Raw genomic sequence first — 40620 nt, 5'->3', positions numbered from 1 at the left:
TTATCTCCCAAGTACGCAGTCCGTTATGTTCTCATGTGTCACTCGACAAGCGCGAGCTACGATAGAGTTCGATTGCTCAAAGTAGAGGGTACTTACCGAAGACAGTAGCAAGTCTGCAAAGCCGAATGGTTGAGATGACCATATGCAATAGTCTGTGTTGTTTCATGTTTGTCCGGCCCGTGTAGAGTGAGGTATCCATGCCAATTTACAAAATACACGATAAACAACTCGTGAAACTTGACGAGACTACATTCAAAGATCAGGACCTTAAGGAAATAGATTTGCAGAAAATGCTTAAATCCCAGATCAGTGCGATTTCTCCAGATACTCTAATTGTATCCGAGGAATTCAGTGATTGGGAGGACAATAGAAACCGGATTGATCTGTTGGGTATCGACAAAGATGCCAGTTTGGTTGTGATCGAACTCAAACGCACGACTGATGGCGGATACATGGAACTTCAGGCTCTGAGGTATGCAGCTATGATTTCGGCGCTGACCTTCGACAAGCTTGTAGAAATATATGGAACTTACTTACGCAAGAATGGCAACGCGTCTAATCCAGAAGAGGGTTTGTTGGATTTTCTGAGTTGGGAAGATCAGCGTGAAGAAGAGTTCGCCCAGGATGTGAGAATCGTGCTTGCCTCTGCGGAATTCTCAAGGGAACTTTATACATCAGTAATGTGGCTAAACAACCTTGGCCTGGATATCCGTTGCGTACGTATGAATCCGTATGCGAGCAAGGATGGAACATTCCTCGATATTCAAACAGTCATTCCATTGCCGGAAGCAGAGGAATATCAGGTGAGGATTCGTGAGAAAACAATGAAAGAGCGGGAGATTAGAAAGAGGTCGAGGGATACTGCACGTTTTGAGGTTACAACGGAGGGAAATCAACAGCCAAACCTAAGCAGTCGTAAGATGATACATCATGTCACACGATACGTGATTTCAAAGGGAAAACCAATTGAAGAGGTGGTTTCTTCGATAAAAAATGTGAAACCCAACCCGTTTCACGTAATCGAAAGAAATGTCAGTTCGGTAGAGTTCAGGCGTGAGCTGCGAACAATATCTAAAGACAGACCGAGACGGTTCTTTATTGACAAAGGTGAGTTGTTCGAAGTAGATGGCAAAACTTACGCTTTAACTAACCAGTGGACAACAGAAGATGCAATAAACGCCGCTGAGTCTTTGTCATCAAGGTACTCTGATCTGGATGTTCAGATCAACCGATCTGATTCTCAGATATAGAACCTTAGTATAGAGGATATAGTCCTGGGGTCTGCTATCCCAAGTAAACAGAAAAAGCGACGCCGGTGAACTCCCGCCGGGGCAACGGCAGACGGATTGGGTCAATTCCGCTCAAGAGTTCGCGCGACGCCGCCATTTCTTCGCGTACGGCCGCTATGTTCTTTTCTGTACCGGCCGGCCATGTCCCTCGCCGACCGGCAGCGTTTTTACGATCACTCCCGTATTTTAGTCCGCATAGGCGGCCAGGCGCGTGCCTTTGCGGGTGTGGCGCAGCTTGTTGATGGCCTTCTGCTTGATCTGGCGGATCCGTTCCCGCGTCAGACCGAAACGCAGCCCGATTTCCTCGAGGGTGTAGGTTCGGTCCGAATCCAGGCCGAAGTAGAGATTCAACACTTCGCTCTCGCGGTCGCTCAAGGTCGAAACCGCACGCCTTACCTCATTCCGCAACAGCTCTTCCTGCAGCTCCTCGTCCGGCATCTTGCTGTCCTGGTCCCGGAGCCGGTCCATCAGGGTATAGGCGTCCTGGTCGCCGACGGGCGCGTCCAGCGAGAGCGGCGTGCTCGCCCATTCCGGCATGGCGGGATGACGGCCGAGATCCGCGCCGGCCTCCTCGTCCTCGTCGGTTCCATCGTCGGAAGCAGTCTTGGCGTTCGCGCGTTCGATATCCTTTTTCTTGATGGATCGCTCGATCCGGCGCAACTCCTCGATCTTGTTGACGGGGAGACGGATCAACCGGGCCTGTTCGGCCAGGGCGTGGAGAATGGCCTGCCGGATCCACCAGACGGCGTAGGAGATGAATTTGAATCCCTTCTTCTCGTCGAAACGCCGGGCAGCCTTCATCAGGCCGATGTTCCCTTCGCTGATCAGATCGGAAAGGGCCAGTCCCTGGTTCTGATACTGCTTCGCCACGGCCACCACGAAACGCAAGTTCGCGTGGACCATGGTCTCCAGGGCTTTCTCGTCACCATCCCGGATGCGACGGGCCAGTGACTCCTCGTCTTCCGGGGTAAGCAGTTCCGTATCCCCGATTTCCTTCAAGTAGATGTCCAACGCCTGGTCGTCCCGAACCTGGATCTTCTTGGTCAGCTTCATAGGGTATCACCTCCCTGCCAGCCCTTCGTGCGTATATCCTGTCGGCAACCCTGTTGGCAGCCGTGATATGCCATTTTGTCATATTCTGCCAATTTGGCATATCGCATGTGGTCTTACTCATGTAGTCGAATTTCCCGGTTTTTTCTCGCATTTCCTCACTTTTGCTCTAACCGTCTTCAATTCAACAGGTTAGCTTCTTTTTCTACATTTCAGCGGATGCATTTCTTCAAATTGGCACGCTCTTTGCGATATTTATACTTCAGGATGCCGGTTCAGTCGCATCGCCTGTGTTGCTTAACTAATGTACGCCGGCGAAGGCCATTCGGTTCCGAAAGAGGACAAAGAGTTTTCAAAGTGTTTTACCGTGTACCTTTCAAAGGAGGAGCATCATGAGAGCGACAACCATGTTCCCGCTGCCGAACCTGCGTAACCTGCAGACCGAACTGGACGGCATGTTCCAGCATTTCCCGTTCCGGCCCGGTTTCGCGGCCCGCTGGTCGACCCGCGTGGACACGCACGAAACCGAGGACGCCTTCCTGGTCGCGGTGGACCTGCCGGGCGTGGCTCCGGAGGACGTGTCGATCAACCTGGAGAAGGGCGTGCTGACCGTGAGCGGCGAGCGCAAGAGTCCCTTCGGTCTCAACGGCGACGCGGAGCGGCAGGCCGCCGGCAAGTTCGAGCACGCTTTCCCGGTGCCGGACGCGGTGGATACCGATTCGATCGACGCGACGTACAAGGACGGCGTCATGACGATCACGCTGCGGAAGTCGAAAGACGCGCAGCCCAGGCAGATTCCGATCACAGTGGCCTGAGGCCGCGGCCGGGAGCGGACGAGTCCCCGCCTTACCGGGCCGGGACGAAGCCGCCGCCCCCCTCGTCACCGGAGCGGGCAGAGCTCGCCTCTACGCAGGGGCGGGCTTGTCCCGTTTCTCACGCGGGCCGGCCGGACTTGATCTCTTTGCGGGTCATGCGCGGCCGCCTTTTATCGGGTTGGTCGGACTTGACCTCTTCTTGGTCATGCGCGGCCCGCCTGTTCATCGGACTGGCCGGGCTTGACTTTTTACATGGGTCGAGTACGATCCGTCTATTCAGTTTCAGTTCTTTTCAGTTCATATTCATTCAAAGGCAGTTATTCTCAGGAGCAACAACTCATGGGCAAGATCATTGGAATCGACCTGGGCACGACCAACTCCTGTGTGGCGGTGGTCGAGGGCGGCGAGCCGACCGTGGTGCCGAACGCGGAAGGCGGCCGGACGACGTCCTCCGTCGTGGGCTTTTCGAAGGATGGCGAGCGGCTCGTCGGCGCCACGGCCAAGCGGCAGGCGGTGACCAATCCGGACGCGACGGTCTACTCCGTCAAGCGGTTCATGGGACGCCGCTTCGAAGAGGTGCCCGACGAGCGCATCCGCATGCCCTACAGCGTGGTGGAAGGATCGAACGGCCAGGTCAGCATAAAAATCGAGGACAAGTCGTACTCGCCCCCGGAGATCTCCGCGGCGGTCCTGCAGAAGATGAAGCAGACGGCTGAGGACTACCTGGGCGAGACCGTGGACGAGGCCGTGATCACGGTGCCGGCCTATTTCAACGACAGCCAGCGCCAGGCCACCAAGGACGCCGGCCGCATCGCGGGCCTGGACGTCAAGCGCATCATCAACGAGCCGACGGCCGCGTCGCTGGCCTACGGGCTCGACAAGAAGAGCAACGAGAAGATCGCCGTATTCGACCTCGGCGGCGGCACCTTCGACATTTCGATCCTCGAAATCGGCGACGGCGTCTTCGAGGTCATGGCGACCAACGGCGACACCCACCTGGGCGGCGACGACCTGGACGATGCGGTCGTGGACTTCCTGGCGGACGAGTTCAAGAAGGAGGCGGGCATCGACCTCCGCAACGACGCCATGGCCCTGCAGCGGCTCAAGGAAGCGGCCGAGAAGGCCAAGTGCGAGCTGTCGACCGCGGGACAGACGGAAGTGGCCCTGCCCTTCATCACGGCGGACGCCTCCGGTCCCAAGCACCTGAACCGCACCATGACGCGGGCCCAGCTCGAGCAGCTCGTGGATCCGCTCATCCAGCGGGTGGTGGCGCCGTGCCGGCAGGCGGTCTCCGACGCGGGACTGTCCGCTTCCGACATCGACGAGGTGGTGCTCGTGGGCGGATCGACACGCATGCCCAAGGTGCAGGAAATCGTCAAGGAACTCTTCGGCAAGGAGCCCAACCGGGGCGTGAACCCGGACGAAGTCGTGGCCATCGGCGCGGCGATCCAGGGCGCGGTGCTGTCCGGCGACGTGAAGGACGTGCTCCTGCTCGACGTCACGCCGCTGTCCCTGGGCATCGAGACCCTGGGCGGCGTCTTCACGCGGCTCATCGACCGGAACACGACGATCCCCACGAAGAAGAGCCAGGTCTTCTCTACCGCGGCGGACAACCAGCCGTCGGTGGAGGTGCACGTGCTCCAGGGCGAGCGCGACATGGCCCTCTACAACCGGACGCTCGGCAAGTTCTACCTGGACGGCATCCCGCCGGCGCACCGGGGCGTGCCGCAGATCGAGGTGACCTTCGACATCGACGCGAACGGCATCCTCCATGTCTCGGCCAAGGACATGGGGACCGGCAAGGAGCAGCAGATCCGCATCGAGGCATCCAGCGGCCTGTCGGAGGCTGAGATCGACAAGATGGTCAAGGACGCCGAGGCCCACGCCGACGAGGATTCGAAGAAGAAGGAAGAGGTGGAAGCCCGAAACCAGGCCGACCAACTCGTGTACTCGACGGAGAAGTCGCTGGAGGAACACGGCGACAAGCTCTCCGCCGAGGATAGAGGCGCCATCGACGCGGCCCTGGCCGAGTTGAAGACGGCGCTGGAGGGCAGCGACCCGGCGGCCATCAAGGCGGCTACCGAGAAGCTGACCCAGGCTTCCCAGAAACTCGCGGAAGTCCTCTACCAGCAGGCCCAGGCCGAGCAGGCGGCCGCCCAGGCGGCGCAGGCGGGCGGCGCGGCCGGTCCCGATGGTCCGCAGGACGGACCGCAGGGACCACCTCCAGGCGCCCAGCCGGGTGGAGATCCGCAGGCGCAGAAAAAGAAGAAGGAAGACGGCGCCATCGACGCGGATTACGAGGTGGTGAACTGAGGGAGGAAAAGGCGCGGGCGGCTAGAGACGAACGGGTCAGCGCCGATGGTTTCGGCGCTATAGGTGCCGGAGCATCTGTTGTCCGCGCCGCTTCTTAATCCCTTAAAGAGAAACGCGGGGCTCGATGTGAGTCCCGCGTTTTTTATTTGCCCCGTGAAATCTGGTGATCGATCCCCAAACTGGCGATCAATCATCTCCCTGTATCGATCATCCCTCCTGTATCGATCATCCCCCGAAACGATACGAAACGCCTAAATTCACATACCTCCACAGATCGTTACTCATGCCAAAGGATGCGACAAGAGTGAAATCCCGCCAGGCGTTGATACCGACCCCGAAAGATGCAAGGGGATCTGTAGAGTAACTTTTGACCATCAGGTCGTAATTGTCAAAGCCTTCCCGCCTTTTGATTTCCACACCCAGAAGTCCTTCGATATAAAAAAACCTGGACTCGCCGTAATACAGCCGGACGCCTCCGAAGATTGGAATACCCTGATATGCCGAATCGATGTCAATCACGATATCGCCCTCGATGAGGAGTTCTCCTTTGCGGGTACCATAGTGATTGAAACCGGCCTTGCCGACCAAGTCGAGCATATCCGAAGACGTGACAGGATAGACCACTGCTACGAGTCCGCCGAATCCCGTTCCGTCCACCAGAAAACCCAGGTCTTCCAACGCAAAGGATGAATGCCCCTGGATTTCAAGAGAAACCTGGGCGTTCGCTTTGCCGGTGAATAGACAGGAAACCAGCAGAAGTAAGAGTACAGGTCGCATGGGTGTGTCCTTTTTTGGATCGTTTCACCACGCCTATGGGACCACTTCAGGCCCCTTCAAGCATCTCCAGGTCCGCCAGATCCCTCGGTCGACCTATTGCCCGTTTGTTCTTGATGAGTTGGTCGCGCCCGATGTAATGAACCTGGATATCCCCATATGTACCGCTCACTCGCCCAATGTACGCTTCGTTCCACGAAACGCCCGTCAGTGAGTTTAAGAAATCCAGTCGTACTGGAGGCACTCCTAATTGTAGTACCGATTCGGCTGTTAGGAAATCCTCCGCGTTCAACCCCAGATCACCAAACCCGAATTCATCTATAACTATAGCCATGCGCTCGGCGTTCACAGCATCCGCTTTGAAATAGACATCTAGATCCCCGGTGAACCGAGGTGCCCCGTGAAAGGCCAGGGCATGTCCACCGACGATCATGTACTCAACGTGATGAGCGTTTAACAACGCGAGCAACGCGCTGAAGTCGGGGTCTGCCTTTATGTCCATAGAACTGGTTTCGGAGATGTTCGACCGCGGCGATCCGTTCTTCCGGCGTTTTACTCATCCAGAAAGCAAGATCATCCGTCGTGGCGGATTTATCGTCCAGGGGTCGTTTTCGTACTTTCTTCTCAATCATGAATCGACCTCCCATACCGGTGGGTTTATTCAAATTAGTCCATAAGTCACGAATTGTCAACCTGATAGAGCGTGCGATCAAGTCGGAATTTTCGTGGATAATTCGAGAAACTCGGAGAGATTCAGACCAACTGTATTAACTGTCGTCCAAATCATCCTCAATCCTAAAGTACCGCCGATGAGCAAAATCACCGCAAAGGTTCCGGACAGCCTCCTTAAAGCACTGGATGCGGTTGCCATGGAACTCGAGATTACCCGGTCAGCCCTGGTTCGCCAGGCGCTGCAGCGTTATCTCGACGACTATGGTGATCTCAACCTGGCCGTCGAGCGCCTGCAGGATCCCGCGGACAGGGCGTTAAGCTGGCACGAGGTCAGGAGCGCGCTGCTCAATACAGGTTGACTCTGTCTTTCCGGCCATGTAAAATCTCCCCGAATCCAGACCGGGAGGCACCATGGCACAAGACAGCACCGCAGATCCCCTCGCCATCACGCTGGGCGTCGAGGAAGAGTTCTTCCTGGTCGACCCCGCAACGCGCGACCTGCTGCCCGACCCCGATCCCCGCATCTTCGAGCATTGTAACGAAAACCGGGGGGACCACAAGGTCGTGGCCGAGTTCCTCCGGTCCCAGATCGAAACGACCACCCGGGTCTGCTCGTCCGTGGCGGACGTTCACGCGGCCCTGATCGAGACACGCCGACTCGTCATCGACGCGGCCACCCAACATGGCGCGGCGGTACTGGCCGCCTCCACCCATCCCTTCGCGGCCTGGCACAGCCAGGTCGTCACCGCCGGGCGCCGCTACGAACAGTTCGCCATGACCTACCAGCAGGCCGTGCGGGAACTGCTTGTGGGCGGCATGCACATCCACGCGGGTTTCGGCGACGGCGACAGCCGGGTGCGGGTCATGACGGCCATGCGCCGGTACCTGCCCCTGCTTCACGCGCTTTCGGCATCCTCGCCCTTCAGCAGCGGCGGAGAGACCGGCTTCAAGTCCTACCGCCTGACCCTCTTCGGCAGCATGCCGCGCACGGGGCTGCCCGGACCGCTCCATTCCTGGGCCGAATTCGAGAAGCTGGTCGAAGATTACCAGAGGATGGAGTTCATCCAGGACAGCAGCGAGCTCTGGTGGGATATCCGGCCCTCCCGGTCCTTCCCCACGCTGGAGCTGCGCATCTGCGACATCTGCCAGACCGTGGACGACGCCATGGGCGTGGTCGCGCTTTACGCATGCCTCGTGCGGCACCTGCTTCGTCTGGACATGGAAGGGCAGCTTCCACCGGAGCCGCCGACGGAACTGATCAAGGAGAACTGCTGGCTCGCCCAGCGGTACGGCGTGGTGGCCTTCCTGGGCGACACGGAGGGATCGGGCCGGCTGGATATCGACGAGTACGCCGAAGCCCTGGTCGAAAAACTGTCAGACGACGCGCGGGCCCTGGATTGTGAGGACGCACTGCGTCACATCCTGGACCTCATCCGGTACGGCACCGGGTCGGACCGGCAGATCGACCACTACCGCCTGCGCCGCCTCGAAGGGGATTCGGAGGAGGAAGCCCTGCGCGCCGTGGTGGATCTCGTGGTCGAGGAAACCGGAAGCGGTTTGGATGCGGCGGGCTAGGCGTGAGGATGGCATCCTGCCGTTCATCGTGACCGGAGAGCGCTATAGTGTGCGCCGGGCACGCCTCGCACGCTACAATCAACTTGACACAACGGCGGCGGCGTTCTATATTCCGTTGCTGTTGCAAGCGCCATTCCTGGCGTTACACGAACGGCGTATTCCTCGGTAGCTCAATGGCAGAGCGGGTGGCTGTTAACCACTAGGTTGTTGGTTCGAATCCAACCCGAGGAGTTAACGGAGTAAGCACATACTTGCCGTTGCGCACAACACCGGACCTCGACGACCCTGCCGTCGGGGTTTTGTCGTATCAGGCGGTATTCATTCTGTCGAGATTGTCCATGCATAGTGTACCTGTGCGTGTCGGGAACGTCTGGTCAGATCCGGCCAGATAGGCAGGCACCTTAAAAAGTACTCAATGTAGAGGGTGAAACCAGAGATGAACGGTTCCAATCCTGCCCGTAGTGTTTACCAAAAGGTAGGTCGTAGGGGACTTGCCGCGTTCGTGTTTGCGATCCTTTGTCCGAGAGACGCAAAAGGCGCAATAGTCTCGATGGACGATCTGACACTAAGGTACAGGTTCAGTTCCACGAAGGTCTCCTTTCAAAGAATCGAAAAAACCGAATTGATGAACGGATGGATCTGGACCAGCATACGAATCCACTTTCCCGCAGCACACGTAACGATTTCCGGGTTGTCTCGTCGTCCGGCATTCGAGTTTGCCGATGCAATTGAGCGCGCATGGATTGACTGGTGGCGAACGATGCTCTCCTCACACGAAGGCAAACTCAGTTCGTGCCACCAGCGCCTGAAGGAACTCGCGGACCCTGCCAGGTATGTGTCTCGCAGCCTCTTCGCAGATATTGAAAGCGAAGCCAAAGAGGCGGTTGCCGGATTCCCGGCCAACTGGCCCGCCAGTTTGTCTGACAGTACTGCAATCCGCGGATTTCGATATATAAGAACTTTCCTGGCCGATCCCGAAAAACGCAGGTTGGAAGCCAACAGGACCTATGTTAAGAACGAGCTCGCCCGGTCTAAGGCGTTCTTCGACCAGATCGGGACGAATCCGCTCACCGACGAGCAAAGAAGAGCAGTCGTTGTCGACGAGGACCGCAATCTGGTTGTCGCCGCCGCCGGCAGTGGAAAGACGGCCGTCACAGCGGCCAAGACTGCCTGGCTGATCCACAAGGAATACAGGCAACCATCCGAAATACTCCTTCTGGCATTCGCACGAGACGCTCAGCAAGAAATGAAAGAAAGAGTTCGAGCCTGTCTCGGCGATCGTGTTGGACGCGACGTATCGGTTCGAACGTTCCACAGTCTGGGGACATCCATCACGGGAGAAGTCGAGGGTAGAAGCCCGACCCTTTCACGTGTGGCAGAGGATGACAAGGCCCTGTTTGACATTTTGAGAGGCATAATAGCTGATTTGACCGCCGACCCCGGTTTTTCAGATACAATGCTCAGTTGGTTCAGGGAACACTTCGCGCCCTATCGAAGTCAACACGACTTTGAGACCATGGGAGAATATTGGGATTACGTCCAGTCACAGGAAATCCGTTCCATGAAAGGCGACCTGGTAAAGAGCTGCGAGGAATGCGAAATCGCCAACTTTCTCTATCTCTCGGGGATACCGTACGAATACGAGAGACCGTATGAGCACGACACGGCGACGCCTGAAAAACGGCAATACCAACCGGATTTCTACCTTACGGACGCGGAAGTGTACATTGAGCATTTCGCGATATCTGCTTCAGGAGACACGCCGCCGTTCATAGACCGTAAGCAATACCATGCGGAGAGAGACTGGAAACGGCGACTGCACGCTGAACATGGAACCGAACTTATTGAAACATTCAGTCATGAGAAAGCGACGGGTAAACTCACTGCAAACCTGGAAGAAAAACTGGCTTCCCACGGCGTTTCGCTTTCCCCTTTACCTCAGGAGGACGTGTTTTCCCTTTTGGAAGAACAGGGCCGTATCGATCCGTTTACACGGGTAGTCGGAACCTTCATTCAACACTACAAGGGAGCGCATCTTTCAGCCGCCGAACTTACCAGGCGGGTCGAAAAAGCTCCCGATGCCCAAAGGGTCAAGGCATTCATTTCTGTCTTCCTTCCCATATTCGAGCGGTATCAGGCATTCCTCGACGACGAGGGGCGGATCGACTTTCACGACATGATCAACAAAGCCTCAGACTATGTGGAAAGCGGACGCTATCAGTCTCCTTACCGCTATATCCTCGTAGACGAGTTCCAGGACATCTCACCGGGAAGGGCGCGACTCCTTAAAGCGCTGGTTGATCAACCCGAAGCGGCACAGTTGTTTGCGGTTGGTGACGATTGGCAGGCAATTTATCGGTTTACCGGTTCGGACATCGCCATCATGGGCGAGTTTCACCAACGCTTCGGCGAATCAGAGCGCATCGACCTGGGAACGACGTTTCGATGTGCCGACAGCATCGCTGCGGAGGAGCGTCGTCTACTCTATGTCGCTATGACTCGTGCCAGGTACGGTGTCTGGCTTCTGGCAGATGGCGACTCGCCTTCGTCGTTCGTCACGGAACTTCTGCGTGACGGCTATGAAGTTTCGGTTTTGGGCCGACTGTTGGAAGGGAGTGCTGCGTGTCCGAATTGCAGGACAGGTCGTCTCACTCGTCAAACAAACTCAAATGCGGGAAACGCCTTCTACGTCTGTTCACACCAGCCGTATTGTGAATACAAAAAACCCGCGTGTCCCTACTGTAGGAATGGGCTGCCCGTAAAGTCCGGGGCGTGTTTTCATTGCCAGCACTGCGGGCAGCAGGTCGAAAAGTGCCCGGCATGCGACGGATGGCTGAAACTGAGGAACGGCAAATACGGCCCGTTTCTGGGTTGCTCGAGTTGGCCAGGTTGCGCCTACACGCGAAGCATGCCAGATCCGGACGGTACCTAGAGGTTGTGCCGTGTAGAATCGCCTCGAAGAATCACTTCTCGGAAGGGATCTTCGGTGAGTCGTGGGTTGGGTTGTTCAAATCAGGCGATGCTCGTAGCGTTGCACGTCAATCTCATCTGCGCGAGCGCGCATCCGGGCAGCGTCGTACCACGCCTGCATCCTCAACAGCATGTCCATGTTCACGTCGAAGGCCTTCTCGATGCGAAGGGCCATCTCGGCCGATAGTGCCGCGTTGCTGTTCAGCAGTGCGGAAAGCGTTGCTCGTCGAACGCCGAGTATCTCGGCTGCTTTCGTGACGCTGAGATCCAATTCCTCAAGGATCTCCGAGCGAATGAAGTCACCCGGATGGGAGGGAGTCATGTTCACAGTGATTCCAGTGGCGGGCATCAGTGGTAATCCTCCAGCAACCGACGTAAGCTCTGGTGGCGTACCGAACGAATTTCTTACCTTAGTGTACGGTAATACCGTTCACCGCACGAGTCCTTTCTTATGGACAAGTCACCAAGCCATTAAATCTCACTCCTTGTACAAATTCAGTACCGGCACGACTCTCCGCGGTGATACCGACTCCCGCATGAACGAGGCCATCCCCGTTGGTGCGTTTTCATCGACGTCGAACTCACTGACTTCCTCATCTTCATTCCCGACTGGCGATGCCATCCCTGTCTCTGCATCCAGCGTATACAGTTTCGCCGTCCACCCGCCGGTCATGTACAACACGCCTCGGTGTGAAGTCAGGCCCGTCGGCAGATCTTCGCCGACGCCGAAGTCGGCCGCGTTTCCAACGGGTGACGCGGTCCCGGTGGCAGGATTCAATACGTATAGCCGGGCCGAGTTGTAGCCGACCATGAACAGATCGCCCTCGTGGGATGCGAGGCCGAAGGGCTGGCTAACACCGGCCCCGAATTCCACGGCGTCGCCGACCGGGGTAGCTTCCCCCGTTGCCGTATCCAGCGTGTAGAGCCTGGTATTCGTCCCGCCCGACATGTACAGCGTTCCGTCGTGGGACGCCAGACCGAAGGGCTGGCTTTCACCGACCCCGAATTCCGCGGCGTCGCCGACCCGCGTGGCCACGCCCGTTTCCGGATCCAGCGTGTACAGGGCCGCGTTCCATCCGCCCGTCATGTACAACGTGCCGTGATGCGCGGCCAGACCGTAGGGCTCGTACTCGTCGACGTCGAATCGCACGGCCTCTCCCACCGGTTTGGCCTCCCCCGTATTCGGATTCAATTTGTACAGCCGGTCGGCGCCTTTGCCCACCATGAGCAACCCCTCGGCGAAGCCGGCTTCGTCGCACCGCGACCCATTCCAGTCATCCAGACCGTCGACCCAGTTCAGCAAAGCCGGGGTGCTCGGCAGGCACAGACCGTCGTTTTCTTGAAAGAAAAAGTGGGTGACGTCCGAAAGGCCCGAAAACGTATCGGGTATCAAGCCGGTGAGCTGATTGTCACTGAGGTACAATTGTTCCAGATCGTCGAGTTGTCCCAACTCGGACGGAACGGGCCCGGACAGCTCGTTGCCGTGTAGCGCCAGCCCTTCCAGGTCCTGAAGTCGTCCCAGTTCGGATGGAATGGGTCCGGACAGTTCGTTGTCATAGAGGTAGAGAAACTCGAGATTGCTCAGTTGACCCAGCTCAGGCGGCACCGGTCCGGATAGCTGGTTCCCACGGATGATAAGCAGACGCAGCTTGGGAAGCTCACCCAGCGCCGCCGGGATCTCGCCGGAGAGTTTGTTGGAGTTGAGGTAAAGTATCTCGAGGTTCTGGAGCTGCCCCAGTTCGGCGGGTATCGGTCCGGATAACTGGTTCTCATCGAGATCCATACGATGCAGATTGGTCAGTTGACTCAATTCGACCGGAATCGTCCCCGACAACTGGTTCCCCCACAGAAGCAAATCCTCCAGGTTGGCCAGGTTGCCCAGTTCCGGCGGGATGGAACCGGTCAGCTTGTTCCTGTCCAGGTGCACGAGTTCCAGATTAGACAACTGCCCCAGCTCGGCGGGTATCGATCCGGCAAGTTCGTTTCTGTGCAGATTCAGGATCTCGAGATTGGCGAGTTGGCCCAATTCCGCCGGAATCGTACCGGTCAGATCATTGCCGCCCAGGTCCAGTCGCTCGAGGCTGGTCATCTGCCCCAGTACTGTGGGAATCGATTCCGACAACTCGTTGTTTGCGAGATTCAATACTTCCAGGTTGGGAAGCGAAGCAAGTTCATCAGGCACGGTTCCCGACATCTCGTTGGCGCCCAGATCGAGGATCCTCAGTTCGTCCAACTGGGTAAGATTGACGGGGATGGCGCCGGATACCTGGTTGCCCGCCAGATCCAATTCCCTCAGCAGGGCAAGATGGACGAGGTTCCCGGGCAACCTGCCCGACAGGTTGTTCGATCGCAGTTCCAGCCGGATCACCCTTCCGTTGGCGTCGGTCGTTACGCCGTGCCATTCGGTCAGGGGTTCTTCACTCAGCCAGTTCTCGCTCTCATTCCAGTTCGCACCGTCCAACGCGTGGTAGAAATTGGTCAGCGTAGCGCGATCGCTGACATCGATAAATACCGTTACCGTCACCCTGGCCGAAACGTCGCCGGAGGTAGCCGTAACGACTGCGCTGCCGCTTCGCACGGCCGTAACCGTGCCGTCGTCGCCTACGGTCGCCACCGTCTCGTCGCTGATGGTCCATTTCACCGCCGCGCCATCGACCAGCTTGCCGTTTTCGTCCAGCACCGAGGCCTTCAGGCCTGCGGTCTCGTCGGCCTCCGTCAGCACAGCCGAAGAGGGCTCGATGACTATCGTCCACGCCGACTGGGAAACGGTAATCGTTGACTTTCCCTGGCTCTGTCCCGCGGTGGCCGTGATATCCGCCGTCCCGTTGCTGAGCGCGGTGACGAGCCCTCCGCTGCTTACGGATGCCACGGAAGGACTCCGGCTCGCCCAGACTACGGTGTGTCCCGACAGGGTCGCTCCGTCCTCGTCCTGCACCTGCGCGTCGAGCTGCACGGACTGGCCGATCGCCGTCAGCGTAACCGTATTCGGACTCACGACTACTTTGGCGGGTCCAGTCGACCGGGTGGGGCCGTCCTGACCGCAGGAGGCCACCGCGAAAAGCGCGAGAAAGCAGAGGACGTGGATCGGATTCCGCCGGATAGTCTTCTTTGCGTGCCTTTTGGCGGGCCGCGTAGTCCCGGCAGAGGAGGATGAAACCGTTTGGCCGCTGGATTGATGGTGGAAAAGCATATGAGAATACCCTTAGCGGTTTTGACTGGACGTAGGGACCTATTTCAAGTGGATCATGCGTTCCACACGGATCATGCGTTCCACACGGATCATGCGTTCCACACGGATCATGCGTTCCACCACGCGGATGAATTCAGGCGCTGGATGTGAACTGGACCCGGCTTTTTGACAGGCAATGTAACCATCGCTGAGCCGACCTGGCGAGGATGCACGATACAGATCGACGTAAGTTAGCGCATTTGTATGTAATATCAACTGTTTTCAAACTGGAGCTTCATGGTTGGAAACAGATCGGCGCAATCCGCTCGATCTCTATTACGTGCCCGCCTTCGAGGGCGTCTGTGCGCTACTCGTCCGCCTTCGAGGGCGTCGGCGCGGTTACTCATCCGCCTTCGAGGGCATCGGCGCGGTTACTCATCCGCCTTCGGCGTCTCTTCCGCCACGTGTGCCGCGAATCCCGATCCGGCCTCGGCGTAGATATTGAATACGACCGACGCGCCTGCCTTTTTGAGCAGCTCGACCTCATCGGGGAACCGGGCTGCCGCGGCGACCCGGCCGTAGAACGAGGAGGCCTTGAGCTGGTCGAGGACGGCGAGGTTGGAGGCCAGGTTCGGCAGGGACAACATCACCAGTTCGAGGGTGTGGGCGGCCTGAACCCGGTCCCAGAAGTCCGCGTCGCTGGCGTCACCCAGCAGTACGTGGCGGCCGTTTGACTGCTGCCGTTCCACCCTTTCCGGATCGACTTCCACGCCGACGACGGTACCGCCGAACATCTGATGCATATTGTCATAGGCCCCGGCGCCGACACGGCCCATGCCGATGATGGCGATCGTCGCGCCACCTATATCGAGCGGCTGGTCATCGGCAAGACGCTCGGCCTTTTGAAGCCGGTCCCACACCGCCCTGTGCCGGGCGTAGATCTGATGGGCGGCGACGTTGAGACCCGCCGAGATGGCGCAGGACAGCGTCAGGGCGATCGCGATGACGATCAGCCAGAGGCCGTCGATCCAGCCATTGGCCACGCTGATGGCCGCTACGATGAGTCCGAACTCGCTGAAGTTGGTCAGGTTCAGCGTCGCGAGCAACGAGGTGCGGGCACGCAGCTTGAACGCGGTCAACAGTCCGAAGAACAGCGCCGACTTCAGGAATACAAGCGGCGTGATGGCCGCGCCGATCAGCACCGCATCCAGCGTCAGCGGTCCGGAGAGCCCGATGGACAGAAAGAAGGCCACCAGGAACAGGTCCTTGAACCCGAGCATGGTCTTTGCCATTTCGTTGGCCTTCGCACTGTTGGCGATCAGCGCGCCCAGGGCGAGCGCGCCTAAGCCGCCCTTCAGTCCGACCAGCTCGAAAACTTCCGAACCGCCCAGGGCGAGGAGTAGTCCGCAAAGAACCAGGAGCTCGCCATGGCCGACTTTCCGCAGGACGAAAAGCAGCAACGGACGCGCCGGTATGAGGAGCAGAAGCAGCAACGCCCAGAACGACGGCCACGTGCCCACCGAGATGGCAATGAAAGCGACGGCGGCCAGGTCCTGCACGATGAGAATCCCGACCGCGATGCGGCCATGCAGCGCGGCAGTCTCCCCCTTGTCCTCCAGGACCTTCACGACGAAGACCGTGCTTGAAAAACTCAGCGCAAAGGCGATCAGCAAAAATTGATAGATTCCATTACCGGAAAACGCGGGAACATTCAGAAAGGCGAGGACGAGGAGGACCGTTCCCAGGACCGGAACGATCAGCGCCATATGCAGGCCGGTGACGGCCCAGACCTGCGGCCGCGCGAAGGTCCGCAAGTTGAGTTTGAGGCCGACGACGAACAGCAGCAGCGTAATCCCGAGGTCCGCCAGCTTCTGGAGCATTTCCCCGCTGGCGATACCGAACAGGTTGAGCACGAAGCCGGCGGCGAGGAATCCCACCAGGGGCGGCAGTCCTATGGCCCTGGACAGCAGGCCCAGCGCGAACGCCACGGCGAGCCACGCGATGTCACCCAGCGCAATGGCGATCCACACGAAATCCATCATGCCACCCTTCCTGTCCAGGGTTTGCCGTATTCAGTCCCGGGAGTCAGTGGACAGCCGCAGGGCTTCTCGCACAGCAGCCTGTACTGCTCATCCAGTGCGCCTACCAGCAACTCCTGTACCTGGCTTCCGGTTGCGAGTCGCAAGTCGAGCGGAGTCTTGTGCCGATAACCCCGCCGATGCATCTCCGCGACTAAAGCCTCGTGCCTGCCGTACAACGCCGCCAGCCGACCGATCCAACGTTTTGTCTCCGGATGCTCCCGGTAACCTGTTTTCCCCAGCGTAATGACGTTCCACAGTCCGTGCAGTTCCCGGTGCTCACCCAGGAGGTGCTGTCGGCATAGGATTTCGGGGGGAAGGTCCCAGATGCGCATGGCCAACGTCCAAAGTTGTGGGTCCAGGTGAAATGTTCAGTCTTCGAATGGGTTCTGTATCGTCAGATCGTCTATCTGCTGACATGGCTGGAGATCTTCAGTGTACAGAATCTCGCAGCCGGATTCCAGTGCCGCCGCGACGATCAGGCTGTCGTAGAAACCGTAACCGTAACGACTTTGAAGATCAAGACCACGGTGGTAAAGACTTTCGCTTGGATTTACCCGCCAAAGAGGTAACAACACATGATCTAGAACACGACGGACCTGATGTGGCGCCGCATTCAGCTTACTCGACAGCACATTCAACGTTTCCTGGACAACCTGGTAGCTTATGCAGCCAATACGGTCTTCCAGCGCTTGCCGGACCAGGTTTTCCGCGCTTGTACGCTTGGAGTCATCTGTTTCGTCGAACATGTAAACGAAGACATTTGTATCCAGAAAGTAATCAGCGTTCATTCATTTCATCCCGGGTAAACCTGCGACCGCCGGTGGTTATGCTGCCTTGTAACTCACGAATGACGCGCATGGCTTCCGCGGCCCGCTGTTCGCGACAAACATAGCTCTCCAACCATAGTCGAAATTTCTGGTTTAATGTCGTTTGTTCCGATACAGCTTGTCGACGCGCGGCTTCAATCAGATTCTCATCCGCACTGAATGTGATGTTCTTCATGGTTGCCTCCTTGCACAGCATTGCATAACACGAATATAGTGTACACTATTTTCGTGTAAAAGTCCAGCACTTGAAAACCTGCGGGTATGATACATCGTCATACTAAGGGAGATTACCATTATGAAATCCAAAAATGCGATTACACTCCGGTTTCCCGCTGACCCTTCCGCTTGATTCGGCAGATCTTCCGAAACGATCCTGGGTTAAGATCGGCCAGGTTCGAACCCTTTCAACACACAGAATCGGCAGCGGGTTGGGCTATGCCACCGCCGACGAATTGGATCGGATCGTAGAAGGACTTTGCGAAATTATCGGTCCATAACGTCCGAAAGGCGGAGACGTGCCGGCGCCTACCGGCAGAAGCAGGAAGTTTCGATGGAAACGTCGGCGCGGGCTTTCGCGAATTCCAGCCGCTGTCGCAGGAGTCGAAGTTCGTTGGCATCCCCCGCGTGTTCGACACATTCAACCAGGCCCTGGAGCGCCCACACGTTGTCCGGATGCCGGCAGCAGCGCGGCAGGCTTCCGTCGTAGCCGAGATCGGCGCGATACACGGCTTCGGCTTCATCGAACATGCCCTGCTCGGCGAGCAGGGCGCCGAGGGCGTGGCGCGGAGGATGCATCCACGCCCAGGGTTCGGTGTAGTTGAGCGCGTCGTCCCGCGAGACGGCGAGGCGCAGGCTGGCGAACGCCCGGTCGTAGTTCCCTTTGCGGTATTCGAGTTCCCCTTCGAGCATGGCCGCGCCGATGCGGAGCATGTCGCGCACCGTGTTGCTGAGAAAGATCGCGTCCTCGGGAATGGCGGCAGCGGACCGGTCGAACGCCTCGCGGGCGGCTTCGGCCTCTTCGATATGGCCGAGGGCCGCATGCGCCACGCCCCGCCCGTAGGCGTGCATGGCGGTTTCGATCGGACGAAGAGATCGCTCCTCCGGTTCGGGCGATGCGATCAGGTCGTGCCAGCGGCCGAAGCGAACCTGGACGTGGATGCTCATGGCGGAGTAGCCATCCAGGATGGAGGCCATGAAGGGCGCGCTACCGGCGATCAGCCCGGGCGTGGCCATCGCGCGGATCCGGCCGGCGGCACGGGTGGCTTTGCCGAACTGACCGAGAAACATGGCCGCGTACATGTAGAGATGGAGATCGTGACACCACATGGTGGTGTAGAAGTTCTGGTCGCCGGCATAGGCGAGGTACTTGTCGTCGGCCGTGACCGCGCGTTCGCTTTGGACGACCGACTGCGCCCAGTCGCCGCATAGGACGTAGATGTGCGCCGACATGTGCTCCAGGTGGCCGGCGTCGGGCAGCAGCCCGCGCAACAGGTCGGCCGCGTTGAGCCCGCGCTCGGGCATGGGCGACATTTCCAGCATATGGATGTACAGGTGGCAGATGCCGGGATGGACGGGCCCGCCACGCGCGATCCGCTCCATCCAGGATTCCATTACCGGCAACACCTCGGCCGTGTGACCGCGCGGGTTGGGTTGCCCGCTCTGTAGATCCCAGAGCTGACGGGGCGTGCAGTTTAGCGCCGCGTCGAAATAGAAGGCGGCAATGTCGGGATCATCCTCATGTGCCTGGTAGGTGTCGCGCATCGCGTCGGCGAAGTCCCGGTGCCAGGCGTTCAGCACCCCGGTGTCGCGCTCGTCGCCGTTCCGGTATCGTTTCACCAGTGCCTCGATGAGCGCCTGTTCGGCCGGCGTGCCATCTCTTGCGGGCGATACCGCGGTCGTCACCGCGTCATGGCAAATCGGCAGGGTCCGGGCGATCTCGGCTTCCGTGTATCTGATCCACGCCCTGTTGTAGTGGGGCCCGTTCGCATAGGCGATCCCCCACCAGGCCATCGCGCATGCAGGGTCCGCGTCCGCCGCGCGCCTGAAGCAGGCAACCGCTTCTTCGTGATTGAAGCCGAACGTCCAGTTCAGCCCCCGGTCGAACCAGCGCTGGGCAGCCTCTGATTTCGTCGTGACCTTCCGGGACCAGCTTCCGAGATCGAATGGATAGTTCATAGTGGGTTGCTCGTGGTTGATTGGCGGCCGGTTTACGTGGCCTTCGGTCGGCGGCTTTACGCGGGCCGTCGCCGGTCGGCCTACGCATACTGCCGACGGCCGGTTTATCGCGGCAGATCACCGGCAGAGAGCACGCTGGCTGTCGGTGGCCGGGCTTATGCGGCGGCCGGCGCTCGCCGGCGTTACCCGGGTTCCATGTAACCCGCGGCCTCGGCGGCCTGCGCCCATGCTAAAGTACGATGAAAAGTCTCGCGTGTCGCCTTCGAAAATCCCTCGATCAGGAGCGATGCTCTGAACGGGGCGAACCAGGGCCGCGTATGGGCCGCCGCGAAAGCCTCCCGCAAACGATCGATCGTGTGCCGGGGCGTCGCCGGGACGGTGACGAATGCCGGCATCGGTACGGTCTCGGTCGATTCAAGTATGCGGACTTTCTCCGTCAGTTGGGGCAAATACTTCCCGACAAGCATGTGCCAGTAAGCGTCCAGCGGCCCGATGTCGATACTCCCGGCCGCCACGCTATCGAGGATCCGCCGTGCCGTGACGAGATTGCCGACGGAGCGGCGATAGAGGCGCGGGCGGTCCTCGCTGCGATAGGACAGAAGATGATAGCGCAATGCATTGAAGCCCGACTGTGAGTGGGCGACGGTCCAGCCCACGGTGCCGCCGAAAGTGTCGGACAGCGTGCGATAAGGCGCATCGTCACGCACGATCAGGTCGGTCCGGGAGAGCGCTTTGCCTCCGGCCCAGGACGCGGCGGGAATGGGCGATGCCAGGGGCACTACGTCGGCGAGGTCGAGCGCGATCGGGTATCCGCACATCTGCACGCAACCGATGTCTCCACGGCGCCAGAGATTCTCGAGCGGCCGCGGTGCCGGGTAGGTGACGTAATCGAACGCCGTGCCGGCATCCTCGGCTACGTGGGCGATGAGATCCTTCCAGGCCGTCTCGGCTTCGGGGCTCACGGCGTACATACGGGCATTTGATACATATGGCATGGGCATCGTTTTGTCGAGACCCCCTTGCCCTATATTGAAATGGAAAGATGCGTTGGTGGCAAGACTCATCCCTGACGCGAATTAGGTTAACATTGACGAAATGAAGCAAATCAGTAAGATCTATAGTCAGCAGGCAAAGCGCATTGGCGTTGATGATGCCCAAAATCTCGCCAGGCGCCAACGCACGATCGGACCGAACTGTGCCGTGCGGACGACATATCTTCCGTCCGCCGCCGGTCGATCACCCATCATGAACTTACGCCAGCCGGAGACCGAATACCTATGACCGCCAACAAGAAAAAGACAGCGCTCAGCCGCCGTAACTTTCTCGCCCGCGGTAGCGCCGCCCTGGTCTCTCTGTTCCTGGGCTCCGGCTGCTCGGACAACGCCATGGGTCCGGACGTCAGTGACCCGCCCGAGCCGCCGCCGCCCGAGCCGCCACCACCCGAGCCGCCGCCACCGCCACTTGAAGATCGGGTCGACGTGATCGTGGTGGGCGCCGGTCTGTCCGGGCTGGTCGCCGCATACGAGTTGGTCCGGGCTGGGCACGATGTCCGGGTCGTGGAAGCAAGAAATGCGCCCGGAGGCCGGGCACAGACCCTTCGCGAGCCCTTCGACAGCGGGCTCATCGCCGAAACCGGCCCGGCCCGCATCCCGCCCAGCCATGATCTGACGCTCGGTTACATCGACCACTTCGGCATCGTGACCTCTCCCTTCTATACGCAGGACGGTGAGTACCTCGTCGTTACCAATGAGGGGGGCCGCCAACGGCAGACACCGGACGCGTTCCTCCGCGGGCGGGACACGTGGCTCAAGATTCCGGCCGGGACCGATGCCTTGCCGAATGCCTTCGCCGCAGCGCTCGGAGACCGGGTGCGGACCGGCTCGCCGGTGACGAAAGTGGTCCGGGACGAGGACGGGGTGGTGGCCACCTACGGACCCGCCGCGCAGGAACTGAGGGGCAGCCACCTCATCTGCACGGTCCCCCTCCCCGTCATCGACAAGATCGAATTCGACCCCGTCCTCTCGGAAGCGAAGCAAGCGGCCTTCGAAGCCCTCTCCTACCAGGACGTCACCCGGGTTTACGTCCAGTATGCGCAACGAATCTGGGAGGGCGACGGCTTGAACGGATGGGGGTTGTCGTTTTTGGCGGGGTACCAGGAGATCTGGCATCCCACCTGGAACCAGGCGGGGCCTCGGGGCATTCTGATGTCCTACATGTTCGGAGATATGGCGCGCGGGGTCGCGGCGATGGGTCGCGGCGCCATCGTGCCCGGCTTCATTGATCGCTTTGAAGGCCTGTTCCCCGGCTCGCGCGAGGTTGCGGAACACGGAACGCACTTCGCGTGGGAGGATCAGCCCTGGATCGGGGCGGCCTTCGCCCAATCCAATCCTCCGTTCTCGGAGCACCCTGAACTGGCATCGCCCGAGGGCCCCATTCACTTCGCCGGCGAGCACGCCTCGGGGTCTCGGGGTTGGATGCAGGGCGCCTTCGAGTCGGGCCTGCGGGCCGCCAAGGAGATCGATGCGACGGTGACCGGGGAGCGGCGCCCCCGCGCGGCCGTGGCCATCCCGCGGCGGCAGATGATGCGCCGTATCGCGGGCACCCCGGTGCCGGGATGGCTGGTGCCTTGAACCGCCACAGGGTGAGGGCGAACCGGCCCGACCATCGAGGGGTTGTACGAAATCATTGGATCTTGACTCACTTCCCCCGTCCTCCTAACTTCATCACTATAACTGATCGGAAAAAAGCCACGAAGCGCCCCCGGAGGCCCGCATGTTCACCCCGGCCCAGATCGATCACTACAACCGCGAGGGCTACGTCGTCTACTCGGATTTCATTTCCGGGGACAACCTGGCGGCCCTGAAGGCGGAAATAGACCGGATTTCAGCAGGAAATACGAAGGCTAACCACGACAGCGCGCGCATGGAGATGGAGCCGAACCAGGAACCGGACGGCACACTGGTACGGCGTATCTACGAACCTTGCACTTACTACCAACCCTTCCGCGATTTCTCGGAATCCACCACCCTGCTGGACTGCGTCGAGCAACTGTTCGGTCCGAACCTGCTCTTCCACTACAGCAAGATCAACATGAAGCCGCAGAACATCGGGTCCATCGTGGAGTGGCACCAGGATCTGTCCTACTACCCCCTGACCAACCGGGATTCGGTGTCCATCCTCTTCTACCTCGACGACACCTCCGAGGAGAACGGCTGCCTGAAGGTCATTCCGCGGCGCCACACGGAAGCGCTGATGAGCCACAGCACGGAAGGGTTCTTCCGGGGCAAGGTCACCGAGGACGTGGATGATTCCGAGGCGGTGCTACTGGAAGGCACCGGGGGCACGGCGATCTTCATGAGCGCCATGACGCCCCACGCTTCGGCCATCAATTCGTCGGACCGGCCGCGGAAGACGCTCATCCTCAGCTATCGCGCGGCCGACGCCTTCCCGATCCATTGCGGGGTCATGTCGGACAAGGTCGAGACGCACAGCCGGCTGGTCCGCGGCGAACGGGCGTCACAGGCCCGCTTCACCATGACGGATTTTCCCATTCCGCGGTACGAAGACGAGATCGCATCGCTCTACGATCTGCAGGAGAGGTCGAGGAAGTCGGCGTAGCATCGGTACGGGCATTACTCCTTCATACCAGACGGTGCACTATCTTCCGGTCCTGCTTCGAATCTGTACTTGAGATATCCAATTATCTCATCGATTTTGGTCTCTACCCGGTCTATTCTGGCTGACAGCTTGGTCTCTACCCGGTCTATCCTCTCTTCCATCCTGATCTCCACCCGGTCAATCTTGTCTTCCATTCTCGACAGTTGATCCCTTGTGCCGGTCTCCACGAATACATACAAGGCAACACCGCCCGTTATCAAGGCGGCTTTCATGACTACGTTCATCCAGGATTTCCTGGCCAATTTCAACCTCCCACGAAATCAACCTGCTATGGATGTCAACCGTTTCTGTAGTCATTAGTCAGAGATTGCCTTGCAAACATCGTATTTTAATTGTCGTAATGGAGAAAAACTCCGATGAAGTGGCATCGAAGTTGCAAGGAAAGTTGCGCGTGAGTCTGAAAACGGGGGATGTGGAAATCTAAAGCAGGTGTGAAATTCTCGTGAGCATCGTCAACTGGAGCGAGTATCTTCGCCCGCGGCCCTACAGCGGCGCAGCCTACGGCAGGTCCGTGCTCCCCATGAGGTAGCGGTCCACTTCCCGGGCGGCGCCCCGGCCCTCGTGGATCGCCCAGACTACCAGGCTCTGGCCGCGACGGGCGTCGCCGGCCGCGAAGACGTTCTCCACGCTCGTAGCGTATTTCCCGTATTCGGCCCGGGCGTTGGACCGGGCGTCGCGCTCGACGTCGAGCTGCTCGATCACCGGATCCTCAGGACCCGAAAACCCCATTGCCAGGAGGACGAGGTCGGCGGGCCATTCCTGTTCCGTGCCCTTCTTGGGGCTGAAGGGCGCCCCGTTGCTGGGGACCGACCAGTCGAGGTCGACGGTGCGGAGGGCCTTGACCCGTCCCTGCCCGTCGTCGATGAATTCCACGGTGCTGGTATCGTAGCGCCGGGGGTCGTCGCCGAAGAGGGCCTTGCCTTCTTCCTGGCCGTAGTCGAGCTTGTAGACTACGGGCCACTGGGGCCAGGGGTTGCCCGGTGCGCGTTCGGGAGGCGGTTTGGGGATCACGTCGAACTGGTTCATCGTCCTGCAGCCGTGGCGGAGGGCCGTGCCCACGCAGTCGGTCCCCGTATCGCCGCCGCCCAATACGATCACGTGCTTGTCCTTCGCCGAGATGTAATTGCCGTCCTCGTGTCTCGAATCGAGCAGGCTCCTGGTGTTGGCGTGGAGGAAGTCCATGGCGAAATGGACGCCGTCCAGCTGGCGGCCCGGCGCGTTGCGCACGAAGTCGTTGGGCTTTGTGGCGCCGGTGCAGATCACCACGGCGTCGTTTTCGTTCCTCAGGTCAGCGGCGGGGATGTCCTTGCCGATCTCCACCCCCGTCACGAACTCGACCCCTTCGGCCGTCATCTGGTCGAGGCGGCGCTTGACGACCTTCTCCTTGTCGAGCTTCATGTTCGGGATGCCGTACATGAGCAGTCCGCCGGGGCGGTCGGCCCGTTCGTAGACCGTCACATTGTGGCCGGCGCGGTTGAGCTGGGCGGCGCAGGCCAGGCCGGCGGGCCCGGATCCGATGACGGCGACCTTCTTGCCGGTCCGCTGCGGGGGCGGCTCGGGCTGGATCCAGCCTTCCTCGAAGCCGCGGTCCACGATGGCGCACTCGATGTTCTTGATGGTGACCGGGTTGCTGTTGATGCCCAGGACGCAGGACCCCTCGCAGGGCGCGGGGCAGATCCGTCCGGTGAACTCGGGGAAGTTGTTGGTCTTGTGCAACTGCTGGAGGGCTTCCTTCCAGTGGTTCCGGTAGACCAGGTCGTTCCAGTCGGGGATGAGGTTGTTCAGGGGGCATCCCGACGCGCCAGGTCCCTTGCCCATCGGAACGCCCGTGTGGCAGAAGGGGATGCCGCAGTCCATGCAGCGGGCGCCCTGCTCACGAAGCGCGTCCTCCGCCATGGGCAGGACGAATTCCTCCCAGTCGCCGATGCGTTCCAGCGGATCCCGGTAACCTGCCGTCCCCCGCTCGTACTCCATGAAGCCGGTTGTTTTACCCATAAATCCGAATTTCCGTCCAGATCGCGGCAGCGAATCTCCGCGGCAGCGAATCTCCGCGCCGTCCGCGCGCTATCCCTTGCCGCCGTTCACGCCCACGGGTACCGCTTCGGGCACCGCCTCGGCGGGATGGCCATTGGTCTTGGCTTCCTCGGCCGCCCGTTCCGCTATTTCCTGGAGTGCGCGGCGATAGTCCACGGGCATGACCTTGACGAAGGCGTCCTGGAGTTCGGACCAGCGGTCCAGCACCTCCTCGCCCCGGTCGCTGCCGGTCAGGCGCACGTGGGCTTCGATCAGTTCCCGCACCTCCGCGACGTCCTCCTCCTCGATCAGCGGCTCCAGGTCCACCATCTCCGGGTTGCACAGTCCGGGGAAGACGCCCTTCTCGTCGAGTACGTAGGCGACGCCGCCGCTCATGCCCGCGGCGAAGTTGCGTCCAACCGGGCCGATGACCACCACGCGTCCGCCGGTCATGTACTCGCAGCCGTGGTCTCCGACGCCTTCAATCACGGTCCGGGCGCCGCTGTTCCGCACGGCGAACCGTTCCCCGGCCCGGCCGCGGAAGTAAGCCTGTCCACCGGTGGCGCCGTAAAGAGCCACGTTGCCGATGATCACGTTCTCGGTGGGCACGAAACCCGCGTTCTCGGGCGGGTAAATGGCCATGATGCCGCCGGACAGTCCCTTGCCCGTGTAGTCGTTGGATTCGCCTTCCAGGAGGAAGGTGATGCCCGGCGCCAAGAAGGCGCCGAAGCTCTGGCCGGCCGACCCGTGCAGCCTGGCCAGGATCGTGTTTTCCGGCAGGCCTTCCTCGCCGTGCCTGCGCGATACCTCTGCGCTGAGCATGGCGCCCGTCGTGCGGTCGATGTTGTGGATCGCATGCCGCAGCACGACCGGCTGGCGATCCTCCAGGGCCTCTGTCGATAATTCGATGAGCCGCTGGTCGAGCTTCTTTTCCAGACCATGGTCCTGGCTCTGGCAGCAGTAGCGGGCTACGCGGTCGGGCGCCTCGACGGGCGCGAGCATCCGGGTGAAGTCCAGGCCCTTCGCCTTCCAGTGGTCGATGGCCTTGCGCGTGTCGAGGCAGTCGGTACGTCCCACCATCTCGTTCACCGTCCGGAAGCCCAGTTGCGCCATCTGCTCCCGCATCTGCTCGGCGATGAACATCATGAAGTTGATGACATGCTCGGGCTGGCCCGTGAAGCGCTTGCGGAGCTCCTCATCCTGCGTGGCCACGCCCACGGAGCAGGTGTTCAGGTGGCACTTGCGGAGCATGATGCAGCCGCTGACCACCAGGGCGGCCGTGGCGAAGCCGAACTCCTCGGCGCCCAGCATGCAGGCGATGACCACGTCGCGGCCCGTCTTGAGTTGGCCGTCGGTCTGCACCACGATGCGGCCCCGAAGGTCGTTCTGGACCAGCACCTGCTGCGTCTCGGCGACGCCCAGTTCCCAGGGCACGCCCGCGTGCTTCATGGACGACTCCGGCGAAGCGCCTGTGCCGCCGTCGTATCCGCTGATGAGGACCACGTCGGCCTTGCCCTTGGACACGCCGGCCGCGACGGTGCCCACGCCGACTTCCGCCACCAGCTTGACGTGGATGCGGGCCCGGTCGTTGGCGCTCTTCAGGTCGTGGATCAGCTGCGCCAGGTCCTCGATCGAGTAGATGTCGTGATGGGGCGGCGGCGAGATGAGCCCCACGCCGGGGGTCGACTTCCGCACGCGCGCGATCTCTTCAAAGACCTTATGACCGGGAAGCTGTCCGCCTTCTCCTGGCTTGGCGCCCTGGGCCATCTTGATCTGCAGGTCCGTCGCGTTGACCAGGTAGTTGCTCGTCACCCCGAACCGGCCCGAGGCCACCTGCTTGATGGCGCTGTTTCGCCAGTCGCCGTTGTCGTCCGGGTAGTAGCGGTCCGGGTCTTCGCCCCCTTCGCCCGAGTTGCTCCGGCCGCCGATGCGGTTCATGGCGATGGCCAGGGTCTCGTGGGCCTCCTTGCTGATGGAGCCGTAGGACATGGCGCCGGTGGAGAAGCGTTTGACGATCTCCGAGGCCGGCTCCACTTCCTCGATGGGCACGGGCGGTTGCACCTGCTTGTAGTCGAACAGGCCGCGCAGCGTGCCCAGCAGACGCGTCTGGTCGTCGATCTGGTCCGTGTACTGCCGGAAGAGCTCGTAGTCACCCGTGCGGCTCGCGGCCTGCAGGAGCGCGATGGTGTGGGGGTTGAAGAGATGGTGCTCGCCGTCGCTCCGCCACTGGTAGTAGCCCCCCACGTCCAGGGTATGGCCGTTCGCCACGGGACGCTCGGGATAGCCGTGGTGATGATGCTGGCGGTACTCCGCTTCGATCTCGGGCAGCCCGATGCCCTCTATGCGGGACGCGGTCCACGTGAAGTATTTGTCGATGACCGACTGCTTCAGCCCGATGGCCTCGAAGATCTGGGCGCCGTGGTAGGACTTGATGGTGGAGATGCCCATCTTGGACATGGTCTTCAGGACGCCTTTGCACAGGGCATTGAGCAGGTTCTCCCGCGCCTTGTCCGCATCGGCCGGGCTGACCGGCGGATCAATCAGGCCGTCTATGCTCATCCATTCCACCGTTTCGAGGGTCAGGTAGGGATTGATCGCGTTGGCCCCGTAACCTATGAGCAGGCAGAAGTGCATGACCTCCCGCGGCTCGCCCGATTCCACGACGATGGCCGCGCTGGTCCGCAGTCCTTCCCGTATGAGATAATGATGCACGGCGGCGGTGGCGATCAGGCTCGGTATCTGGATCCAGTCCGGTCCGACTTTCCGGTCCGACAGGATGAGCAGCGTCGCTCCCCGTTCCCGGATGGCCCTTCCCGCCTCGCGGCAGAGTTCGTCCACGGCGTCCTCGAGGGCGCCGGTCGACGCAGTCGCGAAACCGTCCTTTCCCGCTGACCCGGCTGTTCCGGCTGACCCGGCCGTTTCCGCTGACCCACCCGTTCCCGCAGTCCGCCGAAACACGGCCGGTAGCGTCTCCGATTTCAGCCCGGGAAGGTCGAGCGCCCGGATGCGGGCGAGTTCCCCGTTGGACAGTACGGGGCGGGGGATCCGGAGTTGCCGGCAATGATCGGCCGTTTCGGCGAAGAGATCCTGCTCGGACCCGATCGAGGTATCCACGGACGTGACCAGCTCTTCGCGGATGGCGTCCAGGGGGGGATTGGTGACCTGGGCGAACAACTGCTTGAAGTAGTGGAACAGGAGCTGCGGCTTGTTGGACAGGACGGCAATCGGCGCGTCGTTGCCCATGGACCCCACGGGTTCATACCCGTTGGCCGCCATGGGGCCGATGAGAATCTTCAATTCCTCGCTGGTATATCCGAAGGCCCGCTGCCGTTCTTCCAGCGTCGCCAGGTCGAGCGCGGGCACGTCGTCCGGCTCCGGCAGGTCGTCCAAATTCGCCATGTGCTCGTCCAGCCAGGCGCGGTAGGGCTTTCGCGAACTGATCTCGTGCTTGATCTCCTGGTCGGTGACGATGCGGCCCCGGATCGTGTCGATCAGGAACAGGCGTCCGGGCTGCAGCCGGCCCCGCGTGAGGATTCGCTCGGGCGGGATCTCCAGCACGCCGGCTTCCGACGCGCCGACGACGAAATCATCCTTCGTCACCACGTACCGGAAGGGCCGAAGACCGTTGCGGTCCAAGGTCGTGCAGATGCGGTCCCCGTCGCACGCCGCGATAAGGGCGGGGCCGTCCCACGGTTCCATGAGACAGGCGTGGTATTCGTAGAAGGCCTTCTTCTCATCCGACATGGACTCGTGGTTCTCCCAGGCTTCCGGGATCATCATCATGAGGGCGTGGGGCAGCGACCGCCCCGTGGAGACCAGCAGTTCCAGCGCGTTGTCGAATCCCGCCGTATCGCTGGCACCTTCGCGAATGATCGGGCTCAGCTTGGCCATGTCGTCGCCGAAGAGCGGGGAAGCGAAGAGCGCCTCCCGGGCGCGCATCCAGTTCTGGTTCCCGCGGATCGTGTTGATTTCGCCGTTGTGGCAGAGCAACCGGTAGGGATGAGCGAGGCGCCACGATCCCAGCGTGTTGGTGCTGTACCTGGAATGCACCAGGGCCAGGGACGTGACGATGGACTCGTCGGACAGGTCGCGGTAGAAGGAGTCCAGCTGGTCCGCTCGAAGCAGTCCCTTGTAGACGATGGTCTTGCTCGACAGGCTGGCGATATAGAAGTCGTCGCGGTTGTCCTCGGGAAGCTTCGCGTCGACGGCGTTTTCGATGACCTTGCGGATGACGTACAGCTTGCGCTCGAAACGATCCTGATCGGACACCTGGTCGCCGCTTCCGATGAAGAACTGCCGGATCAGCGGGGAAACCTGGGTCGCCAGTTCCCCGGCCTGGGAAAAATCCACCGGCACGTCGCGCCACCCCAGGAACACCTGGTCTTCCTCCCAGACGGTCTTCTCGATCGCCCGCTCGCACCAGCGGCGGTGTTCGGCGCCTCGGGGCAGGAACACCATGCCCACGGCGTACTGCCCCGCTTCCGGCAACGAAATGCCGGAGAGCCCGCACTGCCGCTTGAAGAAGTCATGGGGAAGCTGGAACAGCAGGCCCGCGCCGTCACCCGTATGGGGATCGCACCCGCAGGCGCCGCGATGCTCCAGGTTGACCAGCACCCGGATGGCGTTACGTATGATGGCGTACGATTTCTCGCCATTCAGATTCGCCACGACACCCACGCCGCACGCGTCGTGCTCATAAGCCGGATCGTAGAGACCCCGGGGTTTTTTCATATAAGGATCGCCCCTCATTCGCATCCTTTCGGTTGCGAAAATCGAATACGGGAACGCGATTTCCAGTTTCTCAATTCAAACCGGAGTACTGGAATACCGTTGATTCGCAATAACAGACACGGTTTCTTGAAGGAGGAAAAAGAGAGGATAGTCCGTTATTCGCACTTGTACCAAATTCCGGTTGAAACCCTGTATATAACCTGCGCGATCAACAAAGTAAAGTAGAAAATGCGCCGCTGCGTCGATAAAATGGCCGGGTCAGCCTCATGAATGTCCGCTCCCTTACAGACCTTGAACTAAGCGGCCGTCGCGTACTAGTGCGCGTGGACTACAACGTGCCGCTCGGCGAAGCGGGCAACCTCACCGACGATACACGCATCCGCGCCTCTTTGCCCACGCTCCGGCATATCCTCGACCACGGTGGCAGGGCCATCCTGATGACCCATCTGGGCCGGCCGAAGCGAGTCACTGAAGACTTGCGCGTAAGGCCTGTGGCGGACCGGCTTTCCAAACTTCTGGGCCAACCAGTCGGCTACGTGCGGGAGACGATCGGCCCCGCCGCGCGACGTGCGGCGGAAACGCTGAAGGATGGCGAATGCCTCATGCTGGAAAACGTCCGGTTCAATGACGGGGAGACCCGGAACGATCCGGAACTCGCACGCGAACTCGCCACCCTGGGAGACGTCTACGTAAACGACGCCTTTGGAACAGCCCACCGTGCCCACGCGTCCACCGAGGGCGTGGCGCGACTGCTGCGCGAGCGCGCGGCCGGTTTGCTCATGCAGAAGGAGCTGGACTATCTCTCGGGTGCGATTGAAAGCCCGAAGGGGAAGTTAGTCGTTATGCTCGGCGGGGCCAAGGTGTCGGACAAGATCGGTGCGACGCACCGGTTTATCGAGATCGCCGACGCGCTGATTATCGGCGGGGGCATGGCGTATACCTTCCTCGCCAGTCGCGGCAAGGCAGTAGGAAACAGCCAAGTGGAGGAAGATCGAATGGATTTCGCGGCGGATATCCTGGACCAAGCCGCCGGCCTGGGTAAACCGGTATTACTCCCTGTGGATCATGTTGTTGCCGAGTCTATTGACTCCAGAGCGGCTGCGCTGTACGTCGACCAGATCCCCGACGGATCCATGGGCCTAGATATCGGTCCGGAAACCCGGCGTCAATTCGCCGAAGCCATCTCCGAAGCAGGTACGATACTTTGGAACGGCCCCATGGGGGTCTTCGAATTGGTAGCCTTCGCGGGGGGAACGCAGGCGATCGCCCACGCCATTGCGGACGCCACCGATCTCGGCGCGGTCACCATCATCGGCGGTGGCGATACCGCGGCGGCCGTCAACACCTTCGGGCTTGCCGGCCGCATGAGCCACGTATCCACGGGCGGGGGCGCTTCGTTGGAACTGCTGGAGGGCAAGGTACTGCCGGGGGTCAGCGTACTGGAGGCGGGCTGATACTAGTTTCTAATTTCCTGCCAACGTCCATTGTCAGTATACATTCGACCTGATAATTCGCTCTATCATACGAAGGATAACACATCAATGTCAAAAAAGACGGCATTCTCGCTACGTATATTCTTCCCTACCGGTGATCCTGAAGGGTTGTGTTTCATCACAAAACCCCTATGGACAGGACAGGGGATTGTATTCCCACGAGCGAACTACGAGGAAGTTCGAGAGTTGGATGTACTTGAAACCTCTGGCGTTTACATACTCTGGGAATACATACCGGAAGGATACCTGCCCAGAGTTTACATCGGTGAGAGTGACAACCTTAAGTCACAACTAAATCACCACAATAACAACAAGGATTTCTGGACCCACTGCGTTGTGTTTTTAAGCAAGGACCAATTCCTCGATAAAGCGAACATCCGTTATTTGGAGGCACGGTTGGTAGCCCTTGGCAGAAGAAGCCAAACGTTGCGAGTTGGAAGGTGTCGCGGTACCTAAGGTTCCCACCCTCGATTGGGCTGACCGGGCCGATGCCGAATCTTACTTACGCGACATGCTGTTATGCCTGCCGGTGATTGGTATTCATTTCTTCGAAAAATCGGGCAAACCAGGTAAAATCACCAGCATCCTGCACCTTAACGGGAAAGGCGTCGAAGCGAGAGGTTTTGAGGGATCAAGCGGGTTCACTGTGCTGGCGGGATCTCAAGCCGTTAAGGAAACTGTACAGACAATGCCCAGTCACCTATTGGACATCAGACGCGACCTTCAAAAGAAGGGGGTTCTGGAAGATACGGGTACTTTTTTGGAATTCGGACAAGACTACCCGTTCGGTTCACCTTCCGCGGCCGCTGGAGTCATTTTGGGACGAGGTGCAGGTCCTAAGGAATGGAAGAAAAAACGTCAGCGTTAATCCGCGTTTGCCAATCCTACCGATAGATTCCAGGCACCAATTGCGAGGTCAGTTCCCGATAAACGAGATTCCAACCAGGTTGTCCGGAAACCGGCCGAAATGCTGGGGCATAATTTCGTAAGATCGCCAGGCGCGTTGCCAGGCGTATCGGGGCGTGCCTATCCTGGCGGCGACTGGCCCCGCAATGGATTCGATCGTCGTGGTGTTTCCACGAAAATCGGTTACCCGGATGTTTATCTCACCTCGACTCCTGGGCATGTCGCTGGCCAGAATTAGCCGCAGGCTGCGGAACTGGGTGTACCGATCGCCATAGATGCTTCCCCACAGGTTTACTTTGATGCCATCGGGTGTCGTCTGCTGGGTGATTTTGATCTCCTCGGGCAGCGCGAGCACCTTGAACCCCTCCAGGTCCGGAGAGATGAATTCCACGCTCGTCAGGTACTCGGCGTTTTTCGTCTCGACCGTGTACAACCAGTTCTTGGGGCCGGCCGGCATGACGGATACTGCGACCAGGTCTTTGGATTCCACGAGCGCGGGCCTGCGTGCTGCGCAGCCTGCCACTGAGACCAGGACGAAAGACAGCATCACGGCCGACATTACAAAGAGGGACAGGTTACGTCGTTTCACGATACACCTCCTGGCGTGCGCTCCGATCTCCCGGGGACAATTAAACCTTTACAAGTATACGTCTGAGTGCAAGATCTGTTCCCGTTTGCCGCCTGCTTGCAACGCCGTATAGCGCCACTTCAGAAAGTCCGATCAGCTAACCGGCTTACCGCGTCCCGCCGCGATCTTCCTGCCCGGCCTGAAATACCCCTGCAGGGCCTCCAGAAAACTGCGGGCCGCCCGCGACAGATACCGCCCCTTCAGGTAGACCGCGCCCATTTTCTGGCGGGACCGGTTACGGAAGTCCCCGATCGCGACCTGCGCGAGCGTGCCGTTCTCCAGCTCTTCCTGGATGGCGACGGAGGGGACGATGGACAGGCCCGCCTCGATGCGCACGAAGTGCTTGATCACCTCGATCGAACTCAGCTCCATGGCGACGTCGAGCTGCACCCGGGATTGCCCGCACAGATCGTCGATGAGCCGCCGGGAGGCGCAGTGCTGGTCGAGCAGGATCAGCGGATACTGCTCCATGTCCTTGAGGTGCACCGTCCGTCGGTCCGCCAGGGGATGGCCCGGCGGCGTGATCAGCACGTCCTGGCGGGAAAACAGCGGGATCGTCTCGATCTCTCTGGGCAGATAGGCCAGCGTGACCACGCCGAGATCCACCTCACCGTCGACCACGGCCTGGATAGTCCGCAAAGACGTGGCGTTCTTCACGACGATGTCAATGCCGGGATAGCGTTCCTGGAAGGACTTGAGTATGGCCGGCAGACGGTAGCAACCCGTGGTGTCGGACGTGCAGAGCACGAGGCGGCCGGCCTCGAGGCGGTCCAGGTCTTCCAGTTCCTGCACGGCCTCCTTCATCAGTCCTTCCATCTCGCTCACGTACTTGAGCAGCACCTTTCCGGCCTCGGTGAGCGCGAGATGGCGGGTCGTCCGGTGAAAGAGCGGTTGGCCGATTTCACCTTCGAGCTTGGCCACCTGGATGCTCACGGCGGACTGGGACCGGAAGAGGGCTTTCGCCGCGAGAGAAAAGCTTCCGTGGCGGGCTACGGCGTGGAAGGCGACGGCTTGATCGTAGGACAGATTCATTTATTAATTCACTTAATAGCGCATATTAAAATTATTAATTTGACTAATATATCCTTTACTGTATTATGTCAAGGCAAAATCGGTGGAATGATGTATATTGATAGACTCGAAGTTGGACGCGTCGATTGACTCGAATGCGGAGTCGTCGAACGAGTTAATTACCGACTCGCCGATTAACGCGGAACTGGATCAGCACAACCCCGGATAACCGTAACGGGAAACCGATGGGGAAATGGATCCCCGGCCGGGTTCCCACGGAGGGCATACATGGCTCACATAGCCTCTACCGTTTCTCACAGTTTAAAGGAATACCGCTTGTTGCCACGCCTTACGCAGGCCGACGCGAATGCCCAGCTCGTGTCCCTGGAGACGCGCCTCTGCCGGCAGGGGGACGGCTACCTGGCGCTGCGCACGCCCTTTCTCAGCGCGGCCATGCAGGCGGTCACCAGCGTGGAGATGGCCATCGCCATGGCCCAACTGGGCGGCATGGGCGTTTTCGCCGTGAGCCAGACCACCGAGGAACAGTGCGGCAAGATCGACGCGGTGAAGCGGTTCAAGGCCGGGTTTCAGACCGATATCGTCACGCTGTCGCCGGAGCAGTCCATCGGCGAGGTGATCGGCATCATGAACGATACCGGCTACCACACCTTCCCGGTGACGGATACCGGCGTCTTCCATGGCAAGCTGGTGGGCGTGATCACGGACAAGGACTTCGATGAGCGGTACGATCACGACATGCGGGTGGGCGACCGCATGAAGACCGACGTGCAGACCGGCGCCGAGGAGGACGACCTGAAGACGGCCAACACGCGGATGATCGAGTACGGGCGCGGATTTCTGCCCATGGTTTCTTCCGAAGGGACGCTGGTTTCGGTGGTGTTCAAGCGGGACCTCGACAAGCATATCCGACATCCCCATTCCACGGAAGACGCCCAGAAGCGCCTGGTGGTCGGCGCCGCCGTATCGACCCATCCCGAGGATCGGGAACGGGTGGAGGCGCTGATCGAGCACCAGGCCGACGTGATCGTCATCGACGCCTCGGACGGCCACACCGAATACCAGGGCGAGACCCTGAAATGGATCAAGTCCCACTACGACATCCCGGTGATCGCGGGCAACGTGGTGACGCGGGAAGGCTTCGACTATCTGGCCGGCTGCGGCGCGGACGCCGTCAAGATCGGCATGGGCATCGCGTCGGGCTGCACGACGCAGATGGTGAAGGCCACCGGCCGCGGACAGGCCACCTCCATCCGGGAAGTCTCCGCGGCCCGCGACGCGTGGATGCGGACCACGGGCGACTACCTTCCTCTCGTGGCGGACGGCAGCATCCAGGGTTCCGCGGACATGCTCGTCGCCCTTTCGCTTGGGGCCGATACGCTCATGATGGGCAATCTCCTGGCGCGGTTCACCGAGAGCCACGGCGAACTGGTCCGCAACGCCGCCGGAGACCTCGTCAAGGAATACTGGATGGAAGGCAGCCGGAAGGCCTTCAACAACCGGCGGTACGCGCAGATCGCCAGCACCTTCTTCGAGGAAGGCATCGTCGGACAGGTGCCCCACGCGGGGTCGGTCTACGACAAGCTGCCCATCGTCATGCAGATGCTCAAGTCGGGCATGGCCACGGCGGGTTGCGCCACGATCGAGGCGCTGCACCGGGGCGCCGTCCTGGAACTGCAGTCCAACGTGTCCCTCGACGACAGCGGCGTGCACGACATGTCCGCCATCCAGTCCATCCAGGAATTCGGGATCACCTGATAACGGGGCGCGATGAAGACCGTTTTCTTCGATTTGTTCGAAACGCTGATCACCGAAAAGACACGTAGCGCCTTCCGGTCGAGATCCCCGAATTACGTGAAACTGCGCACCACGCGGGACCGGGTGGCGCAGTGGTGGGTGGACTTCGGCGAGCGTGTGATGACCGGCGGGTTTTCGGACTGTCTCGTCAAGTTCCTGCACATGCGGGACGAAGTCGGCTCGCCGGTCTCGGACCGGGAACTCGGCGAAATCGCCCGGGAGTACGAACAGTGGAAGAAACGCGTTCTGTCGGAAGTCGACCCCGGGGTGTTCGAGATGCTGGAAAGGGTCAGGTCCCTTGGACTCGGCATCGGGATCATCAGCAACGCTATGCCCAATGAAGCGGTGGCGTGGAAGTCCTGCCCGCTTCGGGGTCACGTGGATGATGTGGTCTTTTCCTGCGAAGTCTGGATGATGAAACCGGACAGAAAGATCTACGATCTCGCCTGTGCTCGCATGAATATCCGTCCGTCCGACGCGTACTTCGTAGGGGACGGGGGCTTTGACGAGTTGCGCGGCGCGGCATCCGCCGGCATGAAGCCCATCCAGGCGGCCTGGTATCTGCGGCAGGAAGTGGCATGGCCCTGGGACCATCCCCTGCCCCGGGCGGAATCGATGGAAAGCCTGCCGTCCATGTTGAATTAGCCCGAGTCGGCTGGTTGGCCGCGACAAGTCCAACAGCGTGTCCGATACGCGTCTGTTATCGCGTCTAACACTCTATCCGTCGCCGCGACCAACATCGCGTCCATCACCGAGTCCGTCACAGCGTCCATCACCGGATCCCGCCATGACCATTCCCCAGCTGAAACGCAAACTGCGTCAACTCAAGCAGACCGAGTGCCGCATCCGGTTCAGGACCCGTCCGCGGGAGGACCACCAGACGCTGGTATGGGACGCCTTCTTCTCCACGCGGTCCGTGAACGACGACCGGGTCGCGTATCCCCTGAACCGGCTGGTGAATATGGACCACGACGAGATCAAGAAAGTCTACGAGGCCTTCTTCTACCGCGTCTACTTCCAGTACTTCAAGGAACACGGCCTGTCCATGGCCGATGCCTACGATCCGGGACTGCTCTCCCTCCTCGGCCTGCCGCCTTACGCCACGCTCCAGGACATCAAGCGGCGGTACCGGGAACTGGCCCAGGTCCACCACCCGGACCATGGCGGTGATCACGACGCCTTCATCGAGGTCGTGGACGCCTACGAGCGGCTGACGGCCAAGGGCCGTTCTTGATCTTCCCGCGGTAAACATCCATATTGCTCGTATCCAGTTCGAAATATCCAGTTCGAACCGTACGCGTGACTGCCGAATAGATCGCATGCGCGGAATTTGATCAGACCGCGTGCGCGATTAACAATCGAACGCGGCAAGTCCCCGTTGAAACCGAATTCATGAATCCCGCAGGAGACCTTCTATGAAACCCGTACCCTGTCCCGTCTTCTTCGTCGGCGTGCTGGTCCTGTTCTTCCTGCCCGGTCCCGTGTTCGGCCAGGCCAACGCCGACGCGCGGTACATCGTCCAGAACTACGAGAAGATGGAGCGCTACGTCCCCATGCGCGATGGGGCCAGGCTGTTCACCTCCATATACGTGCCGAAGGACGATTCGCGGACCTATCCCATCCTGCTGCAGCGCACGCCCTACAGCGTGGCGCCTTACGGGGCGGCGTACAAGACGCGCATCGGTCCGTCCATGCTGTTCGCCCGTGACGGTTACATCATCGTCTACCAGGACGTGCGCGGCCGGATGATGTCGGAAGGGGAATTCGAGGCCGTGCGTCCCCACAACCCGGACAAGGCCTCGGACGCCGACATCGACGAGAGCACCGATACCTACGATACGGTCTCCTGGCTGCTGGAAAACGTGCCGGGCCATAACGGCCGCGTGGGCGTATGGGGCATTTCGGCGCCGGGTTTCTACGCCACCCACGTCCTGATCGGCGCCCATCCCGCCGTGAAGATCGTGTCGCCCCAGGCGCCGGTGACCGACTGGTGGATCGGCGACGACCGCCACCATAACGGCGCGTTCCAGCTGCAGGCCAGCTTCAGTTTCCTGTCCTTCTACGGCCAGCCGCGCCCCGCGCCCACGACACAGCGGGCCACGGGCTTCCGCGACTACGGCACGCCGGACGGCTACCGGTGGTATCTCGATCTCGGGCCCCTGTCGAACATCAACGAGAAATACTTGCACGGAGAGAACAAGATCTGGAACGCCATGATGGAGCATCCCGACTACGACGAATTCTGGCAGGCCCGCACGCCGCTGCCCCACCTGAGGGACGTGAAACCCGCGGTGCTCGTGGTGGGCGGGTTCTTCGACGCCCAGGACCTGTACGGTCCGCTGAAGACCTACGCCGCGGTGGAAGACCACAATCCGGGCATCGTGAACCATCTCGTAATGGGTCCTTGGTGGCACGGCGGATGGGCGCGGGGCAGCGGCCAGCGGTACCAGGACATCTATTTCGATCAACCCACGGCGGAGCATTACCGGGAAGCCATCGAACTGCCCTTCTTCAACCACTACCTGAAGGATGGCCCCGATCCGGAGTTGCCGGAAGCCAGCATCTTCGTCACGGGTTCGAACCGGTGGCACGCCTTCGACCGCTGGCCGCCCCGGGAAGCGCGTGAAGCGTACCTCTACCTGGCGCCCGGCGGCGGACTGTCTTTCGATCGTCCGGCGGGGGTGGACGACTACGCCGAGTACGTGAGCGATCCGGAGAAACCCGTGCCCCACACTTCCCAGGTCGTCATCAACCGGGACGACCGGTACCTCATCCAGGACCAGCGGTTTGCCGCGTCCCGCCCGGACGTGCTCGTCTTCGAGTCGGATGTGCTGCAAGAGGTCGTCACCGTGGCGGGCGACCTGTTCGCCAACCTGTACGTTTCCACGACGGGGGAGGACGCGGATTTCATCATCAAGCTGATCGACGTGTATCCCGATACGGCGAGCTACGCGGGCGCGAACCCCATGAACGTGAAGATGGGCGGGTTCCAGCTCATGGTGCGGGGCGAGGTCATGCGGGCGCGGTATCGGAACAGTTTCACCTATCCCGAGCCCATGCGGCCGGGCAGTGTCACGAACGTCGTCTTCGACATGCAGGACGTTGCCCACACGTTCAGGGCGGGGCACCGCATGATGGTCCAGGTGCAAAGCTCCTGGTTCCCCATGGTGGACCGCAATCCGCAGACTTGGGTACCGAGTATCTACGACGCGAAGGAGGAGGACTACCAGGCGGCGACGCACCGGGTGTACTTCTCCCGGAACGCGCCTTCCCACCTGAGGATGAAGGTGCTGGAGTGACGGCCGTCTGGCTGTTTGGATGAGACGAGGCGGTGAGCGACTGTGGCCCGACGCCTCAATGCCGTAGTATGAGCGCCGGACCCGTCAGACGAAATTGAAGCCGTACCAGGGCAATTGGACGGGGAATACATTCTCCACCGCGGTCCGGAGCAACCCTGCGGGAAATGTCTCGAACGGATCCTCGTCGGGTGGCACCACGCCGAAGACGAGAGCGCCAAGGTCGCTCGATGCCACGGCATGATCCTTTCCGCCGCACCGAAATACCGCCGAATCCGCTGAAACCTCCCATGTCAATGTACCCGCGCCGAGCACGTCCGCGATGTATTCATCGAATGCTCGCAGCAGCCGCTCCGGTTGCAGGACGAGGACCGTGCCCGTGAATCCCTGGGGCGCCGCGGTCACGCCGTGGGGCCGGAGCAGGGAGGCTAGTTCGCGGTCGGATGACGTGGTGACGATCTCGATGCAGTCCACTTCGAAGCGTTCGTAGAAATCCGGCAACGCGCGCACCAGCGCGAACCGGGAACCGGCTATCTCACACAGCCTGGCCCTGCTCGCTTCGCCTTCCCGGTCGGGCCGGCGCTTCTGGATTCCCGCGTAGGCCACCGGGCGCCCGCCGTCGCGAATCACCACGGTTTCCCCGTCGCGGTCGCAGATCCATTCGACGTCGACCGCCATCCGGAGATCGTTTGTTGAACGCACGTATCGGCTGGGCTCTTCCGCATACAGCCGCGTCATTTCGAGCAGGTCCTCCGCTTCCGCGCGGCGGATATCCACTTCGCACCCGGGCAGGAGGTCGCGGGGGACGGTATAGAGCACGTATTGCCCAATCCTCCTGGCGCCCAAGCGCGTGTAAAGCCCCCTGCCTCCTGATATGGGCATGAGCACGGCGTCCTGTTCGACGGCCTTCCTGATCGCCGCTTCCATCAGCCGGGTCGCCAGGCCCTGTCCCCGGTGCGATTCGTAGGTCGCCACCGCGCCGATGCTCATGGTGGGCATCCGGCAACCGAGCACGGAGATGTCCCGCGTCAACGCACCCACGTGGGAGACCACGACGCCGTCGTCGACCATGACGAGTAGATGGTCGTAGTTCTCCGGCGCGAAGAGCAACGGATACTGCTCCTCCATGCGTCCCACGCCATCGCCGCGGAAAACGGTGTTGACGAGCGTGCAGAGCGACTTGAACTCCCGCGCCTTCAGATTCCGTGGACCTTCCAATTTCCTGACTCCTCTATCGGGCCGTTCAGTCAATACCAGCGGTACGCGCCGGACGGGTTCATCCGTCCGCGGCGCTTTGAAAACCGGTCCACGCTCTATATATTCCCGATAGAAAAGAGTG

General features: G+C 60.5%; 32 protein-coding genes and 1 tRNA gene. 16 read left to right on the top strand and 17 right to left on the bottom strand.

All coding sequences use genetic code 11. From position 1 onward, the window contains the following. The first annotated feature begins 197 nt into the window (after positions 1-197). On the top strand, positions 198-1250 hold the full coding sequence (locus tag OXG98_04740; protein MCY3771310.1) for a hypothetical protein: 1053 nt from the start codon (positions 198-200) through the stop codon (positions 1248-1250). 225 nt (positions 1251-1475) lie between these two features. Here the strand turns inward: OXG98_04740 and OXG98_04735 are convergent, their stop codons facing one another. After that, positions 1476-2342, bottom strand: coding sequence for an RNA polymerase sigma factor RpoD/SigA (locus tag OXG98_04735; protein ID MCY3771309.1), 867 nt, complete (start codon positions 2340-2342; stop codon positions 1476-1478). A 389-nt stretch (positions 2343-2731) separates the two neighbouring features. Between OXG98_04735 and OXG98_04730 the strand changes: the two genes are divergently transcribed. Continuing rightward, the gene (locus tag OXG98_04730; GenBank protein MCY3771308.1) at positions 2732-3154 is read left to right on the top strand and encodes an Hsp20/alpha crystallin family protein; all 423 of its coding nucleotides are present in this window, start codon (positions 2732-2734) and stop codon (positions 3152-3154) included. A gap of 339 nt (positions 3155-3493) precedes the next feature. Further along, a complete protein-coding gene (gene dnaK / locus OXG98_04725) occupies positions 3494-5467 on the top strand; it encodes a molecular chaperone DnaK (GenBank protein ID MCY3771307.1) in 1974 nt (657 codons plus the stop codon). Between the two features lie 225 nt (positions 5468-5692). On the opposite strand, the gene OXG98_04720 is transcribed toward dnaK, so the two are convergent. Together OXG98_04720 and OXG98_04715 are read right to left on the bottom strand one after the other, a co-directional pair. Next, positions 5693-6244 carry a hypothetical protein gene (locus tag OXG98_04720; protein ID MCY3771306.1) on the bottom strand — a complete coding sequence of 184 codons (552 nt, stop codon included), beginning with the start codon at positions 6242-6244 and terminating at the stop codon, positions 5693-5695. A 46-nt stretch (positions 6245-6290) separates the two neighbouring features. Continuing rightward, a complete protein-coding gene (locus tag OXG98_04715) occupies positions 6291-6737 on the bottom strand; it encodes a hypothetical protein (protein MCY3771305.1) in 447 nt (148 codons plus the stop codon). A gap of 313 nt (positions 6738-7050) precedes the next feature. Here OXG98_04715 and OXG98_04710 point away from each other — a divergent pair, with 313 nt between their 5' ends. From OXG98_04710 to OXG98_04695, 4 genes are all read left to right on the top strand, one after another. After that, on the top strand, positions 7051-7272 hold the full coding sequence (locus OXG98_04710; GenBank protein ID MCY3771304.1) for a ribbon-helix-helix domain-containing protein: 222 nt from the start codon (positions 7051-7053) through the stop codon (positions 7270-7272). A gap of 52 nt (positions 7273-7324) precedes the next feature. After that, complete coding sequence (locus OXG98_04705) at positions 7325-8488, top strand: carboxylate-amine ligase (GenBank protein MCY3771303.1); 1164 nt, start codon at positions 7325-7327, stop codon at positions 8486-8488. A gap of 159 nt (positions 8489-8647) precedes the next feature. After that, positions 8648-8719, top strand: a tRNA-Asn gene (locus OXG98_04700). Positions 8720-9038: 319 nt separating this feature from the next. Beyond that, positions 9039-11420 (top strand): UvrD-helicase domain-containing protein, encoded by a 2382-nt coding sequence (locus OXG98_04695; GenBank protein MCY3771302.1) that lies wholly within the window; start codon positions 9039-9041, stop codon positions 11418-11420. A gap of 75 nt (positions 11421-11495) precedes the next feature. On the opposite strand, the gene OXG98_04690 is transcribed toward OXG98_04695, so the two are convergent. From OXG98_04690 to OXG98_04665, 6 genes are all read right to left on the bottom strand, one after another. Further along, positions 11496-11807 carry a HigA family addiction module antitoxin gene (locus OXG98_04690; protein MCY3771301.1) on the bottom strand — a complete coding sequence of 104 codons (312 nt, stop codon included), beginning with the start codon at positions 11805-11807 and terminating at the stop codon, positions 11496-11498. A gap of 129 nt (positions 11808-11936) precedes the next feature. Next, positions 11937-14453 (bottom strand): leucine-rich repeat domain-containing protein, encoded by a 2517-nt coding sequence (locus OXG98_04685; protein MCY3771300.1) that lies wholly within the window; start codon positions 14451-14453, stop codon positions 11937-11939. Positions 14454-15058: 605 nt separating this feature from the next. Next, positions 15059-16669, bottom strand: a complete 1611-nt coding sequence (locus OXG98_04680; protein MCY3771299.1) for a cation:proton antiporter — start codon at positions 16667-16669, stop codon at positions 15059-15061. Then, positions 16666-17040: a pyrimidine dimer DNA glycosylase/endonuclease V gene (locus tag OXG98_04675; GenBank protein MCY3771298.1), complete on the bottom strand. Its 375-nt coding sequence runs from the start codon at positions 17038-17040 to the stop codon at positions 16666-16668. The genes OXG98_04680 and OXG98_04675 overlap by 4 nt, the downstream gene beginning before the upstream one ends. A gap of 36 nt (positions 17041-17076) precedes the next feature. Beyond that, complete coding sequence (locus tag OXG98_04670) at positions 17077-17496, bottom strand: PIN domain-containing protein (GenBank protein MCY3771297.1); 420 nt, start codon at positions 17494-17496, stop codon at positions 17077-17079. After that, positions 17486-17710, bottom strand: coding sequence for a hypothetical protein (locus OXG98_04665; GenBank protein MCY3771296.1), 225 nt, complete (start codon positions 17708-17710; stop codon positions 17486-17488). Before OXG98_04665 ends, OXG98_04670 begins: the two co-directional genes overlap by 11 nt. Before the next feature lie 133 nt (positions 17711-17843). Here OXG98_04665 and OXG98_04660 point away from each other — a divergent pair, with 133 nt between their 5' ends. Next, positions 17844-18032 (top strand): type II toxin-antitoxin system PemK/MazF family toxin, encoded by a 189-nt coding sequence (locus OXG98_04660; protein MCY3771295.1) that lies wholly within the window; start codon positions 17844-17846, stop codon positions 18030-18032. A gap of 28 nt (positions 18033-18060) precedes the next feature. Here OXG98_04660 and OXG98_04655 read toward each other — a convergent pair whose 3' ends face one another. Together OXG98_04655 and OXG98_04650 are read right to left on the bottom strand one after the other, a co-directional pair. Then, on the bottom strand, positions 18061-19710 hold the full coding sequence (locus OXG98_04655; protein ID MCY3771294.1) for a hypothetical protein: 1650 nt from the start codon (positions 19708-19710) through the stop codon (positions 18061-18063). Between the two features lie 182 nt (positions 19711-19892). Beyond that, entirely contained in the window at positions 19893-20705 is an 813-nt protein-coding gene (locus tag OXG98_04650) for a PhnD/SsuA/transferrin family substrate-binding protein (GenBank protein ID MCY3771293.1), read from the bottom strand. Between the two features lie 390 nt (positions 20706-21095). Here OXG98_04650 and OXG98_04645 point away from each other — a divergent pair, with 390 nt between their 5' ends. Together OXG98_04645 and OXG98_04640 are read left to right on the top strand one after the other, a co-directional pair. Continuing rightward, complete coding sequence (locus OXG98_04645) at positions 21096-22340, top strand: FAD-dependent oxidoreductase (protein ID MCY3771292.1); 1245 nt, start codon at positions 21096-21098, stop codon at positions 22338-22340. Positions 22341-22482: 142 nt separating this feature from the next. Then, positions 22483-23328, top strand: coding sequence for a phytanoyl-CoA dioxygenase family protein (locus OXG98_04640; protein MCY3771291.1), 846 nt, complete (start codon positions 22483-22485; stop codon positions 23326-23328). A 14-nt stretch (positions 23329-23342) separates the two neighbouring features. Here OXG98_04640 and OXG98_04635 read toward each other — a convergent pair whose 3' ends face one another. The 3 genes from OXG98_04635 to gltB form a co-directional block, all read right to left on the bottom strand. Further along, positions 23343-23612 (bottom strand): hypothetical protein, encoded by a 270-nt coding sequence (locus tag OXG98_04635; GenBank protein ID MCY3771290.1) that lies wholly within the window; start codon positions 23610-23612, stop codon positions 23343-23345. A 274-nt stretch (positions 23613-23886) separates the two neighbouring features. Beyond that, entirely contained in the window at positions 23887-25383 is a 1497-nt protein-coding gene (locus OXG98_04630) for a glutamate synthase subunit beta (protein ID MCY3771289.1), read from the bottom strand. Positions 25384-25452: 69 nt separating this feature from the next. Beyond that, entirely contained in the window at positions 25453-30132 is a 4680-nt protein-coding gene (gene gltB / locus OXG98_04625) for a glutamate synthase large subunit (GenBank protein ID MCY3771288.1), read from the bottom strand. Between the two features lie 266 nt (positions 30133-30398). Here gltB and OXG98_04620 point away from each other — a divergent pair, with 266 nt between their 5' ends. Continuing rightward, the gene (locus OXG98_04620; protein MCY3771287.1) at positions 30399-31586 is read left to right on the top strand and encodes a phosphoglycerate kinase; all 1188 of its coding nucleotides are present in this window, start codon (positions 30399-30401) and stop codon (positions 31584-31586) included. Positions 31587-32031: 445 nt separating this feature from the next. Beyond that, positions 32032-32493, top strand: a complete 462-nt coding sequence (locus OXG98_04615; protein MCY3771286.1) for a DUF4357 domain-containing protein — start codon at positions 32032-32034, stop codon at positions 32491-32493. A gap of 48 nt (positions 32494-32541) precedes the next feature. Here OXG98_04615 and OXG98_04610 read toward each other — a convergent pair whose 3' ends face one another. After that, positions 32542-33120 (bottom strand): hypothetical protein, encoded by a 579-nt coding sequence (locus OXG98_04610; protein MCY3771285.1) that lies wholly within the window; start codon positions 33118-33120, stop codon positions 32542-32544. A 132-nt stretch (positions 33121-33252) separates the two neighbouring features. Continuing rightward, positions 33253-34191 (bottom strand): LysR family transcriptional regulator, encoded by a 939-nt coding sequence (locus OXG98_04605; GenBank protein MCY3771284.1) that lies wholly within the window; start codon positions 34189-34191, stop codon positions 33253-33255. Positions 34192-34458: 267 nt separating this feature from the next. Here OXG98_04605 and OXG98_04600 point away from each other — a divergent pair, with 267 nt between their 5' ends. From OXG98_04600 to OXG98_04585, 4 genes are all read left to right on the top strand, one after another. Beyond that, positions 34459-35946 (top strand): IMP dehydrogenase, encoded by a 1488-nt coding sequence (locus OXG98_04600; GenBank protein ID MCY3771283.1) that lies wholly within the window; start codon positions 34459-34461, stop codon positions 35944-35946. A gap of 12 nt (positions 35947-35958) precedes the next feature. After that, positions 35959-36630 carry an HAD-IA family hydrolase gene (locus OXG98_04595; protein MCY3771282.1) on the top strand — a complete coding sequence of 224 codons (672 nt, stop codon included), beginning with the start codon at positions 35959-35961 and terminating at the stop codon, positions 36628-36630. A gap of 142 nt (positions 36631-36772) precedes the next feature. Beyond that, complete coding sequence (locus tag OXG98_04590) at positions 36773-37219, top strand: DnaJ domain-containing protein (GenBank protein MCY3771281.1); 447 nt, start codon at positions 36773-36775, stop codon at positions 37217-37219. A 181-nt stretch (positions 37220-37400) separates the two neighbouring features. Then, positions 37401-39284, top strand: coding sequence for a CocE/NonD family hydrolase (locus OXG98_04585; GenBank protein MCY3771280.1), 1884 nt, complete (start codon positions 37401-37403; stop codon positions 39282-39284). Positions 39285-39368: 84 nt separating this feature from the next. Here the strand turns inward: OXG98_04585 and OXG98_04580 are convergent, their stop codons facing one another. Beyond that, a complete protein-coding gene (locus OXG98_04580; protein ID MCY3771279.1) occupies positions 39369-40499 on the bottom strand; it encodes a GNAT family N-acetyltransferase in 1131 nt (376 codons plus the stop codon). Between the last annotated feature and the right edge of the window lie 121 nt (positions 40500-40620).

The organism is Gemmatimonadota bacterium (assembly GCA_026706345.1).
In the GTDB taxonomy this organism is placed as follows: domain Bacteria; phylum JAAXHH01; class JAAXHH01; order JAAXHH01; family JAAXHH01; genus JAAXHH01.
The sequence above is the reverse complement of the archived record's forward strand: the minus strand, read 5'-3'. Positions and strand labels throughout refer to the sequence as shown.

What these genes read in the sequence shown, in the direction of transcription:
- OXG98_04740 (MCY3771310.1), top strand. Translation starts at nt 198, where the DNA reads ATGCCAATTTACAAAATACACGATAAACAACTCGTGAAACTTGACGAG.
- OXG98_04735 (MCY3771309.1), bottom strand. Translation starts at nt 2,342, where the DNA reads ATGAAGCTGACCAAGAAGATCCAGGTTCGGGACGACCAGGCGTTGGAC.
- OXG98_04730 (MCY3771308.1), top strand. Translation starts at nt 2,732, where the DNA reads ATGAGAGCGACAACCATGTTCCCGCTGCCGAACCTGCGTAACCTGCAG.
- dnaK (MCY3771307.1), top strand. Translation starts at nt 3,494, where the DNA reads ATGGGCAAGATCATTGGAATCGACCTGGGCACGACCAACTCCTGTGTG.
- OXG98_04720 (MCY3771306.1), bottom strand. Translation starts at nt 6,244, where the DNA reads ATGCGACCTGTACTCTTACTTCTGCTGGTTTCCTGTCTATTCACCGGC.
- OXG98_04710 (MCY3771304.1), top strand. Translation starts at nt 7,051, where the DNA reads ATGAGCAAAATCACCGCAAAGGTTCCGGACAGCCTCCTTAAAGCACTG.
- OXG98_04705 (MCY3771303.1), top strand. Translation starts at nt 7,325, where the DNA reads ATGGCACAAGACAGCACCGCAGATCCCCTCGCCATCACGCTGGGCGTC.
- OXG98_04695 (MCY3771302.1), top strand. Translation starts at nt 9,039, where the DNA reads ATGGACGATCTGACACTAAGGTACAGGTTCAGTTCCACGAAGGTCTCC.
- OXG98_04690 (MCY3771301.1), bottom strand. Translation starts at nt 11,807, where the DNA reads ATGCCCGCCACTGGAATCACTGTGAACATGACTCCCTCCCATCCGGGT.
- OXG98_04680 (MCY3771299.1), bottom strand. Translation starts at nt 16,669, where the DNA reads ATGATGGATTTCGTGTGGATCGCCATTGCGCTGGGTGACATCGCGTGG.
- OXG98_04675 (MCY3771298.1), bottom strand. Translation starts at nt 17,040, where the DNA reads ATGCGCATCTGGGACCTTCCCCCCGAAATCCTATGCCGACAGCACCTC.
- OXG98_04670 (MCY3771297.1), bottom strand. Translation starts at nt 17,496, where the DNA reads ATGAACGCTGATTACTTTCTGGATACAAATGTCTTCGTTTACATGTTC.
- OXG98_04665 (MCY3771296.1), bottom strand. Translation starts at nt 17,710, where the DNA reads ATGAAGAACATCACATTCAGTGCGGATGAGAATCTGATTGAAGCCGCG.
- OXG98_04660 (MCY3771295.1), top strand. Translation starts at nt 17,844, where the DNA reads ATGCGATTACACTCCGGTTTCCCGCTGACCCTTCCGCTTGATTCGGCA.
- OXG98_04655 (MCY3771294.1), bottom strand. Translation starts at nt 19,710, where the DNA reads ATGAACTATCCATTCGATCTCGGAAGCTGGTCCCGGAAGGTCACGACG.
- OXG98_04650 (MCY3771293.1), bottom strand. Translation starts at nt 20,705, where the DNA reads ATGCCATATGTATCAAATGCCCGTATGTACGCCGTGAGCCCCGAAGCC.
- OXG98_04645 (MCY3771292.1), top strand. Translation starts at nt 21,096, where the DNA reads ATGGGTCCGGACGTCAGTGACCCGCCCGAGCCGCCGCCGCCCGAGCCG.
- OXG98_04640 (MCY3771291.1), top strand. Translation starts at nt 22,483, where the DNA reads ATGTTCACCCCGGCCCAGATCGATCACTACAACCGCGAGGGCTACGTC.
- OXG98_04635 (MCY3771290.1), bottom strand. Translation starts at nt 23,612, where the DNA reads ATGAACGTAGTCATGAAAGCCGCCTTGATAACGGGCGGTGTTGCCTTG.
- OXG98_04630 (MCY3771289.1), bottom strand. Translation starts at nt 25,383, where the DNA reads ATGGGTAAAACAACCGGCTTCATGGAGTACGAGCGGGGGACGGCAGGT.
- gltB (MCY3771288.1), bottom strand. Translation starts at nt 30,132, where the DNA reads ATGAAAAAACCCCGGGGTCTCTACGATCCGGCTTATGAGCACGACGCG.
- OXG98_04620 (MCY3771287.1), top strand. Translation starts at nt 30,399, where the DNA reads ATGAATGTCCGCTCCCTTACAGACCTTGAACTAAGCGGCCGTCGCGTA.
- OXG98_04605 (MCY3771284.1), bottom strand. Translation starts at nt 34,191, where the DNA reads ATGAATCTGTCCTACGATCAAGCCGTCGCCTTCCACGCCGTAGCCCGC.
- OXG98_04600 (MCY3771283.1), top strand. Translation starts at nt 34,459, where the DNA reads ATGGCTCACATAGCCTCTACCGTTTCTCACAGTTTAAAGGAATACCGC.
- OXG98_04595 (MCY3771282.1), top strand. Translation starts at nt 35,959, where the DNA reads ATGAAGACCGTTTTCTTCGATTTGTTCGAAACGCTGATCACCGAAAAG.
- OXG98_04590 (MCY3771281.1), top strand. Translation starts at nt 36,773, where the DNA reads ATGACCATTCCCCAGCTGAAACGCAAACTGCGTCAACTCAAGCAGACC.
- OXG98_04585 (MCY3771280.1), top strand. Translation starts at nt 37,401, where the DNA reads ATGAAACCCGTACCCTGTCCCGTCTTCTTCGTCGGCGTGCTGGTCCTG.